The organism is Lolliginicoccus lacisalsi (assembly GCF_014841105.1).
Classification (GTDB): domain Bacteria; phylum Actinomycetota; class Actinomycetes; order Mycobacteriales; family Mycobacteriaceae; genus Lolliginicoccus; species Lolliginicoccus lacisalsi.
On the sequence record NZ_JACYWE010000001.1, the window covers coordinates 35,995 to 91,827 of the forward strand.

At 70.3% G+C, this 55,833-nt stretch carries 54 protein-coding genes (1 of these 54 only partly in view); 24 read left to right on the forward strand and 30 right to left on the reverse strand.

Features of this window, described 5'->3' with window-relative positions:
* Together HT102_RS00190 and HT102_RS00195 are read left to right on the forward strand one after the other, a co-directional pair.
* On the forward strand, positions 1-566 hold a 566-nt coding region (locus HT102_RS00190), incomplete at its 5' end, for a precorrin-8X methylmutase (RefSeq protein ID WP_192037406.1).
* The gene (locus HT102_RS00195) at positions 563-2,074 is read left to right on the forward strand and encodes a precorrin-2 C(20)-methyltransferase (RefSeq protein ID WP_192037407.1); all 1,512 of its coding nucleotides are present in this window, start codon (positions 563-565) and stop codon (positions 2,072-2,074) included. The genes HT102_RS00190 and HT102_RS00195, both read left to right, overlap by 4 nt.
* A 33-nt stretch (positions 2,075-2,107) precedes the next feature.
* On the opposite strand, the gene HT102_RS00200 is transcribed toward HT102_RS00195, so the two are convergent.
* Positions 2,108-2,854, reverse strand: a complete 747-nt coding sequence (locus HT102_RS00200; protein WP_192037408.1) for a metal-dependent hydrolase — start codon at positions 2,852-2,854, stop codon at positions 2,108-2,110.
* Positions 2,855-3,182: 328 nt separating this feature from the next.
* Here HT102_RS00200 and HT102_RS00205 point away from each other — a divergent pair, with 328 nt between their 5' ends.
* Positions 3,183-3,470 (forward strand): DUF427 domain-containing protein, encoded by a 288-nt coding sequence (locus HT102_RS00205; protein ID WP_192037409.1) that lies wholly within the window; start codon positions 3,183-3,185, stop codon positions 3,468-3,470.
* A 295-nt stretch (positions 3,471-3,765) separates the two neighbouring features.
* Positions 3,766-4,905 (forward strand): acyl-CoA dehydrogenase family protein, encoded by a 1,140-nt coding sequence (locus HT102_RS00210; protein ID WP_192037410.1) that lies wholly within the window; start codon positions 3,766-3,768, stop codon positions 4,903-4,905.
* A 21-nt stretch (positions 4,906-4,926) separates the two neighbouring features.
* Here HT102_RS00210 and HT102_RS00215 read toward each other — a convergent pair whose 3' ends face one another.
* Entirely contained in the window at positions 4,927-5,748 is an 822-nt protein-coding gene (locus HT102_RS00215; RefSeq protein WP_192037411.1) for a maleylpyruvate isomerase family mycothiol-dependent enzyme, read from the reverse strand.
* A gap of 185 nt (positions 5,749-5,933) precedes the next feature.
* Positions 5,934-6,254, reverse strand: coding sequence for an Rv1893 family protein (locus HT102_RS00220; RefSeq protein ID WP_192037412.1), 321 nt, complete (start codon positions 6,252-6,254; stop codon positions 5,934-5,936).
* A gap of 226 nt (positions 6,255-6,480) precedes the next feature.
* Between HT102_RS00220 and HT102_RS00225 the strand changes: the two genes are divergently transcribed.
* Positions 6,481-7,719 carry a M24 family metallopeptidase gene (locus HT102_RS00225; RefSeq protein ID WP_192037413.1) on the forward strand — a complete coding sequence of 413 codons (1,239 nt, stop codon included), beginning with the start codon at positions 6,481-6,483 and terminating at the stop codon, positions 7,717-7,719.
* Here HT102_RS00225 and HT102_RS00230 read toward each other — a convergent pair.
* The 6 genes from HT102_RS00230 to HT102_RS00255 all read right to left on the reverse strand — a co-directional run bounded on the left by HT102_RS00230 (position 7,716) and on the right by HT102_RS00255 (position 13,162).
* Positions 7,716-8,357, reverse strand: coding sequence for an ABC transporter ATP-binding protein (locus tag HT102_RS00230; RefSeq protein WP_192037414.1), 642 nt, complete (start codon positions 8,355-8,357; stop codon positions 7,716-7,718). The genes HT102_RS00225 and HT102_RS00230 overlap by 4 nt on opposite strands.
* Entirely contained in the window at positions 8,357-9,265 is a 909-nt protein-coding gene (locus tag HT102_RS00235; RefSeq protein ID WP_192037973.1) for an ATP-binding cassette domain-containing protein, read from the reverse strand. Before HT102_RS00235 ends, HT102_RS00230 begins: the two co-directional genes overlap by 1 nt.
* A gap of 62 nt (positions 9,266-9,327) precedes the next feature.
* The gene (locus HT102_RS00240; RefSeq protein WP_225443077.1) at positions 9,328-10,107 is read right to left on the reverse strand and encodes an ABC transporter permease; all 780 of its coding nucleotides are present in this window, start codon (positions 10,105-10,107) and stop codon (positions 9,328-9,330) included.
* A gap of 52 nt (positions 10,108-10,159) precedes the next feature.
* Entirely contained in the window at positions 10,160-11,113 is a 954-nt protein-coding gene (locus HT102_RS00245) for an ABC transporter permease (RefSeq protein WP_192037974.1), read from the reverse strand.
* A gap of 68 nt (positions 11,114-11,181) precedes the next feature.
* Complete coding sequence (locus HT102_RS00250; protein ID WP_192037416.1) at positions 11,182-12,750, reverse strand: ABC transporter substrate-binding protein; 1,569 nt, start codon at positions 12,748-12,750, stop codon at positions 11,182-11,184.
* 208 nt (positions 12,751-12,958) lie between these two features.
* Positions 12,959-13,162 (reverse strand): cold-shock protein, encoded by a 204-nt coding sequence (locus HT102_RS00255; RefSeq protein ID WP_149359483.1) that lies wholly within the window; start codon positions 13,160-13,162, stop codon positions 12,959-12,961.
* A 398-nt stretch (positions 13,163-13,560) separates the two neighbouring features.
* On the opposite strand from HT102_RS00255, the gene HT102_RS00260 reads away from it, so the two are divergent.
* Positions 13,561-14,955: a serine hydrolase gene (locus tag HT102_RS00260; protein ID WP_192037417.1), complete on the forward strand. Its 1,395-nt coding sequence runs from the start codon at positions 13,561-13,563 to the stop codon at positions 14,953-14,955.
* A gap of 145 nt (positions 14,956-15,100) precedes the next feature.
* Positions 15,101-16,531: a wax ester/triacylglycerol synthase domain-containing protein gene (locus HT102_RS00265; RefSeq protein ID WP_192037418.1), complete on the forward strand. Its 1,431-nt coding sequence runs from the start codon at positions 15,101-15,103 to the stop codon at positions 16,529-16,531.
* Here the strand turns inward: HT102_RS00265 and HT102_RS00270 are convergent.
* Entirely contained in the window at positions 16,528-17,673 is a 1,146-nt protein-coding gene (locus HT102_RS00270) for a hypothetical protein (protein WP_192037419.1), read from the reverse strand. The genes HT102_RS00265 and HT102_RS00270 overlap by 4 nt on opposite strands.
* 137 nt (positions 17,674-17,810) lie before the next feature.
* Between HT102_RS00270 and HT102_RS00275 the strand changes: the two genes are divergently transcribed.
* Positions 17,811-19,382: an arylsulfotransferase family protein gene (locus HT102_RS00275; RefSeq protein WP_192037420.1), complete on the forward strand. Its 1,572-nt coding sequence runs from the start codon at positions 17,811-17,813 to the stop codon at positions 19,380-19,382.
* 11 nt (positions 19,383-19,393) lie between these two features.
* On the opposite strand, the gene HT102_RS00280 is transcribed toward HT102_RS00275, so the two are convergent.
* Complete coding sequence (locus tag HT102_RS00280; protein WP_192037421.1) at positions 19,394-20,083, reverse strand: ArsR/SmtB family transcription factor; 690 nt, start codon at positions 20,081-20,083, stop codon at positions 19,394-19,396.
* A gap of 100 nt (positions 20,084-20,183) precedes the next feature.
* Between HT102_RS00280 and HT102_RS00285 the strand changes: the two genes are divergently transcribed.
* Complete coding sequence (locus HT102_RS00285; RefSeq protein WP_192037422.1) at positions 20,184-21,437, forward strand: MFS transporter; 1,254 nt, start codon at positions 20,184-20,186, stop codon at positions 21,435-21,437.
* 7 nt (positions 21,438-21,444) lie between these two features.
* Here HT102_RS00285 and mmsB read toward each other — a convergent pair whose 3' ends face one another.
* Genes mmsB through HT102_RS00300 form a run of 3 tightly spaced genes read right to left on the reverse strand, consistent with a single transcriptional unit; the run spans position 21,445 to position 25,042 of the window.
* Entirely contained in the window at positions 21,445-22,347 is a 903-nt protein-coding gene (gene mmsB / locus HT102_RS00290; RefSeq protein WP_192037423.1) for a 3-hydroxyisobutyrate dehydrogenase, read from the reverse strand.
* On the reverse strand, positions 22,344-23,504 hold the full coding sequence (locus tag HT102_RS00295; RefSeq protein ID WP_192037975.1) for an acyl-CoA dehydrogenase family protein: 1,161 nt from the start codon (positions 23,502-23,504) through the stop codon (positions 22,344-22,346). The genes mmsB and HT102_RS00295 overlap by 4 nt, the downstream gene beginning before the upstream one ends.
* 5 nt (positions 23,505-23,509) lie before the next feature.
* On the reverse strand, positions 23,510-25,042 hold the full coding sequence (locus tag HT102_RS00300; protein ID WP_192037424.1) for a CoA-acylating methylmalonate-semialdehyde dehydrogenase: 1,533 nt from the start codon (positions 25,040-25,042) through the stop codon (positions 23,510-23,512).
* 142 nt (positions 25,043-25,184) lie between these two features.
* Between HT102_RS00300 and HT102_RS00305 the strand changes: the two genes are divergently transcribed.
* Positions 25,185-25,715: a MarR family winged helix-turn-helix transcriptional regulator gene (locus tag HT102_RS00305; protein WP_192037425.1), complete on the forward strand. Its 531-nt coding sequence runs from the start codon at positions 25,185-25,187 to the stop codon at positions 25,713-25,715.
* Positions 25,716-25,727: 12 nt separating this feature from the next.
* On the opposite strand, the gene HT102_RS00310 is transcribed toward HT102_RS00305, so the two are convergent.
* The 5 genes from HT102_RS00310 to HT102_RS00330 all read right to left on the reverse strand — a co-directional run bounded on the left by HT102_RS00310 (position 25,728) and on the right by HT102_RS00330 (position 29,875).
* A complete protein-coding gene (locus HT102_RS00310; RefSeq protein WP_192037426.1) occupies positions 25,728-26,645 on the reverse strand; it encodes an SMP-30/gluconolactonase/LRE family protein in 918 nt (305 codons plus the stop codon).
* A 19-nt stretch (positions 26,646-26,664) separates the two neighbouring features.
* Positions 26,665-27,828 carry a lipase family protein gene (locus HT102_RS00315; RefSeq protein ID WP_192037976.1) on the reverse strand — a complete coding sequence of 388 codons (1,164 nt, stop codon included), beginning with the start codon at positions 27,826-27,828 and terminating at the stop codon, positions 26,665-26,667.
* Between the two features lie 200 nt (positions 27,829-28,028).
* The gene (locus HT102_RS00320; RefSeq protein ID WP_192037427.1) at positions 28,029-28,175 is read right to left on the reverse strand and encodes a hypothetical protein; all 147 of its coding nucleotides are present in this window, start codon (positions 28,173-28,175) and stop codon (positions 28,029-28,031) included.
* Positions 28,176-28,236: 61 nt separating this feature from the next.
* Positions 28,237-28,980: an EamA family transporter gene (locus tag HT102_RS00325; protein ID WP_192037428.1), complete on the reverse strand. Its 744-nt coding sequence runs from the start codon at positions 28,978-28,980 to the stop codon at positions 28,237-28,239.
* On the reverse strand, positions 28,967-29,875 hold the full coding sequence (locus tag HT102_RS00330; RefSeq protein WP_192037429.1) for a tryptophan-rich sensory protein: 909 nt from the start codon (positions 29,873-29,875) through the stop codon (positions 28,967-28,969). Before HT102_RS00330 ends, HT102_RS00325 begins: the two co-directional genes overlap by 14 nt.
* A gap of 226 nt (positions 29,876-30,101) precedes the next feature.
* Between HT102_RS00330 and HT102_RS00335 the strand changes: the two genes are divergently transcribed.
* From HT102_RS00335 to HT102_RS00355, 5 genes are all read left to right on the forward strand, one after another.
* Entirely contained in the window at positions 30,102-31,481 is a 1,380-nt protein-coding gene (locus HT102_RS00335; RefSeq protein WP_192037430.1) for a hemolysin family protein, read from the forward strand.
* The gene (locus tag HT102_RS00340; RefSeq protein WP_192037431.1) at positions 31,478-32,524 is read left to right on the forward strand and encodes a hemolysin family protein; all 1,047 of its coding nucleotides are present in this window, start codon (positions 31,478-31,480) and stop codon (positions 32,522-32,524) included. Before HT102_RS00335 ends, HT102_RS00340 begins: the two co-directional genes overlap by 4 nt.
* A 41-nt stretch (positions 32,525-32,565) precedes the next feature.
* Positions 32,566-33,312, forward strand: a complete 747-nt coding sequence (locus HT102_RS00345) for a PP2C family protein-serine/threonine phosphatase (RefSeq protein ID WP_192037432.1) — start codon at positions 32,566-32,568, stop codon at positions 33,310-33,312.
* Between the two features lie 498 nt (positions 33,313-33,810).
* Positions 33,811-34,821, forward strand: a complete 1,011-nt coding sequence (locus HT102_RS00350) for a stage II sporulation protein M (protein ID WP_192037977.1) — start codon at positions 33,811-33,813, stop codon at positions 34,819-34,821.
* A gap of 156 nt (positions 34,822-34,977) precedes the next feature.
* Positions 34,978-36,348 carry a peptidoglycan recognition protein family protein gene (locus HT102_RS00355; protein WP_192037433.1) on the forward strand — a complete coding sequence of 457 codons (1,371 nt, stop codon included), beginning with the start codon at positions 34,978-34,980 and terminating at the stop codon, positions 36,346-36,348.
* A gap of 9 nt (positions 36,349-36,357) precedes the next feature.
* Here HT102_RS00355 and HT102_RS00360 read toward each other — a convergent pair whose 3' ends face one another.
* From HT102_RS00360 to HT102_RS00380, 5 genes are read right to left on the reverse strand one after another with little or no spacing between them, the layout of a single operon-like run.
* Positions 36,358-37,680: a DUF58 domain-containing protein gene (locus HT102_RS00360; protein ID WP_192037978.1), complete on the reverse strand. Its 1,323-nt coding sequence runs from the start codon at positions 37,678-37,680 to the stop codon at positions 36,358-36,360.
* Between the two features lie 44 nt (positions 37,681-37,724).
* Entirely contained in the window at positions 37,725-38,693 is a 969-nt protein-coding gene (locus tag HT102_RS00365) for an AAA family ATPase (protein WP_192037434.1), read from the reverse strand.
* A complete protein-coding gene (locus HT102_RS00370; RefSeq protein WP_192037435.1) occupies positions 38,693-39,841 on the reverse strand; it encodes a DUF4350 domain-containing protein in 1,149 nt (382 codons plus the stop codon). The genes HT102_RS00365 and HT102_RS00370 overlap by 1 nt, the downstream gene beginning before the upstream one ends.
* On the reverse strand, positions 39,838-40,515 hold the full coding sequence (locus HT102_RS00375) for a DUF4129 domain-containing protein (RefSeq protein WP_192037436.1): 678 nt from the start codon (positions 40,513-40,515) through the stop codon (positions 39,838-39,840). The genes HT102_RS00370 and HT102_RS00375 overlap by 4 nt, the downstream gene beginning before the upstream one ends.
* Before the next feature lie 7 nt (positions 40,516-40,522).
* Positions 40,523-41,551 carry a hypothetical protein gene (locus HT102_RS00380; RefSeq protein WP_192037437.1) on the reverse strand — a complete coding sequence of 343 codons (1,029 nt, stop codon included), beginning with the start codon at positions 41,549-41,551 and terminating at the stop codon, positions 40,523-40,525.
* 308 nt (positions 41,552-41,859) lie between these two features.
* On the opposite strand from HT102_RS00380, the gene HT102_RS00385 reads away from it, so the two are divergent.
* Positions 41,860-42,411 (forward strand): dihydrofolate reductase family protein, encoded by a 552-nt coding sequence (locus tag HT102_RS00385; protein ID WP_192037438.1) that lies wholly within the window; start codon positions 41,860-41,862, stop codon positions 42,409-42,411.
* A 20-nt stretch (positions 42,412-42,431) separates the two neighbouring features.
* On the opposite strand, the gene HT102_RS00390 is transcribed toward HT102_RS00385, so the two are convergent.
* Positions 42,432-43,247 (reverse strand): RDD family protein, encoded by an 816-nt coding sequence (locus HT102_RS00390; protein WP_192037439.1) that lies wholly within the window; start codon positions 43,245-43,247, stop codon positions 42,432-42,434.
* 136 nt (positions 43,248-43,383) lie between these two features.
* Between HT102_RS00390 and HT102_RS16220 the strand changes: the two genes are divergently transcribed.
* The 3 genes from HT102_RS16220 to HT102_RS00405 all read left to right on the forward strand — a co-directional run bounded on the left by HT102_RS16220 (position 43,384) and on the right by HT102_RS00405 (position 47,668).
* The gene (locus HT102_RS16220; protein WP_333473213.1) at positions 43,384-45,186 is read left to right on the forward strand and encodes a VanW family protein; all 1,803 of its coding nucleotides are present in this window, start codon (positions 43,384-43,386) and stop codon (positions 45,184-45,186) included.
* Between the two features lie 170 nt (positions 45,187-45,356).
* Positions 45,357-45,725, forward strand: coding sequence for an ArsR/SmtB family transcription factor (locus tag HT102_RS00400; protein ID WP_192037441.1), 369 nt, complete (start codon positions 45,357-45,359; stop codon positions 45,723-45,725).
* A complete protein-coding gene (locus HT102_RS00405; RefSeq protein ID WP_192037442.1) occupies positions 45,722-47,668 on the forward strand; it encodes a heavy metal translocating P-type ATPase in 1,947 nt (648 codons plus the stop codon). Before HT102_RS00400 ends, HT102_RS00405 begins: the two co-directional genes overlap by 4 nt.
* Before the next feature lie 127 nt (positions 47,669-47,795).
* On the opposite strand, the gene HT102_RS00410 is transcribed toward HT102_RS00405, so the two are convergent.
* The 3 genes from HT102_RS00410 to HT102_RS00420 all read right to left on the reverse strand — a co-directional run bounded on the left by HT102_RS00410 (position 47,796) and on the right by HT102_RS00420 (position 50,017).
* Positions 47,796-48,266 carry a GatB/YqeY domain-containing protein gene (locus HT102_RS00410; protein ID WP_192037443.1) on the reverse strand — a complete coding sequence of 157 codons (471 nt, stop codon included), beginning with the start codon at positions 48,264-48,266 and terminating at the stop codon, positions 47,796-47,798.
* Positions 48,267-48,332: 66 nt separating this feature from the next.
* Positions 48,333-49,124 carry an ABC-2 transporter permease gene (locus HT102_RS00415; protein WP_192037444.1) on the reverse strand — a complete coding sequence of 264 codons (792 nt, stop codon included), beginning with the start codon at positions 49,122-49,124 and terminating at the stop codon, positions 48,333-48,335.
* Between the two features lie 2 nt (positions 49,125-49,126).
* Positions 49,127-50,017, reverse strand: a complete 891-nt coding sequence (locus HT102_RS00420) for an ABC transporter ATP-binding protein (protein WP_192037445.1) — start codon at positions 50,015-50,017, stop codon at positions 49,127-49,129.
* A gap of 238 nt (positions 50,018-50,255) precedes the next feature.
* On the opposite strand from HT102_RS00420, the gene HT102_RS00425 reads away from it, so the two are divergent.
* The 5 genes from HT102_RS00425 to HT102_RS00445 all read left to right on the forward strand — a co-directional run bounded on the left by HT102_RS00425 (position 50,256) and on the right by HT102_RS00445 (position 55,016).
* Positions 50,256-50,582, forward strand: a complete 327-nt coding sequence (locus tag HT102_RS00425) for a GNAT family N-acetyltransferase (RefSeq protein ID WP_192037446.1) — start codon at positions 50,256-50,258, stop codon at positions 50,580-50,582.
* Positions 50,582-51,004, forward strand: a complete 423-nt coding sequence (locus HT102_RS00430) for a (4Fe-4S)-binding protein (protein WP_192037447.1) — start codon at positions 50,582-50,584, stop codon at positions 51,002-51,004. The genes HT102_RS00425 and HT102_RS00430 overlap by 1 nt, the downstream gene beginning before the upstream one ends.
* Positions 51,005-51,130: 126 nt before the next feature.
* Positions 51,131-52,546 carry a TrkH family potassium uptake protein gene (locus tag HT102_RS00435; RefSeq protein ID WP_192037448.1) on the forward strand — a complete coding sequence of 472 codons (1,416 nt, stop codon included), beginning with the start codon at positions 51,131-51,133 and terminating at the stop codon, positions 52,544-52,546.
* Between the two features lie 2 nt (positions 52,547-52,548).
* Entirely contained in the window at positions 52,549-54,339 is a 1,791-nt protein-coding gene (locus tag HT102_RS00440; RefSeq protein WP_225443085.1) for an ATP-binding protein, read from the forward strand.
* Complete coding sequence (locus tag HT102_RS00445; RefSeq protein WP_192037450.1) at positions 54,336-55,016, forward strand: response regulator; 681 nt, start codon at positions 54,336-54,338, stop codon at positions 55,014-55,016. Before HT102_RS00440 ends, HT102_RS00445 begins: the two co-directional genes overlap by 4 nt.
* Before the next feature lie 14 nt (positions 55,017-55,030).
* Here the strand turns inward: HT102_RS00445 and HT102_RS00450 are convergent, their stop codons facing one another.
* Together HT102_RS00450 and HT102_RS00455 are read right to left on the reverse strand one after the other, a co-directional pair.
* On the reverse strand, positions 55,031-55,318 hold the full coding sequence (locus HT102_RS00450) for a hypothetical protein (protein ID WP_192037451.1): 288 nt from the start codon (positions 55,316-55,318) through the stop codon (positions 55,031-55,033).
* A gap of 103 nt (positions 55,319-55,421) precedes the next feature.
* Positions 55,422-55,833, reverse strand: partial view of a TetR/AcrR family transcriptional regulator gene (locus HT102_RS00455; RefSeq protein WP_192037452.1) — the 3' portion only. 170 nt of this gene lie beyond the right edge of the window; 412 of the gene's 582 nt are visible here — the last part of the coding sequence; its start codon lies off the right edge, out of view; the stop codon is at positions 55,422-55,424.

Below are 55,833 nucleotides of genomic sequence, written 5' to 3' on the forward strand. Positions count from 1 at the left end.
ACGAGACCGATCTCAGCGGGTTCTCCCCCGCCGACGCCGAAGCCGTGGTGCGCATGATCCACGCAAGCGGGCAGACCGACCTCGTCGAGGACATCGCGCACACCCCCGGAGTCGTCGAGCATGCTCGCGCGGCCCTCGGGGCAGGGGCGCCGATCCTCGCCGATACCCACATGGTCGCCGAGGGCATCACCCCCCGCCGCCTCCCCGCGGGCAACGCGGTGATCTGCACCCTCCGCGACCCTCGCGTGGCGGGCCTCGCCGAGCAGCTCGGTACCACCCGCACCGCCGCGGCCGTGGAGCTGTGGCGCGAGCATCTCGACGGCGCGATCGTGGCGATCGGCAATGCCCCGACCGCACTGTTCCACCTGCTGCAGCTCATCGATGACGGGGCGCCCATGCCGGCCGCCATCGTGGGCGGGCCCGTCGGCTTCGTGGGTGCCGTCGAGTCGAAGGAGGCGGTGATCGCTCACCCGAAGCAGCTGCGGCACCTGCTCGTGCGGGGCCGTCGTGGTGGCAGCGCCATCACCGCCGCCGCTGTCAACGCGATCGCGAGCGCGGAGCTGTGAGCGGGACCCTGTGGGGCATCGGGCTTGGCCCGGGCGACCCCGAGCTCGTCACCGTCAAGGCCGCCCGGCTGATCGCCGCGGCCGATGTCGTCGCCTACCACAGCGCCCGCCACGGCCGCTCGATTGCGCGCAGCGTCGCCGCGCCCTACCTGCGGGAAGGGCAGATCGAGGAGAAGCTGGTCTACCCGGTGACCACCGGGACGACCGATCATCCGCGGGGCTACCAGGGCGCGATCGACGAGTTCTACGCGGAGTCCGCCGAGCGCCTCGCCGTCCACCTCGCCGCGGGCCGGGATGTCGCGCTGCTCGCCGAGGGCGATCCGCTGTTCTACAGCTCCTACATGCACATGCACAAGAGGCTGCGAGCGCGGTTCCGCACGGAAATCGTGCCGGGCGTTACCTCCATCTCGGCGGCCTCCGCAGCCATGCAGGTGCCGCTCGTGGAGCGCGATGAGACCTTGACCGTGGTGCCGGGTACCCTTCCGGAAGCAGAACTGATCGATCGGTTCACCAGCGGCGACGCGGTCGCGGTGATGAAGCTCGGCCGTACCTTCGGCGCGGTGCGTGATGCGCTGGAGAAGGCAGGACGGCTCGATGAGGCCGTGTATGTCGAGCGGGCGAGCTGGGAGGGCCAGCGGGTCCTGCCCATGCGCGATGTCGATCCCACCGAGGTCCCGTACTTCTCGGTCGCGATCGTGCCGTCCCCGCTGAACACCCGCGAGCCCAGCCCTGCCGAGCACCACAAGCCTGGCGAGGTGGTCGTGGTCGGCCTCGGGCCTGGCCACACCGACTGGACCACCCCTGAGGTGCGGCGCGAGCTGCGGGCCGCCACCGACCTCGTCGGGTATGGCCCCTACCTGGCGCGCGTGGCCGGAAATGCCTGGCAGCGCCAGCATCCCTCCGATAACCGCGTCGAGGAGGAACGTGCCGCCCATGCGCTCGACCTCGCTCGCGACGGGGCGCGCGTCGCAGTGGTTTCGTCGGGCGATCCTGGTGTGTTCGCGATGGCCTCCGCGGTCCTCGAGGTCGCCGCGCGCGAGGAGTACGCGGACGTGCGGGTGCGGGTGGTTCCCGGCATGACCGCGGCCAACGCGGTGGCCTCGCGGGCGGGGGCGCCGCTCGGGCACGACTACGCCGTGATCTCCTTGTCGGACCGGCTCAAGCCCTGGGACGTCGTGGCCGAGCGCGTGCGCGCGGCAGCGAAGGCGGACCTCGCTATCGCGATCTACAACCCCGCCTCGCGATCCCGGACGTGGCAGGTGGGCGCGCTGAAGGACCTGCTGCTCGACATCCGTGACGGCGCGACCACGGTGATCATCGGGCGCGCCGTGGGCAGCGAGGCCGAGACCGTCACCGTCACCCGGCTCGCGGACCTCGACCCGGGGCAGGTCGATATGCGGTGCTTGCTGATCATCGGCTCGACACAAACCAGCGTCGTCGAGCGCCCTGCCGGGCAGGTGGTCTACACCTCGCGCCGCTACCCCGCGCTCGACCGCGCCATCCGCTGATCCCCTGGACGGGCGGCCTGCGCGGGCTGGTGCTCACGCCAGCCATTCGGCTGTCCACCAGACATTGCCGCTGAGCACGGCGGGCGCGACCCACAGCGCGGCGATGAGGGTGGCGCTGGTGAGCATCTGCTCCCGGGTGCCGCCCGCGCGCCCGAGGACCGGCAGGCGCATGCGTCGCTTCGGCAGCGGCCACAGGAAGTTGTTGAGGCCCCGCGTGGTCATCATGTCCTGCACGCAATGCAGCAGGCAGCCGATCGCCGCGGTCCAGGGCATCCACCACCAGTCCCCCGGCGCGAGCCACAGCGCGAGCGCAACGATAGCGATTGCCTCCACGGCGATGATCTCGTCGCCGATATGGCGGGACCGGAACACCGAGAGCCCCAGGGTGAGCATCATCGTGTAGGCCAGGAACCACATCATCACCATCAGTGCCCAGTTCGACGGCAGCACGACCTGCCCGAAGTCATGCGGCACGGTTCCCAGCAGGCCCGCGAGGAAACCCATCGCCACCGCGAATAGCACGGTGTGCGTCTTGCCCACCCGGTGCCCGCCCGACAGCTTGTTCACCAGTGTGGCGAATGCCTTGGAGAACGGACCGAGCGTGCGCGAGAGCTGCGCATCGGAATGGTCCCAGTCCGGCCACACCGACCAGCCCGCGATAGCGATGGTGGAGACGATGATCTCGCCGGTGGTCAGCGGCCGACCAGCCACCTCGGCGATCGGTGGGGCGAGAGCGAGCCACAGGACGCTCGTGGTCGCTAGATGTCCTCGGGCCATCATGATGGCGAGGTCCCCTTTCCTCTGGGTGGAGCCCGGTCCTCGCGGCGCGCGACGATCGCCGCGCGCGTGGGCCGAAACTTGTTGCTGTGCAACCAGATACACGAGAACTCCGACAGAAGCGGCACCGTGGACCCCTCGATGTGCCGGGGATCACAGGCTCCCGGCCTCCGCGGCCGCAGACGAGCGAGCGAAAAACGACGCTAAACGCGCGATGAGCTGTCGCATTTCGAACTCTCGCGGGGTGTGAAGCGCGCGTGGCAGCGTGGGTGGGAAGCGAGCGCCCGGCCGCGGTGTTCCTGCTAATGAAGAACCATAAGGAAGGACCACCATGATCCGCGCCATCTGGAACGACACCATCCTCGCCGAGGCCGAGGCGACCGAGACGGTCGAGGGCAACCACTACTTCCCGCCCGGGAGCGTCAAGAGCGAGCACCTTCGCCCGAGCGAGCACCACACGTCCTGCTTCTGGAAGGGAACCGCCTCGTACTACGACGTCGTCGCTAACGGCAAGACCGGCACCAACCTGGCCTGGTACTACCCGGACCCCAAGCGCAAGGCCCGCCACATCGCCGACCACGTGGCGTTCTACCCGCAGGTCACCATCGCGGTGGACTAGGCCGCGCCTGGCTCCGGCTGGCCGTGGGCCCGGCGGCGGGCTTTGGCGGATCTCGGCCCGGCGGATCTGGGCCCAGCGGCGGATCTGGCTCCGGCGGCGGATCTGGCTCCGGCGGCGGGCGAGTGTGCGAAGAACGACACGCATCGCGCTCCGGGCTGTCGCATTTCGCACACGCGCGGCACGGCCCCGCACACTCACGGCACGGCCCGGCACACTCGCGCCACTACAGTGGACACCGTGACTGACCTACCGCAGCGCCCGCCCGCCCGGGCAAGCAGCATGCCCGGAGGATCCCATGCCCGTTGATCGCCACCTGCCCACCCGCGAGGCCCGGGACCTCATCGAGCTCGTTCGCGATGTCGCCGCGCGCGAGATCGATCCCATCGTCGCCGATCACGAGAAGCACGAGACCTACCCCGAGGGCCTGTTCGCCACTCTCGGCGAGCTGGGGCTGCTCAGCCTGCCCTACCCGGAGGACCTCGGTGGTGGCGGGCAACCCTACGAGGTGTACCTGCAGGTGCTCGAGGAGCTCGGAGCCCGCTGGGCGGCCGTGGCCGTGGCGGTGAGCGTGCACGGGTTGTCCTGCCATGCCATGGCGACCCGGGGTACTCCCGAGCAGCAGCAGCGCTGGCTCCCCGGAATGCTCGGTGGGGACCTGATCGGCGCATACAGCCTGTCGGAGGCCCACGCTGGCTCCGACGCCGCGGCGCTGCGCTGCCGGGCCACCCCTCGCGACGGCGGCTACAGCATCAGCGGCAGCAAGGCATGGATCACCCACGGCGGCCGCGCTGACTTCTACACCCTCTTCGCCCGCACCGGTGAGGGATCGCGCGGCATCAGCTGCTTCCACGTGCCCGCGAGCACGCCCGGATTGTCGTTCGGCAAGCCCGAGGACAAGCTGGGCCTGCGGGCGATCCCCACCACCGCCGCGTTCTACGACTCGGCGTTCCTGCCGCGCGAGCATCTCCTCGGCGCGGAGGGCGAGGGGCTGCCCATCGCGTTCAGCGCGCTGGACTCAGGCAGGCTCGGTATCGCGGCGGTGGCCACGGGGCTCGCCCAGCGTGCCCTCGATGACGCGGTCGCCTACGCCAAGGACCGGGAAGCCTTCGGCAGGGCCATCATCGACCACCAGGGCCTTGGCTTCCTGCTCGCTGACATGGCGGCCGCGATCGGCTCGGCCCGTGCCACGTATCTCGATGCCGCGCGGAGGCGCGATGCGGGGCTGCCGTACTCGCAGCAGGCATCGATCGCCAAGCTCATCGCCACCGACGCCGCGATGAAGGTCACCACCGATGCGGTGCAGGTCCTGGGCGGATACGGCTACACCGGCGACTATCCGGTGGAGCGCTACATGCGCGAGGCGAAGGTGATGCAGATCTTCGAGGGAACGAACCAGATCCAGCGTCTCGTCATTGCCCGCCACCTCGCGGGCTAGGGCGCTCGCGGCCCCGGGCCGTCACATCACGAAGGCGAGGTTGTCGAGGATCGCGGTGGCGAGCCCGGCATCACCCTCGACGGTGATCTCCCCGCGATGGTCGACCGCGCGCACCCGGCCAGCGGCGAGGCGCGCGAGCAGGCCGAAGGGCAGGGTGATCGCCACGGTCGGAGGCCCGTCGTGGGCAGGCACGAGGCGGGCCTTCTCCCCCACCTCGATGTGAATGGCCCGCTCGACCGGGCCGGTCGTGGTGAAGGTGATCGTGGAGCCGCGCGGTGCCCGCGCCTTGCGCCCGACCGCGTAGGGCAGCCCCGCAGCGATGACGTCCAGCGAGATCACCCCTCGTGGCCCGCCCTCATCGCCAGCGAGCCCCGTGCTGTCGCGCAGGTCGAGCTCATGCATCCAGCAGTCGAACAGCCGGATCCGCATGAATCCGCCAAACGTGGTGGGTCCGGTCGGCCCGAAGGAGGCCTGGTCCCACTGCTCGGAGGATAGCTCGCGCAAGGTCGTGGCCCGCTGGGACATGACTGCACGAAAGCGGTCCCGCATGCGCTCGGGGGTCTCGTCATGGAGGTGCTCGACCCACTGCTCGTTGATCGCAGCGATGTCATTGTGAACATGCTCGTGCTCGCGCGGATCGGACACGGGCGCGGGTGGCTGCTCGCCGAGCAGCATCAGTTCGGTCCCTACGATGTGGGAGACGATGTCCTGCACCCGCCAGCCCGGCAGGATCGACGCCGCTCGCCAATCGGCCTCAGGGATCTCGCGCAGCAATCCATCAAGCACGTCCCATTGCTCGATGAGCGCGGGAACGATCTCGTCCTGGGCGGGCGTGCTGGGCACGGGTGCTCCTTCCCGCACGCCGCGCGGCATGCGTGTCCTCGTCCTGCGGTGGACGCTGTGCCTCCATCGCTTCCGGCTGCCAGTATCACTGACGCGGAAGCTATCGTGGCGCGGCCACGCCCGCAGTGGACCAGATCCGCCGGGGCCCAGCGCGTTGTCGCTCGCAGGAGGTGGCTCAGCGCTCGCTACTGCTTGTCGTCGGAGGAGCGTGACGAGGAGTCGTCCTTCTTCTCATCCTTCTTCTCGTCCTTGGCGTTCGCTTCTTCCTCATCGGGGAACTGCTGGGTCAGGATGCGCGCGCCCTTGCCCGCCGAGGTCGTGGCGATGTCCGTGGCGCTCTTGATGATCCTGCCGATCCCGCCCGACACGTTGCCCCTCAGCATGTCCGTGCTGCCCTCGACGATATCCCCGGACTTGTCGAGCGAAGTCTGGGCGATGTGCTTCAGCGCATCGACGGTGTTCGTGGGCTCCGGGCGCTCCGGGCGTTCCTGCTTCTTGTCGGCCATTGCTGGCCTCCTTACGTGCTTGTTTGGTACCGACCCATTCAAAGGGCTTGCGTGGGGCGTACCCGAATGCCCGTGCCCCTAAACCCGCTGCCACGTCTGCGCGGCAGCCGCAGAGCGATCGCGCCGGGGCCCGGCCTCTCGCCTTTTCCCGGCACCGCGGTGGACCGCGCGGCTTCCCGCGCGAACCGGCGGGCGCGACAGGTGTTCTCGACGTAGGGTCGTTGCCATGGGCAGCAATCCAGTCACCAAGAAGTCCCCTGTCGTCGAGCCGCTCGCGGGGTGCTCGCCCCCTGGCTGGCTGTCGGATCCGGATCGGTTGGCCGCGGTCGCCGCCGCGGAGCCGCCCGCGTTCCCGCCCGAGGAGTACGAGGATCGGTTGCGGCGTGTGCGCGAGGCCATGGCGGACAATGGACTCGATGCCCTCCTCGTCTCGCGCCCCTCGGCGGTGGAGTACCTGTGCGGCTACTTCTCGGCGGAGACCATCCCGCAGCCGCTGTTCGTCACCGCGCACGATCTCGTGCTGTTCGTGCCGGACTTCGAGGTGGGCCGGGCAGTAGCGAGCTCGGTGGCGCCTCTGGTGCGGTACTTCCGGTACGCCACCGCGCACACCGCGTATGCCGCGGTGGCGGAGTTCATCGCGCACGGGGTCGGCGGCGGCCGGATCGGCGCGGACTCCCGCACTCCGATCACCATGATCGATGTTCTGCGCGACGCGGAATGCGATGTCGAGCCCGGCTCGGACATGGTCGATGCGGTGCGCATCGTGATGTCCCCCGCCGAGATCGAGTGCGTGCGCATCGCCGGCGAATCGACGGAGCGGGGCGTGCAGGCGGCCTACCTCGCGGCTGCCCGGCCGGGCGCGACGGATGCATCGGTCGCTGCGGCGATCAGCGGCGCGCTGGTGGAGCAGGCCACGTCGCGATCGGCCTGGCAGGTCGTCGTGGCGACGGGCAACCGGGCGTCGATCCCGCACTCGACCTGGCGCGGGGTGCCGCTGGTGGAGGGCTCGACATTCCTGGAGTTCGCCGGGACCCATCACCGCTATCACGCGCCGATCATGCGGACGTTCTGCAAGGGCGAGCCGTCCCCGCTGGTCTCCCGGCTAGCGGGCCTGGCTCGCGAGTGCGTCGCGGGCGTGCTCGAGACCGCCCGAGCGGGAGCGCCGTGCGACGAGGTGGCGCGCACGGTCAGCAAGCAGCTTGGCACGCTCCCCGAGGGCGTGGTCTTCCACGAGCTGTTCGGCTACCCGGTGGGGCTCGCGCATCCGCCGCACTGGATGGACAGCGTCCCGTTCAACATCACGATCGACAACCCCGAGCCGCTGCGGGAAGGCATGGTCTTCCACATGCCAGGCTCGTTCCGCTCGATCGGCGAGGCCGGGGTGGGGGTGTCGCAGACGTTCGCGATCACCGCCACGGGCACGGAAGTGCTCACCCTGGGCTCCGCGGAGATGGTGCAGCTCTAGCGCGCGGGCCCCGGCGCTGGCAGCGATAGCGCGCGGTCAGCAACGGCGCCGAGCAGCGCGATGTCGTGGCTGATCAGCAGGATTCCCATGTGGTGCTCGCGCGCATGATCGACGAGTTGGCGGGCGAGCGTGGCCGTGGTGACGGGGTCGAGCATCGCGGTCGCTTCGTCGCACACGAGGTAGCGAGGCCGCTGCACGAGCGCCCTGGCGAGGCATGCGCGCTGCAGCTGCCCGTCGCTGACCTCGTGCGGATACCTATCGAGCAGATCGGGCGTCAGGCCTGCCGTCGCGGCGGTCTCCTCGATCGAGCTGCGTGCCCGGGCTCCGCGCGGGGCCCTGATGCGCTGGGGCTCGTCGATGATGCGGCGCAGGGTGTGCCGGGGGTTGGTGGCGCTGCGTGGTGCCTGGAACAGCATGGCCAGCGATCCCCGCGGGGCTGATCGGATGTCGTGGCCGTCGAGGCTGATCGTGCCGCGGTGCGGCGCGCGCAGTCCGAGCATGGCGCGGGCGAGGGTTGTCTTGCCGCATCCCGAGGGGCCGCCGAGGCCGACGATCTCGCCCGGCGCGATGTCGATGCTGACGTCCTCGAGCACGGGCGTGCCGGGATAGTCAACGCTGATGCGTCGCGCGGACCACATCAGGGGGTCCTCTGCCGCACGACGCGATCCCCGGCGGCGAGCAGCGCCGTGGTTCCGCCCGACTGTCGCGTGGCGGGATTGCGTCGGTGGTACACGCATTCCTCCGGCAGGTCGGTGAGGCTGACGGGGTTGCCTGGCAGCGGCCGCAGCCCCCGCTCGGGGAGCGCCGCGAGCAAGTCGCGGGTGTAGTCATGCCAGGGATCGGCGAGGATATCCCCGGCAGGGCCTTCCTCCATGATCCGGGAGGCGTGCATCACGGCGAGGCGATCAGCTACCGCGTCGCGCTGCAGGGCCGCGAGATCATGGCTGATCAGCAGGATCGTGGTGCCGGCAGTCGCGAGTTCCCGCAGCAGCCGGTGCGTGCTGCTCGCCAGTGCGGGATCGAGCTGCGAGGTGGGCTCGTCGGCGATGAGGACGGTGGGATCCCCGGCGAGGGCGGCGGCGATCGCGGCGCGCTGCGCCTGTCCCCCGGACAGCTCGTGCGGATACCGCTGCAGCAGGCCCGGTGGCAGGCCGGCGCGCTCGGCGAGATCCCGGGGCTCGTGGTTCCCACCGAGCGCGGCGATGGTCTCGCGTATCTGGGAGCCGACGGTGCGGACGGGGGTGAAGCTCGTTGCGGGCGATTGCGGAACCAGGCCGATGTCGGTGCCCCGCCTGCATCGTGGCGAGAGCGCATCGATCACGCCGCGGCCTATCGCTAGGCGCGCGGTGCCAGAGACGCGGGCGGTGGGTGGCAGCAGGCGCATCAGTGCCGCGGCGAGGATGGACTTGCCGCAACCGGACTCACCGATGAGCGCGGTGATGGTGCCGGGGCGAAGGTGCAGGGTGACCTCGGACAGGGCATGCACGGAGCGGCCGTCCCGCAGCGCGAGGCGGACGGTCAGATCGTCGATGGCGAGCCTCGGCATGGCCCGGGGCGTCGCTGGCGGGCGACCGGGGACCTGTGGCTCGGCCACGCGGGTCGCAGGGCTCATCGCAGTACCTCCTGGTGCTGGGGGCGGCGGTGCTCGCGGCCGAGCCGGGAGCTGGCGAGGGCGAGGGCGATGGTGGTGAGCACGAGCATCCCGGCGGGGAAGGCGAGGGTCCACCAGGAGCCGAGGAGGATCGCGTCGCGCGAGGCCGCGAGCAAGGTGCCGAGGCTGGGCTGGTGCGGGGGCAGCCCGAGGCCAAGGAAGGACAAGGTGGATTCGTGCCATACCGCGTGCGGCAGCAGCAACGTGGTGGCGACGAGCGCCTGCCCGAGCACGCCGGGAACGATGTGCTGGGCGAGGATGTGCCGCCGTCCGGCCCCGGCGAGCCGGGCGGCGGTGATGTAGTCATGCTCGCGCAGCACGAGTGCCTCCGAGCGGGTGATGCGGGCGACGAGCACCCAGTGGGTGAGTCCGATCGACAGGATGATCGCGGCGATGTTGCCGCGGAACATCGCGACGATGACGATGCCGAGTATCAGGTGCGGCAGCGCGTTGGTGGCGTCGGCGAGGCGCATCACGATGCGGTCGGTAGTTCCCCCGGCGAGCGCCGAGGCGGTGCCGATGAGCAGGCCGATGCCAGTGGCGAGCAGGGCTGCCGCGGCCGCGATGACCAGTGACACCCGCAGCGCTGCTGCTACCTGGACGAACAGGTCCCGGCCGAGGTTGTCAGTGCCAAAGGGATGGGCCAGGGCCGGCGCCTGCCCTGCCCGGGCAAGGTCGACCGCGAGCGCCTCCGGCCCGGCGATCGACGGCACGAGGATCGCGTAGGCGACGACCATGCCCAGCAGGCCCAGTCCGAGGATGGGCGCGGATGGGATGGGCACGGCGGGCCTAGCCATCGGCGCGCACCCGCGGATCGGCGACGAGGTAGGCGATGTCGGCGAGGAGCGAGCCGAGCAGGACCGCGAGCGTCGTGCCGATGGTTAGCAGGGCGAGCAGCGGCAGGTCGAGGTGCTGGGCGGAGGCGACGAGCGCGGCGGCGACGCCTGGCCAGGAGAACACTTCCTCGACGAGCACCGCGCCCACGATCAGCTCGGGCAGTCGCGCGCCGAGGATCGTCAGCACCGGGGCGAGGGAGACGGGGAGCACATGACCGGTGATGATGCGCCGCTCGCTGATGCCGCGCGCGCGCGCTCCGGCCACGAACTCGGACGAGAGGCTGGCGGCGATGGATTCGCGGGCGGCGAGCAGCAGCCATGGCATCTGGCTGATCGCGAGCACGCTGGCGGGCAGCACGAGGTGGCGGGCGACCTGGCCCAGCGAGGGCGCGGCCCCGGCGTCGGTGAGCCCTGCGGGCGGGAGCCAGCCGAGGGCGAGCGCGAACACCGCGATCGCGGCGAGCGCCAGCACGAACGGTGGCATCGCCTGCACCGCGAGAGTGGTCATCGTGATGACGCGGTCGATGATGCTGCCGGGCCGGATCCCGGCCCAGGTGCCGAGCAGCAGTGCCACGGGGATCGCGACGAGCAGCGAGGTGGCCACGAGCAGGACCGTCCAGGGCAGCCGCTCCGCGAGAACGTCGAGCACCGGCTGCTGGAAGGCGCGGGAGTAGCCGAGGTCGCCGTGCGCGAGGTCGGTGACCCACCACCAGTAAGCGGTGTACCAGGGTGCATCGAGGCCTAGCGTCGCGGTGACGGCAGCCTTTGCCTCCTCGCTGGCGGTCAGGTAGCGGTCGCCGAGGTACGCGGCTAGCGGATCGAACGGGGACGCGGCGGCCGCGGCGAACAGTGCAGCGGATACGGCGATGGTGACGATCGGGAAGAGGGCGAGCCTGCGCGCGATCATGCGTCCCGCGCCGCGTTCCCGCAGGCGTCGGCCGCGGTCCGGGAGTCGGTCGCTCGTCGCGGTGGTGGTCATCGTGGCGCCCAGGACTCGACCGACCACCACGGGCCCCACAGTGCTCCGTGCGCGTGGGGCTCAAGGATCGGATCGCTCGTGATCCAGCCGTCGGTGCGGGCGAGGTAGGTGTGGTCGAGGAAGACCAGGAACACGTATCCAGGGTCCTCGATGTAGTGCTGCTCGGCCTGCCGGTACGCGGCATCTCGCTCGCTCCGGTCCGTCGCGCGGCGGGCCTGGTCGAGCAGGGCGTCGATGCGCGGGTCGGCGTGGCGGCTCGCGTTGTCGAACGCGCTGCCCACCCCGGGGTCGAGGTAGCGCGAATGCCAGGTGGCGTAGAGCTGGGTGTCAGGATCGTAGGGCTCCTCGCCGCCGCCAATCAAGATCGCGTCGTCCTCGATGCGGGGGGTGATGCGGTCCCACGAGAGGGCCTCGAGCTGGACCTCGATGCCGATCCGCCGCGCGTCGGCGGCGAAGGCCTGGGCAAGATCGCGTCGCACGAGATCGGCGGGGTTGTACATGACCGTGAAGGTGGCTCGCTGCCCGTTCTTCTCCCGGATGGCATCGTCGCCGGGGCGCCAGCCGGCGTCGTCGAGCAGCGCGCGCGCCGCCTCGGGATCGTGGCCGAACACGGCTGCGGGCTCGTGCGCGCCCCCTGCTTCTGCGGGGAGCGGCGTGTGCGCGGGCCGGCCGTGGCCACCGAGCAAGGTGGTGATCATGGCGTCGCGGTCCACGGCGAGGTTGAGCGCGCGACGGATCGCGGCATCGCCGGTGACGGGGCCGCTCGAGGGCATGGAGACTCCGCGCCAGTCCGCGGAGGGGGCGGTCACCAGGTCCATGCCGGTGCGCTCGGCCGAGCGCTGGGCGAGCAGCGGGGGCAGCGGGGCGCCGTCGAGCTCTCCCGCGGCGAGGCGCAGCGCCCGGGCGTTGTCATCGGGGACCGACAGCAGGGTGATCTGCTCGACCGCTGGCGCGCCATCCCAGTACGCGGGGTTCGCCCGCAGCACGGCACGGTCGGGGCGAAGCTCGTCGAGCTCGTAGGGCCCGGTGCCGACGGGATCGGTGTTGAGGGTGGATTCGACAGCGGGCTGCCCGGGGATGAGGCGCTCGGAAGGGACGATCCCGACGAGCAGCTTCACGGGGAACGCGGCGAAGGGATGCTCGAGCGTGAATCGCACTGCGTGCTCGTCGATTTCGTCGATGCGGGTGATCATGTTGTAGGACGAGGCGATCTCCGACGCGCTCGCGGGTGCGAGGATCGCCCGGTAGGTCGCGGCGACGTCGGTGGCATCGAACGGCGTGCCGTCGGTGAAGGAGACGTCGTCGCGCAGCGTGACGGTCCACGTCGTGCCGGTCGCGTCGCTGGTGGGCATCGTTTCGGCGAGCGCGGGCTCGAGGCTGGTGCCGTCCGGGGCGTGGCGGAGCAGACCATCATAGAGCTTGGATGCTCCTGCGGGCGCATAGCCGGCGATGGGGTTGTAGCCGCTGGGAATGCTGGAATCGGCGAGGATCAGCTCGCTCGGCTCGTCGCTGGTCGCGCCGGGGATGGTGCACGCTCCAAGCAGCAGCGAGAGCGTGGCCGTCATCGGCAGGATGATGGCGGCGCCAGGGCGCGAGCTCCCCACGGTTTATCCTCTCATCTGTTCAGATGTTCATATGTCATCGTAATGCTGAACAGACCAGGAACGGTAGGGGCCCGCGCGGGCGAAAAACCTTCTGGACATGCAACGAGCCCCCCGCACAAATGCGGGGGGCTCGATGTCTTAGCGAACTACCTCAAGTTTGGGGTGTTCCTCAGAGGGGGCGAACCGCGATGGCCTGCTGGCCCTTAGGGCTCTGGCCGATCTCGAACTCGACTCGCTGGTTCTCCTCGAGCGAACGGAAACCGTTCGACTGGATCTCCGAGTAGTGGACGAATACGTCAGCGGAGCCATCCTCGGGAGCAATGAAGCCGAAGCCCTTCTCCGAGTTGAACCACTTGACTGTGCCCTGCGCCATGATACTTCTCTCTCTTACCGGAAATGATGGGTAGACGTTCCAGCCCATCAGGCCGGTTGTGATCACAGCAGCTTGCGAGTCTTACTGGTGAAGAACGCTTTGTGAATACCCTGTGACCGCAACATTGATCTCGAGCACGCACGAAACGAACACCGAAAACTACGACCGGGACTAAGTAGACCACATCGAGGGCCATAGCGCTAGTGCTTGGCGCACTTTGCCCCTCGAGCGGCGTGTCCCGCCCTACGCCGCGCGCCCGGAATGCGCGCGAAAGCGACACGCGTTGCGCCGGAAGCGGTCGCGGACCCCGGCCCCGGAAGGCGTCCCGCGCCCCGTGGCCTCATCCGTGGCGGGACCCCGAACCCGCCCCGTCGGCCGTGCAGGGTAGTAATGGAGGCATGCGTCCCACTGCTTCCCGCCTGCGCCGAGCCGCCGCCGCGTTCACCATCCTCGCCTCCGCCGCCTCGCTGGCCTCCTGCTCCACCAGCGACGATCCCGGCGCGGACGGCGAGACCAGCAACGAGCAGGCGTCGATCTCCTTGCCGGACACCGCGGCCGGCCAACAGATGGCCTGGTTCCTTTCAGCTTCGGCCAGCCCGCCGATCGGCGAGGACGAGCTCCGCGAGCGCTTCACCGAGGACTTCCTCGCCAACGTCTCCCCGGAGGAGCTCAACTCCACCCTCGAGCAGTTCGGCGGGTTCACCACCGAATCGATCGCCTCGGACGAGCCGGACGAGCTGGTCATCGTGGCCAGCGCCAACGAGGAACGGCTGAACATCGCGGTGGCGGTCAATGAGGAGGGCAGGATCGCGGGCCTCACCATCTCCCCCGCCGCCCCCGAGATGCCCGCGCCGCCCACGGGCTGGGATGACCTCGATGAGCGGCTCGATGGGATCGCGCCGGATTCGTCGTTCCTCGCCGCGCGCATGGATGCGGACGGTTCCTGCGCGAGCGTCCACGAGCGCGCCGCGACCGAGACCGTGCCGATCGCCTCGGTGTTCAAGCTCTTCGTCCTCGACGCCGTCGCGCGCGCCCTGGGCGAGGGCACGATCTCCCCGGACACCACCGTGACCGTGCGGGACGCGACCAAGAGCTGGCCGACCGGCGTGCTGCAGGACGAGGCCGACGGCACCGCCGTCACCGTCACCGAGGCGACGGAACTGATGATGGCGCTCAGCGACAACACCGCCACCGACTTGCTGATCGACCTCGTGGGCCGCGATGCGGTGGAGCAATCGTTCGCCAGCATCACCGGCGATCCCGAAAGCAACGCCCCCTTGCTGAATACCCGGGAGATGTTCCTCCTCAAGGCCGTCGACTACCCAGTGCTCGCTGACGAGTACAGCGGGCTCGATAGCGCCACCGCCAAGCGCGATTTCATCGAGGGCACCCTCGCGAGCACCGGCCTGCCGCCAGTGAGCGAGGCCTCTGGCTGGACCGCGCCGCGCCATGTCGACGAGATCGAGTGGTTCGCATCGCTCAGCGAGGTGTGCGAGGCTTACGCCGCGCTCGCCGACCACGAGGAGCCGCTCGTCGAGGCCTCGCTCTCGCTCAACGACGGCGGCATCGGGCTCGATGAGCAGCAATGGCCGACCGTGTGGTTCAAGGGCGGCTCCGAGCCGGGCGTGCTCGCGCTCTCCTACCGAGCGGTCGATGAGGACGGCCAGGCCGTATTCGTAGCGCTGGTCAGCCGCGATCCCGGCCTCGACATCAGTGACGCGAACGCGACGAGCGGCCAGATCCAGGACGCGTTGTCGATCACCAAGGGCGGGCTCAATCTCGTACGCGAATAGTATCTGCCCGTGCAGCCCGCGACGCGAGCACCCGCTCCTGGCAGGATAGAGCCGAGTTCACGACAGATCCGAACCCACGACAGATCCGAATCTAGTGCCCGCGCGCGAGCCCGGGCCGCTGAGCCGATTGCCGGAGGAGCCCCGCGTGCGACAACTCGATCCCGCCAGCGCTGTCATGCTCTACCTCGAGGGGACGGGCCATCATCACCACCTGATGAGCGTTTATGTCATCGAGCCCGGCGTGCTCGGCACCGGCGCGGAGATCGTGCGCGCGCACGTCATCGAGCGGCTCGCGGGCTCGCCGTCCTTCGATGCGCGCGTGGTCGATGTGCCGGGGAGCCTCACGCGGCCCTACCTGGTCCCGGACACGGAGTTCGATCCCGAGGACCACGTCCGCATGGGCAGCATCCCCGGCGACGGGAGCTGGCGCGCGGCGTGCGCCGAGATCGCCCGCGCCTTCGATGAGCCCATGGACCTCGCGCGGCCGCTCTGGGACGTTCGGATCCTCTCCGGGATCGTGCCGAGCGAGCGATTCCCCGCCGGAGCGAGCCTGCTCCTCATCAAGGTCCACCACGCCGCGATGGATGGGCTTGGCATCGTCCGGTTCGCGGGCAGGCTGCTCGACGCGCGCCCCGCGCCGGTCGCGCGGCGAGCGCACGCGCCGCGGCCCACCGAGCAGCAACGGCACAGCACCGCCGCGCTGATCGGGGATTCAGCATCCCGGGCGCCGGGTGCCTTCGCGCGATTCATGGCGGATACGTTCAGGACCATCGGGGCGCAGCGAAGGTTCCGGGACGCGCTTGCCGCGGGCACGGTCGAGCCACGTCCGGTCGCCGCGCCGGTGACCAGGCTCAACGACACGACCTCCGGGGAGCATGTGTTCAATGGGATGCACGTCCCGCTCGCTGAGGCGCAGAGGTGCCGTGATCTCGTCGAGGGCGCCACCATCAATGACGTCGCGCTCGCCGCGATCTCGGGCGGCATACAGCGCTACCTCGCCGAGCTGGGCGAAGCCCCTGCGGGCGACCTCATCTGCGGGGTGCCCCGGTCCCTGCACGGAGAGGACATCGAGGAGGGTGTCAACAAGATCACCGGCATGTCCGTGTACCTGCATAACACCTGCCTGGATCCGGTCGAGCGGCTGCGCCGCATCCACGCCAGCACGACCGCCGAGAAGCATCGGACAAGCGTCCACCGAGAGGCCGAGCTAGGCCACCTCATCCTGCGGCTGCCGCCCGCGATCATCCGCCCGCTGACCATCGCCGAGACCCGCGCCACCGCGACCAAGACCACCGAGACATCCCTGAGCACCGTGGCGACAAACATGCCACGTGGCCGGGCCCCGCTGTACTTCCTGGGCAACGAGGTCCGCGAGACCTACAGCCTGCTGCCCATGAACTCCAGCATCGGTGCCAAGCACGAGATCACCTCGCTCGGCGATCGGCTGTTCATCAGTATCAACGCCGACTCGGCGGCCATTCCCGACACCGAGCGGTACCTCGCGCACATAGCGGCGGCCCATGCCGAGCTCGTCGAGGCGACGGCGCCCGCGCGACCAGAGGCCTCGCTGCTCTAGCGAGCGGGAGGGGCGTCCCGGCCGAAGAGCATGCGGTGGTAATCCACGGTGCTCGGGGCGAGCTGGCCGACCTGGTCGGAGACCCGGCGCAGCCCTGCCGCGGAGAGCTCTCGATCGCCCGCGCGTCCCGCGATCTCCTCGAGACGGGCATCGAGCAGGTCGCCGTCCGCGGTGCCTGGCATGCGTCCCGCCCGCAGGGTCTCATCGATGTCAAGCAGGGCGGCGGTCCGGGCGGCGATCTCCTGCCAGATCGGCGCGAGCTGCCGGGCACGGGCTCGATGCTCCGCTCGCTCGGCGGCCGTGCGGGCCGTGACGAGCGAGTCCGCGAGGTCTTCGCGAAGCCCGGCCGCAGCGATCGCATCGACGCTGATGGCGGTCAGCTCGCCGACGAGATCGAGCTGGGCGCGCAGCGGCTTGAGGGTCGCTGATCGCCACGCGGCCGAGCTGCCGATGCCCGCGCACGCCACACCAGCGAGGTGCAGCATCACCTCGGCCTCGTCCGCGAAGCGACGGTCATCGGTCGCGTCGACGTCGAGCCGATCCCCGACGGCCCGGGCCAGGCGTTGCCATCGGGCGCTTCGCTCGAGCTTGTGGGCCTGCTGCACGAGCATGGCCCGCGCTGTCCGGTCGGCCAGCATCGGTGCTGGTGTCGCGAGCAGCGCGTCGAAGACCTCGTCGCGCTGCTCGATGCCGAGGTACGTCCCCTCCTTGCGCTCGCGGCGGACCTCGCGGACCGAGGTGGGATAGTGCCCGCGGGAGAGGGTGAACCGGGCGCGGGCTTCCTGGATCTGGAGCTCGAGGGAGCCGGCCTGGCGCCGCAGGACGAGCCGCGCGGGGCCGGGCGGCAGGGCCGCGGCACGGGTGGCGAGCGCGCTGCGCAGGTCGTGGGCCTGCCGGAGCCTGGCGAATCCGCCCACCGAGGGAATGCTGGCCCCGGAGCGCAGGCGCTGGATGTATGCCTCGCGGGTCGCCGGGCGGAGGTGCCCGGCGGCGAGGAACAGCGCGGGCCCGTCGGCGAGCGGCGGGATGGGCGGGGGCAGGCGCCGGCTCGCGGCCCAGGCGAGCACCCATCGGGTCGCGTCCGCGACCGGGCCGTGGGGCCCGCGCTCGCCGTGGTAGCACCATCCTGGATCGTCGCGCATGCCTCTCAGTATCCAATGCCACGACGGGCGAGGGGTAGCGCGGGGACGAACCGGGCAGGCGCGTGGTGGCGCGCGATCGCTAGAGTTTTGCCGTAGCGTGGCATCGAGATTCGTGTTGCGCGAGAGGTGGTAGTGCGGTGCGGTACCGGGTAGCTCGGGTCGTCGCGGCATGCGCGTCGATGATGCTGCTAGCGGGATGCTTCAAGGCCGACGAGGCTCCGGTGTTCCCGGCCACCCTTGATGTGGGCGCGCGCACCTACATCACCGCGCCGCAGCTGCGCCCGCCGGTAGTTGCCCCCATGCTTTATATGGAATCCGCGACCCCCGGCTCCCTGCTGCTGGCTATCGAAGCAGCGGGACAGGGCAACGATGACGAGGACCGCGACGAGGGCGCCGACGGCGAGGGCGAGGCCAGCCCGGAGGACGCGCGCATGGTCCAGCCGGGCGTCTTGCTGGCCTCGGGAAAGGGCGAGCCGATCTGGTTCCTGCCCGCCCCGGACGACGTGCAGATCCGCACGCCCTCGGTTCAGCAGCTCGATGGGCGGCCGGCGCTCACCTACTGGCGCGGCACCAGCGAGGGCAGCGACGGGGAGTTCGTGGTCCTGGGCTCCAATTATGGTGAGACACTCTCCGTGCGCGCCGGGGACGGGCTCGTCGCCGCCCCCCGGGATATGCAGCTCACGCCCAATGGCACCGCCTGGCTCGTAGCCACGCCTGTGGTCCGGACCGTGATCGACGGGGAGGAGCGCGCCATGCGCACAACGGTGCTGCAAGAGATCTCGCTGGAGGACAACAGCGTCCTGTTCCAGTGGGATGCGCTCAACCACATTCCGGCGACTGATTCGGAGATCGCCGCGCCCGAGGATCCCACCGAGCCGTGGGACTACCTCGGGTTCGCCGGGCTCGCGCTCGCTGAGGATGGGGATGTGCTCATCACCGGCCACGGCACGGGGGCGATCTACCGGATCGATCGGGAGTCCGGTGATCTGGACTGGCGCCTCGGCGGCAAGGCCAGTGACTTCGTGGTCGATCCCGAGGCGGCTTTCCGGTTCCCACGCGATGCCCGGTTGCTGCCCGGTGGCCGCCTGAGCCTCGTCGACGGGGCGACGAGCTCCGCGCACCGCGGTCTCACCGCCGAGGAGCTCGAGGAGGCCGAGGACGCGGGCGAGGAGCCAGCCCCGCCGCCCGCGTCCAGAGGGCTCGTGCTCGACCTCAATGAGGTCGACCGGACCGCCAGCGTCGCGGCATCGTTCCCGCACCCATTCGGGTGGTCGAGCCCCGGAGCGGGCAGCCATCAAGTCCTGCCGACGGGCAATAGCCTGGTCACCTGGGGCGAGCAGGGTGCTATCACGGAGTTCGCGCCGAGCGGGGAGATCGTCCGCCACCTGGTGTTCCCCGCATCGCTGCGCTCGAGCGGCGCCGAGCTCGTCGAATGGTCCGGCCTCCCGTTCGTCCCGCCCGTCGTTGATGCGCGTGCCGATGACCTCGCGACGCGCGTGAGCGTCAGCTGGAACGGCGCCACGCCAGTGAACCGGTGGCGCATCTGGGCGGGCCCGAGCGAGGATGAGCTGGAGGTCGTGCGAACCGTTCCGCACGACGGCTTCGAGACGGAGGCGATCATCGACGGTGCCTTCGAGTCCGTGCGGGTCGACGCGCTCGATGTGATCGGCGAGAGGATCGGCAGCTCAGCAGTGACGCCAGTCGACTAGTCGGCTGCGTGTCACGCGGCGTCGCCGCTGTCGACAGGGAGCTCGGCGAGCCGCCATTCGAGCATGCCGTCCTGGAGCCTGCGGGCCGGGAGGCCTTGCGCGCGGAGCTGGTTCACGGCGTCGTAGGCGAGGACGCAGTAGGCGCCGCGGCAGTAGGCGACGATATCCTGGTCGGCGGGCAGCTCGGCGATGCGATGCTGGAGCTCCTCGAGGGGGACGGAGAGTGCTCCGGGGATGTGGGCTGCCTGGTATTCCTCGGCGGGGCGGACGTCGATGACGGTGATCGCGCCGGTGGCGGCGAGCGCGAGCAGCTCGTCGCGCCGTACTTCCTGCTCGACCGTGGGCGCGCCTGCCTGGAACCCGGAGCGCAGGTAGTCGTCGCGCGCGTGCCGGACGTCGGGGATGTGATCGGTGGCGACGGTTCGCAGCTGGGCATAGAGGCGCGCGATGTCCATCCCGGCTAGGGCGTAGTGGATGCGGGTCCCCTCCTTGCGGGTGGTGACGAGTCCGGCCTGCTTGAGCACCTGGAGGTGCGCGGACGCAGTGCTGAGGCCGAGGGATGCGGTGGTGGCGAGGTGCTCGACGCTGCGTTCTCCCTGGCTGAGCAGATCGAGCAGCTCGAGGCGCTTGCCGTTGCCGAGGGCCTTGCCCACCCGGGCGAGCTGGTCGAACAGTTCGGTCTTCTTCTGCCGGTCGCCCACTTGCTCCTCCAAAGATTTGTGTAATACTGGAGCATAGTATTCCATGTTTCCTTGGAATAGCTTACGCCCCGCGCTAGGCCGGACCACCCAGGAGCCATCGATGCCACACGATCCCGTGCTCGGCCTGCGCCAGAACGCTGCCCAGTTCGCGCTTCTCGTCGCGGTCAACGCGCTCGTCGGCGGCATGGTCGGCCAGCAGCAGACCGTGCTGCCGCTGCTCGCGGAGTCCGAGTTCGGCCTGACCGGCTACACCTACATCTTCACTTACATCGCGGCATTCGGGATCACCAAGGCCGCGGCCAACTACTTCGCGGGCACGTTCTCCGACCGCTACGGGCGCAAGCCGGTGCTGCTCGTGGGCTGGCTGTTCGCCGTCCCGGTGCCGGTGATGCTCATCATGGCGCCAAGCTGGGAATGGGTCGTCCTCGCCAACGTGCTGCTCGGCATCAACCAGGGCCTCACCTGGTCGACGACCGTGGTGATGAAGATCGACCTGGTCGGCCCCGCCAATCGCGGCCTGGCCATGGGCCTGAACGAGGCCGCCGGATACGGAGCGGTAGCCGTGAGCTCGCTGCTCGCGGGCTACCTCGCGGAGCAGCATGGATTGCGCCCCGCGCCCTTCCTGCTCGGGCTCGCCTACATCGCGATCGCGCTGATGCTCTCCGGGTTCTTCGTGCGCGAGACGCGCGGCCACGCGCACCTCGAGGCGCAGGACCACGTCCGTCGATCCGACGGGATGCACGACCACCTGCACGGGGAGCTCACGAACCGCCAGATCGCCGTGCAGACCAGCCTCAAGGAACCGGCGCTGTCCTCGGCCAGCCTCGCGGGCCTGGTCAACAACCTCAACTTCGGCCTGTCCTGGGGGCTGTTCCCGCTCCTGTTCGCCACCGCTGGCCTGACGATCTCCCAGATCGGGCTGCTGTTCGCCCTCTACCCGGGCGTGTGGGGCGCCGGGCAGCTCGTCACCGGCGCGCTGTCGGACCGCGTGGGGCGCAAGCACCTCATTACCGCCGGCATGGGCACCCAGGCTGTCGCGCTCGCGCTGATCGCCGCCTCCAGCGGATTCGCCGGATGGGCCGTGGGCGCCGTGCTGCTCGGAGCGGGCACGGCCATGGTCTACCCGACCTTGCTGGCCGTGATCGGCGATGTCGCGCACCCTGTCTGGCGTGGCCGCGCGGTCGGTGTCTACCGGGTGTGGCGCGACCTCGGCTACGCCTTCGGCGCCATCATCGGCGGTGTCGCCGCGGACCTGATGGGCCTACATGCCGCGGTGTGGGTGGCCGCAGTGGTCAGCGCGGCGACCGCGGTGGCGGTCTCGGTGAGGATGTACGAGACGCACCAACCGGTCTAGCGCCGGGCTAGCTGCTGCGGCGCCGGATGTCCTCGATGATCGCCGAGAAGTCCCGGCCCTTGCCGTCCTCTCCGAGGTAGCGGTGGTAGAGCGCCGCGGCCTGCTCGGCGAGCGCGCCGTCGACACCGTGCGCCCGCAGCGCTGCGGTGGCGAGCCCGAGGTCCTTGTCCATCAGCTCCACCGCGAACCCGGGCACGTACCCACGATTGGCCGGGGATGCGGGGACAGGCCCGGGCACGGGGCAGTAGGAGGTGAGCGACCAGCATTGCCCGGAGGCCTGCGAGGCCACCGCGAACAAGGCCTCGTGGCTCAGCCCGAGATGCTCGCCGAGCACGAACGCTTCGCTCACGCCGATCATGGTGATGCCGAGGATCATGTTGTTGCAGATCTTCGCGGCCTGCCCCGCGCCCGGCCCGCCGCAATGCACGATGGTCCGGCCCATCACCTCGAGCAGGGGGCGCGCGGCATCCATGGCCGTGTCCGGCCCGCCGACCATGAAGGTCAGGGTGCCTGCTTCGGCGCCCGCCACCCCGCCCGAGACGGGCGCATCGACGCAGCCGAATCCTGCCTGCCCGATGCGCTCGTGGGCACGACGGGCATCGGCGACATCGATGGTGGAGCATTCGAGGAACAGCGCGCCGGGCCGGGCGGCGGGCAGCGCATGGTCGAGCACCTCATGGACGTGGTGGCCGCCCGGCAGCATCGTGAGCACGATGGCGGCCCCGGAGACGGCTTCCTCGATGCTGCTCGCTGTGGCGATGCCATGCTCGCTTGCATCCTTCAGCGCTGCGGGCACGACGTCGAAGCCGGTGACGGGATAGCCGGCGGCGGCGAGGTTGCGGGCCATGGGCGCGCCCATGTGGCCGAGCCCGATGAACGCGACGGTGGGCAGTGGATCCTTGGTGGTCATGATGCAGCCTTCTGGTGGGTACGGGGGCGGAGGGTGTCGCGGGCGATGATGCGATGCATGATCTCGCTCGCGCCCTCGAGGATGCGATGCACGCGCAGGTCGCGGACGATCTTCTCGATGCCGTAATCGGCGAGGTAGCCATAGCCGCCGTGCAGTTGCAGGGCCTGGTCGGCGATGGTGTAGCAGGTCTCGGTGACGTGATGCTTGGCCATCGCGCACAGCACGGTCCGGTCGGGATCCCCGCGGTCGAGCGCGCTCGCGGCGCGCCACAGGATGCTCCGGGAGGTCTCGATGCCCAGGCGCATCCTGGCGATGGTTGCTTGCACGGTCTCGCGCTCGGCGAGGGGCTCGCCGAACGCGATGCGCTCGCGGGCATGCCGCACGGTAGCCTCCAGCGCTGCCTCGGCGCCGCCGAGGGAGCATGCGGAGATGCCGAGCCGTCCGCCATCGAGCCCGGACATGGCGATGGCGAAGCCCTGGCCGGGCTCTCCGAGCATGTTGCCGGCGGGCACGCGAGCGCGGTCGAGGATGACCTGCCGGGTGGGCTGGGCGTGCCAGCCCATCTTGCGCTCGTCCGCGCCGAACGAGAGGCCTGGCGTGCCCGCGGGGACGAGGATCGCGCTGATCCCGCGCGGGCCGTCGCCGCCGGTGCGGGCCATCACCAGGTAGAGCTCGCTCGTGCCCGCGCCGGAGATGAACTGCTTGGTGCCGGTGAGCTCGAGCTCGTCACCGTCGAGCCGGGCGGTGGTCGACAGCGCCGCGGCGTCCGAGCCCGCGCCTGGCTCGGTCAGGCAGTACGAGGCGAGCGCCTCCATCCCGCACAGCCGGGGCAGCCACTGCTCGCGCTGCGCGCGCGTGCCGTGGGTGTCGATCATGCCCGCGACCATGTTGTGGATCGATGCAAACGCGGCGATCGTCGGGCACGCCCGCGCCAGGGCGGTATAGATGCGCACGGCATCGAGGCGGGCGAGGCCCGCGCCGCCGTGGTCCTCGCGGACGGTGATACCGCCCATGCCGAGCGCGCCCGCCTCGCGCAGCACGTCCACGGGGAAGTGGGAGCGCTGGTCCCAGTCGAGCGCGTGCGGGGCGATGCGGGCCCGCGCGAAATCCTCGACTGTGGCGAGGATGTCGCGGTCGGCGTCGTCGAGCACGAACAGGTCGTTCATCGCATCGTGGGGATCGAGAAGTGGTCGGTGGCGGGCGCGGTGCTCTCGGCCCCGGCTTGCCTGATCCCGCCGGACGGCCAGCGCTCGGTGACGGTCTTGGTGCGGGTGTAGAAGCGGACAGCGTCGGGCCCGTGCTGGTTGAGGTCGCCGAACATCGACGCCTTCCAGCCGCCGAAGGTGTGGTAGGCCACGGGAACGGGGATGGGCACGTTGATCCCGACCATGCCGACCTGCACGCGGGCGGCGAAATCGCGCGCGGCGCCGCCATCGCGGGTGAAGATCGCCACGCCGTTGCCGAACTCGTGCTCGCTAGGCAGGCGCAGCGCGTCCTCGTAGGTCTCGGCGCGCACCACCGACAGGACGGGTCCGAAGATCTCCTCGGTGTAGGAGCGGGAGGTAGTGGGCACCCGGTCGAGCAGGGTGGGCCCGGTGAAGAACCCGTTCTCGTGGCCCTCGACGACAAGGCCCCGGCCGTCGATGACGATGTCGGCGCCGTCGTTCGCGGCGATGTCGATGTAGTCGTCCACGCGGGCAACGGCATCGGCGCTGACGAGCGGGCCGAAGTCGACGGACGGATCATCGGAGGGCCCCACGGACAGGCTCTTGACCCGCTCGGCGAGGCGGGCGACGAGCGCGTCGGCGGTTGCCTCGCCCACGGGCACCACGACCGAGATCGCCATGCACCGCTCCCCCGCCGATCCGTAGCCCGCGCCCACGACGGCGTCGACCACCTGGTCGAGGTCGGCATCGGGCATGACGATGGCATGGTTCTTCGCGCCGCCGAAGCAATGGGCGCGCTTGCCGTTGGCGGTGGCGGTGGAATAGATGTAGCGGGCGATCGGGGTGGAGCCGACGAACCCGACAGCAGCGATCTGCTCGTGGTGGAGCAGCGCATCGACGGCTTCCTTGTCGCCGTGCACGACGTTGAAGACCCCAGGGGGAAGGCCGGCCTCGAGGAACAGCTCCGCGAGGCGGACCGGCACCGAGGGGTCGCGCTCGGAGGGCTTGAGGATGAAGGAGTTGCCGCAGGCGATGGCGGGCGCGGCCTTCCAGAGCGGGATCATCGCGGGGAAGTTGAACGGGGTGATCCCGGCAACGACGCCGAGGGGCTGGCGCATCGAGTAGACGTCGATTCCCGCGCCGGCGTCGGTGGTGTGCTCTCCCTTGAGCAGGTGCGGTATGCCGCAGGCGAACTCGACGACCTCGAGGCCGCGCTGGAGGTCTCCGTGCGCGTCGGCGATGGTCTTGCCGTGCTCGGCGGAGAGCAGCTTGGCGAGGTTCTCGCGCTCGGGCTCGACGAGCTCGAGGAACCGGGCGAGCACGCGGGCTCGTCGCTGCGGGTTCCAGGCGGACCATTCGGCTTGCGCGGTGGCCGCGGAGCGTACTGCCTCATCGACGTCGGTGCTGTTGGCGAGGGGGACTCTCGCCTGCACCTCCCCGCTGCTCGGGTGGTGCACGTCGGCGGTGCGGGTGCTCGATCCTGCGGTGGGCTTGCCGGGGATGAAGTGCGGGATGTCGCGCACGGTCATGGTGGTCCTTTGGGGTCGCGGATGATGTGCCACAAACTGCGGTAGTCCAATAGTAGGATGTCCAAGTGTTTTGCGCCATGGTCTCGCCCGCCGAGTCTCGCCCGTCCCCTCGCTCCCGCGAGCGATCAAGCATGATGGACACATGGAGCCGCGCCGACCCTTGCCGTTGGATCCGATCGCGACCGCCCGCGACCACTGGACCACGAACGGCTGGACCGACGCCGCGCCGGGAATGGCCGCGGTCACCTCCGTGATGCGCGCCCACCAGCTGATGCTCGCCAAGGTCGAGAAGGCGCTACGGCCGTTCGGGCTGACCTTCGCCCGCTACGAGGTCCTGATGCTGCTGAGCTTCACCCGCCGCGGCGAGATCCCCATGGCGCGCGCGAGCTCGCGCCTGCAAGTGCACCCCACCTCGATCACCAACGCTGTCGATCGCCTCGAGCAGGCCGGGCTCGTGCGCCGCGAGCCACACCCCGACGATCGCCGCACCACCCTCATCCGGATCACCGACGACGGCCGCAGGATTGCCCGCTCCGCCACCGATGCGGTCAACGAGCAGGTCTTCGCCGCGCTGCCCCTCGCCGCCAGCGACACCGAGCAGCTCGTGGCCGTCCTGACCCGGTTCCGCGCCGCGGCCGGTGACTTCACCGATTCGGAGCACGCCGAGCACTAGGGCATCGAGGCCCTAGAGCCGCGCGTGCGCGATGGCGCTGCTCGTCAGCGAGCCGAACCACAGCTCCCCGGCATGCTCGCGCACGCTCGTGAGCATCGAGAAGCCGTCGATCCGGCCATACTCCTCATGGGCGACGACTCCGCGATCGTCGTAGGCGAGGAAGCCGATCTCCGCCGAGGGCGTGGGCAGCAGCTTCTCCGGCAACCGCCCCACCGCCCGGCGCGCGGCCCGCGGCAAGTGGCCCACCACATCGAGCACGGCATTGCGCGGATTGGCCAGCGCCACCCAGATCAAGCCGTCGCTACCGGTGGAGCAGTTATCGGGATACCCCGGCAGGTCCTCGGCGAACGGCTCGGCCTCTCCCGCGGCATCCCCGGTGAGCCATATCCGCTCGATGCGGCGCGTCGTCGTCTCCGCCACGATCACATAGGACTCATCGAGCCCGAGCGCGACGCCGTTTGCGAACTGCAGGCCCTCTCGCACCACCTCGACCGACCCATCCGGATCCCGCCGCAGCAGCCTGCCCGTCCCCGTGCGCTCGATCATCTCCGCCCGCCACCGCGGGATGACGTGCAGCGCGGAGGAATCGCTGAAGAAGATCGTCCCGTCCGCAGCGACGGCAGCATTGTTGCAGGTGCGCAGCGGCACACCGGCGACCTCATCGACCAGGACGCGGACCGCGCCATCGCGGAGGGAAACGGCCAGCAATCCGGCATCGGAGGCGCACACCACCAGCTCATCGGCGCCGAGGAGCTCGATGCCCAGCGGGCGACCGGGAACGGTGGCGATCGTGGCGACCTCGCCCTCCCGCGTCCGCGAGATGATGCGGCCATCGACGAGCCCGGTGTACAACGTGCCATGCTCGTCGAGCACGATGTCCTCCGGGCCCTCGCCGGGAATCGGATGAACGGCTAGGTAGGCAGTGCTCACGTGCACTCCTTCTCGATTGCTAGCAGGTCGACCGCGCGGGCACCCCCCGGAACCGGTCCGCGAGGTACTCGTAGGCGTCGTTGAAGCCGAGCGCTGCCGGGATCAGGTGCTCTGCCACATCGTAGGTGACAAACGTCAAGGGCGAGCCCGATGCGCAGTACCGCGCGGCGATCTCAGCGACCCCGTCGTAGGGCGTGAGCGGATCGAGCTTCCCGTGCCACATGTAGACAGGAGCCGTGGGCACGCCCTCGAAGTAGCGGATGCTGTTCTCCCGCAGCACTTCCCTGGCCTCGCCGTTGCTCAGCCAGCCCTGCGAGCGCGTCAGCTGCGCGGCGCCGCGGAACGCGCCGTGGAAAAGGATCGAGCGGCGGCACTCGTTGCTCAGGAGGTCACGCAGTCGCTGCCCCTCCGGATTGAGCTCCGGGGACATCCGAAACCGCTCCGGATACTCCCGCTCCAGCCCGATCGCGGCGGCGAACCCCAGCCCGAATCCCGGGTGCGGCTCGTTGCCGATGACCTCCGCCATCTGCTCGAGATCCGCCGGGAGCCCACCCTGGACCGCGCCCGCGAGCTCGAGCTCGGGGGCGTACTCCGGCTGCAGCGCTGCCGCCCAGGCAGTGGACATCGCCCCGCCGGAATACCCGGCGAGGCCTACCGGGCTGGATTCCAGGCCGAGCTCGGGCAGGCTGCGCACCGCGCGGATGCTATCGAGGGTGATCATCCCGCCGAGCCGGGCGGCGCCATAGGCGTTTCCCGGGCCGAGATGATCGGGGATGTTCACCGCCCAGCCGCGCTGCAATGGCAGCAGCAGCCCCGGGGCCTCCACCTGCTCGAGGTTGAACAACGCGCGCGAGGGCGCGCAGCGCGAGCCGAGCGCGTTGACGATGGGCTGGTAGGACAGCAGCGGCCGCGCGGCATCCTGCGCCACGGGGCTAGGCGGGATGAAGACGGTGGTGACCGCCACGATCGGCGCGCCGTGGGAATCGGTGGAGCGGAACGCGACCTGCCAGCCCTTCGCCCCCGCGTACACCGCCGCGTCGATCTCGCGGACGCGCAGCACATCGCCGGGCTCGGCACCGCTCAATCCGGTGGGGTCATGGTAGAACGAATCGGGATCCGGCACCGCGAACGCCGGCCCCGCCGCGGCCCCGGGGGCGTGGGCCACGGCCCCCGCGGCCGCCATCAGCAACGCGATGAACACCGCCACGGCAGATGATGGACGCACCAATCTCTCGCTAGGACCCATGCGGCTCGCTCCCCCTTGCATTCCCGATCCCGCCACGCGCCAGCAATGGCCGACGCGGGTAGATCACAATTCGTCACCAATGTGACAGCACGCACATCGTAACGGTGGGAACGTGCTAGCGCGAGCCGGGGAGTGCCTCACCGGGAATCCGCGATCTCCTCCTCGGGGCGCGGCGGGACGGACTCATCGATCTCGAGGGAGTGCGGGAGCGCGTACTCCGGATGCTCCTCGAGCAACTCGTCGGCGAGAGCGTGCCCATGCAGGTCGTGGCGGGTCGTGGCCATGGCGAACCTCCGTATCACGATCGTCCCCCGTGGCCGGCGAGCGGCCAACACTAGGGGTGCGCTACTGCTCCTCCAGCCTAGGCGCCGGGATCGGCTCCACGGGCTGGGTCGCGATGCCACTGCGGCCCCGCTCCACGACAACAAGGCCGGCAAGGATGGCGAGGGCTCCGCCCAGCTGCACGCCGGTGAGCACCTCGCCCAGCATGATCCACGCCACGACCGCGGCGAACACGACCTCGGACAGGCCCACCACAGCTGCCCGGGGCGCACCGAGCCGCGCTATCGCGACCACCCCTACCGCGTAGGCCAACGCCCCCGAGGCAACCGCAAGCACCAGGACCGCGACCCACCACGGTGCCCGAGCAGGACCAATGCCCACGGTCCCGGAGAGATCAGCCGTGAGCGCCAGCAGCGGCAGAGGCGCCACCAGCGCGAGCACCACGGCGGGCGCGAGGAACTCGATGAGCAACGCCACGCTCACCGGGAGGTATTGCACGGCGGAGAAGAAGCACAGCTGCACGCCTGCGATCGCCGCGATGCCGAACAGCAGGATCGTCGAGCGGTCCGCCCGAATCGCGTCCAGCCGCTCCCGCGTCCGTCCACGCTGCATGAGCAGCAACGCGGCCACGAGGATGAGCGCTGCTCCCGTGATCCGGGCGAGCACCACGACCAGGGGCGACCACCCGGCTTCGAGCAGGGCCTTCGCGAAGGGGCCAGAGAGACCGAACAGTGCGGCGGAGGCGAGCGCGAGGCCCACGCTCGCGAGCAAGGGCGGTCGGCGGAAGCTCGGATCAGGACGGGGCACGCCTGTGACTATCGAGCCAGCCAGCCCTCGCCGGCAACAGGTTTTCCGCCCGCTCCCGGCCCGGCGGGCGGACGGTCCGCACCGGGCCGCACCGCGCAGAGATCACCGCCGCGACGACCACGACCGCGCCCGCCGCGGCTACGAGCCCGAGCGCCGGGGCCGCGAGGTCCCCCGCGAGCCTGCCCTGCGCGATCCAGGCCAGCGCCCACGCCACCGCGGCGGCGGGCGCTGCCCGCCCCCCGCTGGCCCTCGCGAGGAGCGCCGATGCCACCACGAGCCCGCAGATCGCCCCAACCGACCACGCGGTGGCGGTGCTCGAGGGCTCGCCCGCCCCGATGCCGATGAACACGAGCCAGGAGGATGTGTTGGCGAGCACCATGGCCATGATCCACCCGAGATAGAGCCCGAACACCCCATCGATGAGCAACCGGTCGATACGCCCAGAGGGGCACGCCTCGGCGACGGTCGCGATGATCATCACTAGTGCCGCGAGCAGCGCGAGGATGATCACCACGCTCGCGAGCAGTGCCCCCGAGACGGCCGCGACGATCCAGGCAGCATTGAGCAGCATCGAGGCGACTGCCCAGCCGCGCAGCCGGGCGTGGCGCAGCGAGCGCTGCTGCGCGGGCAACGCCTGCCACACCGCGTAGGCGGCCAGCCCGAGGTAGAGCACGGGCCACAGGGCATACGCCGGCGCGGCGGGAGCCAGCAGGGTGCCCGTCTCGGCGAAGACGCCATCGGCCGCGGAACCCAGCGAGCGGGCCCCCATGCGTCCGCTGCCCACGAGCACCGCGGCACCCATCGCGGCGCACGCGAGCAGCACTCCCATCGAGGCTGCGCGGGTGCCGCCCGGGTGGTCCTCGCTTCGCACCTGGCGGGCCTCCTCGGTGGTCATTGCTGGTGATCGGATTCATCCTGGCACACCTGGGCAGGGCATCGAGCTTGGCCGACCGGCGAGGCAAGGATCACCCTGCGCGGCCACGCTGGGATCGACTACATTTGTTCGCCATGGACAGTTGTAGTATCTGCCCGTCACAGCGCCGCGAATCTGTGACGGGATACCCGTTCCTCCCCCACCTTGGTGCGCGCGCCTGCGCGGCCCGGTCGTGGAGGTCGACGACATGCTAGAAGCCTGGATCCTCCTCGGCCTCGCGGTCATCCTGATCGCTGCGAACGCCCTGTTCGTTGCGGCTGAGTTCGCGCTCGTGACCGTGGACCGGCCACTGATCGCGGCGGCCGCGGCGCAGGGCGACAAGCGCGCGCAGTCGGTGCAGAAGGCCCTCAAGTCACTGTCCACCCAGCTGTCTGGCGCGCAGCTCGGCATCACGGTGACCAGCCTGGTGATCGGCTTCATCGCCGAGCCCTCGCTCGCGACCCTGCTGCGCCCCGTGCTCGAGACCCTCGGCCTGCCCGAGTCGAGCAGCCTGGGCGTGGCGATCACCGTGGCGCTGCTGACCGCGACGATCCCCCAGATGGTCTTCGGCGAGCTCGTGCCGAAGAACTGGGCTATCTCCGAGCCCGAGCGCGTCGCGCGCGCCGTCTCGGGGCCGCAGCGCGCGTTCACCGCGGGCTCGCGCCCGTTGATCCGCGTGCTCAACGGGGCATCCAATGCGATGGTGCGCGCGCTGGGCGTCGAGCCGCGCGAGGAGCTCGCCTCCGCCCGGTCCGCCCAGGAGCTCGGCGCGCTCGCCACGAAGTCTGCCTCGGAGGGCCTGCTCGAGCCGGATGTGGCCGAGCGGCTGTCCCAGGCGGCCGAGTTCGCGGAGCAGACGGCGGCCGATGTGATGACGCCCAGGCCCCGGGTCACGTTCGTCTCCGCGGACCTGCCGGTCACCGATGTGCTGGCCCTGGTCTCGCGCACCGGCCACGCGCGCTTCCCCGTGGAGGACTCCTCCGTCGATGACGTGATCGGTGTCGTGCACTTCAAGGAGGCCCTCGCGGTGCCGCCGGAGCAGCGCGCGACCACCACTGCCCGCGACATCATGAGCGAGGTCCGGGCCTTGCCGAGCTCGCTTCCCATCGATGATGTGCTCGCCGAGCTGCGCAGCGGCATCCACCTCGCGGTGGTGGTCGATGAGTATGGCGGCACCGACGGCATCGTTACCATCGAGGATCTCGTCGAGGAGATCGTGGGCGAGATCGATGACGAGCAGGATCGTCCGTCCGCGCGGGCCCGGCAGCTCGCTGACGGAACGTGGACCCTGCCTGGGCTGCTGCGCCCCGACCAGGTCGATGACCTCACCGGCGTGGACCTTCCCGAGGGGGAGCACTCCGACACCATCGGCGGCGTGATCGTCGAGCAGCTCGGTCGCCTCGCGGTGCCCGGCGATACGATCACCCTCGCCGGGCGCAATTTCCGGGAGCTCGACGATGATGGCCCCCCCACTGATGCGGATGTGCGCATGACGGTCACGCAGGTCGACGGCTACCGCGTCGCGCGGGTCCGGATGACCATCACTTCGCCGGCCAGCGGCACAGCGTCCGAGGAGGCGCGCTCATGATCGACATCACGGGAATGCTGATCGGCATCGCGCTGCTCCTGGGCAACGCGTTCTTCGTCGGTGCCGAGTTCGCGCTGGTCTCGGTGCGCCGCACCCAGATCGAGCCCCTAGCGGAGTCCGGCAGCCGCCTGGCTCGCTGGACGCTGCGGGCGGTGGACAATGTCTCGCTGATGATGGCGGGCGCCCAGCTCGGCATCACCATGTGCTCGCTGGGCCTCGGCGCTGTCGCGGAGCCCGCTGTCGCCTACTTCCTCGAGATCCCCCTCGAGGCGCTGGGCGTGCCGTCGGCGCTGCTGCATCCGATCGCAGTGGTCATCGCGCTGACGATCGTGCTGTCGCTGCACATGACGGTCGGCGAGATGGTGCCGAAGAACCTTGCGATCGCCGGTCCTGCCCGGGCGGCGATGGTCCTCGGGCCGATCCTCTACGTCATCGTCCAGGTGGCGAAGCCGCTGCTGCTGCTGATCAACTTCCTCGCCAACACGGTGCTGCGGCTGATCCGGGTCACCCCGAGGGATAACGTGGCGGCGGCGTTCACCGCGGAGGAGGTGGCGAGCTTCGTCAGCGAGTCGAAAGCGGAGGGCGTTATCGATGAGGAGGAGCACCAGTTGCTCTCGGGCGCGCTGAGCATCAGCAGCGAGACCATTGACTCCATCACGGTCCCGCGCAGCGAGCTGACGGTCCTTCCCCGCTCGGCGACTATCGCGCAGGCCCAGGCGGAGTGCGTGCGCACCGGCTACTCGCGCTTTCCGCTTGCTGACGACAATGGCCAGCTCACCGGCTATGTGCACGTCAAGGACTTGCTCGATGCATCGCTGGACCCCGGGGCGCCACTGCCCGGGGACGTGATCCGTGCGCTGCCCCGGTTCGCCGCCGATACGCTCCTCGATGATGCGCTCGACGGCATGCAGGAGGGCGGCGTGCATGTCGCTCTGGTGACTGATGGCACGAGCGCAGTGATGGGCGTGGTGATGCTCGAGGACGTCGTCGAGCGGCTCATCGGGGAGATCGGGGAGCTCAACGACTCCAGCGGATCCCGCTAACTGCTCGCCGGAGACGGCGTTGGCTCATTATCGTGGGCTGGGTGGGACTCACTCTGACCGCTCACGCTGTCACCGACCGGGGTTTCTTCCGTGACCGCAACGAGGATGCGATCGCGGTCGACACCTGGTTCAGCCAGGCCGAGCATGGGGTGGCAACGACGTTCCGGATGCCGCTGGCCCGCCCCACCGTGCTGGCTGTGGCCGACGGTGTGGGCGGGCAGCCAGGCGGCGATGTGGCCAGCCGGGTCGCGCTGATGGAGCTCATCGCGGGCAAGGACCGCCTCGCGTCCGCGTCGGGGATCTGCGGGGGCATGCGCTCGATCCATGATCGTATCCGGTCGGTGGGGCGCAGCACGGGCCTCACGGGCATGGCAACGACGGTCGCGGGGATCGCGGTGGGGCCGGGATCGCTGCGGGTGTTCAACGTGGGCGACAGCCGGGTGTACCTGGCGGGTCCTGATGGCGCCCTGCGTCAGCAGTCCCTCGACGATGTCGTGCGTGATGCGTTCGGCAACCCGACGCATGTGCTCACCCAGTGCCTGGGTCGTCCGGGGCAAGCGCCGCAGCCGAACATATCCGGGCCCGGGGACGGTCCGCGGGAGGGCGGAATGGGGTTCCGGGCGGTGCTGTGCACCGATGGCATCCACAGCGTCCTCGATGAGCAACTGATCGAGCGGGCCCTGCTCGAGCGCAGCGGGCTGGATTGCATCGATTATCTGGTCGAGACTGCGATCCGTCGTGGCAGCCGGGACAATTACTCGCTCATCATTGTCGAGGTCGGCGAATAGTCGGTATCCGCACCGGAAATACCGGCATTGTCCGTTTTTGAAGCTGAGGTTTTTGTGGTGGCCCATGGCGGCAATGCCCAATCGGGATGACGCCGTTGCAGGCGCGAGCACTGCCGCCATGGACCGCAGGGCCGAGAGTGGTCGGCATCGCGCGTAGCCCGGAAGGCAGCCTTGAAAGCAGTGGAAGTGCTGCTCACCCCTCTGAGCAGCAACCCCACGCGTGCCGTGCCATTCACGCTACTGCCCACCCCTCGGGGCAGCAGCGCCAGGACGGCGTTCTCGCAGGAATTATCGAGCAGCACCCCAGAATTGTTACTCCACTGTGATGGCCGTCCCGTTCCCGCGCGGCAAAAATCCCGCGCCACGATCGGGTATTTCAAAACTGTATTAGTTTCTGGGGCGGCGACAACGCAGCGCCCGCCCGAGTGGCACCTCGCCACGTCCACTGCTTGACTGGTGGAACACGGCATGCCCGGCAGCAACGAGGGAGCCCTTGACATGGATAGCGAAACGCTCGCCGCCTCCCACCGCGAGCAATGGGCACGCCTCGCCGAGCTCGCCCGCCGCGCGGGCAGGCTCAGCGGCGACGAGGCCGACGAGCTGATCTCGCTCTACCAGCAAGCCACGACGCACCTATCGATCGCCCGCACCACCCTGCACGATCCCCGCCTCGTCGATGAGCTGACCATGCTCGTCGCCCGCTCGCGCGCCGCCATCACCGGCACGCCTGCCCCCGGGTGGCACTCCCTCGCCCAGTTCGCGACGACCACGTTTCCCGCCGCGCTGTACCGCACCCGCGCGTGGTGGATCGCCACCGCGCTGGCGTTCCTCGCCACCACCGCCGTCATCGCCACCTGGGTCGCGCGGGTTCCCGATGTCCGCGCCGCCATCGCCGCCCCCGACGAGATCCGCGAGCTGACCCGTCCCGGCGGTGACTTCGAGTCCTACTACTCCACCCATCCAGCGGCATCGTTCGCTGCCCAGGTGTGGACCAACAATGCCTACATCGCCGCCGCCTCGCTGATCGTCGGCATCCTCATCCTGCCCGTCGTCTACATCCTGTTCATCAACGCTGCCAATGTCGCCGTCGCGGCCGGGCTCATGGCGGCCGCCGACCGGCTCGACGTGTTCTTCGGGCTCATCCTGCCCCACGGACTACTCGAGCTCACGGCGGTGTTCGTCGCTGCTGGAGCGGGCATGCGGCTAGGCTGGACCGTCATCGATCCCGGTCCCCGGGCGCGGTCCCGCGCGCTCGCGGAGGAAGGCCGGGTCGTTGCTGTCCTTGCCCTCGGCCTCGCCGTGGTCCTGCTCCTCTCCGGCCTCATCGAAGCAATCGTCACGCCCAGCGGGCTCGGCACGCCCGCCCGCATCGGCATAGGCATCGCCGCCGAGGTCGCCTTCCTCGCCTATGCCCTGTGGCGTGGCCGCCACGCGGTGGCGGGCGGCAGCATCGGCGACCTCCCTGGCCTCGCCGGGCACAACCGCGCGCCCGTCTCCGCACCGGCCTAGCGCCGGTCGCGTCCTCGGGCCGCGGTCCGATGCCCGATAGGTGCCCGACCGTAAGTAGTTCGTGTCTAAACCATGTCTACTGTGGTGCGAGCTCACCGAACGCGAGACCACAAGGCCCCCAGGGCCACTGGCTCGCATGCCCCGCAGGAGGACCCCTTGACCGCGCTCACCCGCAGGCAAGCATTGATCATCGCCGCCGCGACCACGACCGCGACCGCCATCGATCCCGCGGGCCTGCTCGGTGCCCGCCCGGCCCGGGCCCAGGCTCCTCGTCCTGCTCCCCGCTCGGCGACCTACACCACCACCGACGGCACCACCCTGACCGATATCCCGCTCGACAGCGCCAGCAAGGCCACCGGCCCGGTAGGCATCAGCTCCCCGACCGAAGCGTCGCAGGTCTTCGAGATCACCCAGGATGCCCCGTTCAACCTCCTCGGGGTCACCTGGACCGGCGCGGGACTGCTCGACGGCCAATGCCGCTCGCGCAACAGCGACGGAGAATGGGAGCCGTGGCGGGACCTCCACGGCGGCCACGGGCCCAACGAGATCGCGGACCCTGGTTCACCGGATGTCCGCAACGGCACCGAGCTCGTCTTCCTCGGCCAGACGACGGCAGTGCAGATCCACGTGCGCGGGCGGCGCATCGCGGGGGTCGAGACGGGCATGACCCCGGGTATGCCTGGCGGCCTGTCCGCCGTGCTCGTCCGGCCCAGCAAGGCCCCGCTCCGCACCGTCCAGCCGCAGGACCGGGAGCCCACCAGCATCGCGGGCACGCCCGCCAAGCCCCAGGTGATCACCCGGAGGCAATGGGGCGCCGACGAATCGATCCGTTCGCGCAACCCCGTCTACAACGACAGCCTCGGCGGCGTCGCGATCCATCACACCGCTGGCAACAACCAATACACCGAGTCCGAGGCCCGGCAGATCGTCCGTGGCATCTACGCCTACCACGCGCGGACCCTCGGCTGGGGCGATGTGGGCTACCACGCGCTCGTTGACAGGTTCGGCAACATCTATGAGGGCCGCTTCGGCGGAATGGACCGACCCGTCCAGGGAGCCCACGCCGGTGGCTTCAACATCAACACCGCCGGGTTCTCGATGATCGGAACGTTCACCAGCACCGCCCCGACCTCCGCGCAGCTCACCTCGATCGCCGAGCTCACGGGCTGGCGACTGGCCACCGCCAACGCGCTCAACCCGACCGGCACCCAGCCCAGGCTCACCGCCACGGGCACCACCACGATGTACTCGGAGGGCACCAGCTTCACGTGGGTCCCCCGCGGCCAGCCGATCACCGTGCCCATCGTGTTCGGGCACCGCGACGTCAACAACACTGAATGCCCGGGCGCGCAGGGGTACCGCTACCTGGGGCAGATCCGCAGCACCGCCGCCGCCTACATGGCGGAGAACAATGGCGGCGAGCAGCCGGAACAACCCGAGCAGCCCGAGCAGCCCGAGCAGCCCGAGCAGCCATCGCCGCCGCGCCCTGGCGGGAACAGGCCCAGCCTCGGCAGCCTGGGCCGCTAGCGACGCCGCCTACAAGCGCCCGGCGGCCTTGAGGGCCAGGTACTGATCAGCAAGTGCCGGCGGCAAGGCCTCCGGGTCGGCGTCGACGACCGTCACCCCCCGCGCGCGCAACCAGGCAGCAACCCGGCGGCGCTCCGCGAGATCCTGCTCGGCGGCCGCCGCGGCATGAACAGCATCACTGCTCGAGCGATCCCGGGCGATGCCGCGCAGCGCCGGATCAGCGACCGAGGCGAGGATCACCCGATGCCGCGCGAGCAAGCCATCGATCACCGGCAGCCAGGAATGCTCGATCGCCGCGGGCTCGAGCGGGGTCACGAGCACCACCAGGCAGCGCTTGCGCGCCCGGCGCAGCACTTCCGCGACAATCCCGGTCGCGCTCGTCTCGGCGAGCAGGGGCTCCACGGTCGCCATCGCATCCACCATCGCTGGCAGCAGCATCGACTCCGTCGTGCCGGACGCGCGAGAGGTCACCGCCACATCATGCGAGAAGTAGTCCACCCGGTCCCCGGCCCGGCACGCCAGCACCGCGAGCAGCAATGCGGCATCGAGCTGCGCATCCAGGCGCGGGGCATCCCCCACCCGGCCCGCGGACGTGCGGCCGCTGTCGACGGCGATAATGATCCGCCGGTCCCGCTCCGGTCGCCACGTGCGCACCATCACCTCGCGGGACCGGGCCGTGGCGCGCCAATCGATCGAGCGCACATCATCGCCAGGAACGTACTCGCGCAGCGCATCGAACTCGGTTCCCTCGCCGCGACCGAGCACTGATTGCCGCCCGTCGAGCTCGCGCAGCCGCGCCGTGCGCGACGGCAAGTGCTTGCGGCTCGTGAACGGCGGCAACGCTCGCACCGTCCCGGGCACAAGCTGGTCGTGCTGCCGGCCCGCGACGCCCAGCGGCCCCAGCGATCGGATCATCGTCGCCACCGCGTCGCGGTCGCCCCGGCGCACCGGCGTGATCCGGACCGCGACGGCGCGCGCATCGCCAGCAGGGATATCGATCCGCCACTGCGCGCCCGTGGCACCCGCGCTGGGCATCCACGCATCCCGCGCCTCGCCCCGGACCCTCCGGCTGCCGGTGTTGGCCAGTACGAGGCGGGATTCCACGGTGCCCCCGAGCCGCACTGACCGCTCTCCCGACCTCGTCACCACCACATCCTGCACCGACCCGGCCAGCGCCCGATCGGTGATGATCACGACCAGCAGGACCAGCACCGCCCCACCACGCCCCCACCACGACGGGGCGAGCACTCCGACGACCGGTGCCGCCGCTATAGCCAGCGCGCCCGCGCGCCCGGTCACGACGACGCTCCCGCGCCCGCCACGGGTGGTCATCGTGGCACCGCCACGGGTGGTCATCGTGGCACCGCCACGGTTGGTCATCGTGGCACCGCCACGGTCGCGAGCACGTGGTCGAGCACCCCCTCGGCCGTGGTGCCGTCCATCTCCGCCTCCGGCCGCAGGCCCAGCCGGTGGCTCAGCGCCGGGCGCGCGATGGCCTTCACATCGTCAGGAGTGACATAGTCGCGCCCCACCAGCCACGCCCAGGCCCGCGCCGCATGAAGCAGCGCGGTCGCCCCGCGCGGCGAGACACCGAGCTGCACCGCCGGAACCGTCCGGGTCGCGCGGCACAGGTCCACCCCGTAGCCGACGATCTCCTCACCGACGGAAACGCCGCGCACTGCCTCGCGGGCCGCGGCGACGTCCGCGGCCGACGCGACCACCCGCACCCCCGCCGCCGCGAGATCATGCGGATCGAAGCCCGCCATGTGCCGCGCCACCAGTCCGGTCTCGTCCACGCGCGAGGGAAGGCCCATGGTGAGCTTCAGCAGGAACCGATCGAGCTGCGCCTCCGGCAAGGGGTACGTGCCCTCCTGCTCGACCGGGTTCTGGGTCGCGATGACCACGAACGGATCGGGCAGCATCCGCGATTGTCCATCCGCGGTGACCTGCCGCTCCTCCATCGCCTCGAGCAGGGCGGCCTGGGTCTTCGGCGGTGTCCGGTTGATCTCGTCGGCGATCAGCAGGTTGGTGAACACCGGTCCCTCGCGGAACGAGAACCGCTCCGCGGCGGCGTGATAGATGATCGACCCAGTGATGTCGCTGGGCATCAGGTCCGGGGTGAACTGCACGCGGGTGGAGCGCATGTCAAGGCTCGCGGCGAGGGCGCGGACCAGGAGGGTCTTCGCCACCCCCGGCACTCCCTCGATGAGCACGTGGCCGCGGCACAGCAGCGCCACCAGGAGGCCGCTGATCGCTGGGTCCTGGCCGACGACGGCCTTGCCGATCTCCTCGCGCACGGCATTCAGCGCCTCGCGCGGGTCGCTTTCGGTCGGTGGTGTGCTCATCAGTGGGTTCCCTCCGGGGTGTCGAGGCCAAGGTCCAGGTCATGCTCGAGCTCGGCGAGCGCTCGGCCCAGCGCGAGCAGCGCGGCGTCATCGGCGGGATGCGGACCGCTCAGCAGGCCAGCGACAGCATCTGCGCCGCGTCCGGTCCGCTCCGCGATGCTGGCCACCAGGGTGCGCTCATCGGTGTGGCGCGGCAGGCGCAGCACACGGGTGGCCCGATCGATGGCGGCCGAGCGCAGGATCGCCGCTGCGTGGGCGCGGTCGCGGGAGCGCTGGTACAGGCGGGCGCGGCCCTCATGGGTCTCGGTGGCGCGGATGACCACCGGCAGTTGCTCGGTGACGATCGGCCCGAGGCGGCGGGCGCGCCAGGCGGCGAGCAGGACCACGCCGACGAGGACCTGCATCGCAGCGAACCACCATCCGCGCGGGATGAGGGAGACGAGGGATCGCTCGTCGGTGCGGAACGCGGGATCGGTGGGGCTCGGCAGGTACCAGGCGAGAGTGGGGGGGCTTCCCAGCAGCATCAGTGACAGCGCGGCGTTCCCCTCGTCTCCGAGGTGATCGTTGGTGAGCGCGTCGGCGGCTCCCAGGATGACGACAGTGCCATTTCCCGGGCTGGCGGGAACGACAACGAGCGAATCGTCGTAGCAGCGGATCGCTGGCGGCCCGGCGCGGTAGCGGGCACCGCCAAGGATGGCCCGGCCCGCGCTCGTCGCTGCGGGAAGGTCGCATCCGGCCTCGATCGGCGCGGTCAGCGCGGGGCCGAGCAGCTCGACGCCGCCGGGAAGCTCGTCGATCACCGATGGGCCGGGATCAACAAGAACAGTCGTGGCGGCGGTGGCGATCAATTCGCCGATCCGCGCGGGCGGGACGTCCCCCGGATCCGTGACGAGGATGGTGCCTCCGGGCGCGGCGGCGAGCGCCTCCTCGTAGGACTCCATGCGGCTGGCTCGCACGCCTTGCTCGCGCAGCAGCACATCGAGGGCACGGGTGCCCGAGGGGGCCGCCGAGCGCGGATCGAGGGGCGTGCTCGCATCGGTCCCGCTGATCAGCACGGTGATGATGGCCGTGGTGATCACCGCGATGCCGATCAGCACGGGCGGGCGCGCGGCGCGCCAGCGCTCGCGCCAGGCTGCAGGGCCGGTCACTGGGGTGGCTCCGTAGTGGAGAGCGACGAAACCTCGCTGCTCGCCCGCGCGGTCGCGAGCGCCTCGTCGGTGGCCGCGATGGTGGCGTAGTCGGTGCTCGTCGCGTCGCGGTGGCCATAGAGCACGTCATCGAGCACACGAGCGGCCGCTCGCATCGCGTCCGCCGCCGCGGGCCGGGTGGCCCCGAGGCGTTCCGCGAGCTCCCAGGCGGTGGAGCCGCGCGTGTCCTCGATGATGCCGCGCTCCTCGAGGCTCACGGTGATGGCTCGGAAGCGCTCCGCGATGGCCGTGGCTAGATCACCCGCGCGGATCGCGGCCGCCGCGGCGAGGCGATGGTCGTGGGCGGTGGCGCGCGGTGCCGCGCCGCGCCCCGAGCGCGCGGTCCGGCTGCTCCGCAGTCGTCCCGCCCGCCACCGGACGAGCACGATCCCCACGATCAGGACGGCGGCGAGGATGAGCAGGCTGCCGGCGCCACTCGGAGACGCCTCCTCGATGCCCGACAAGGCGGCATTGATCGCCCGGCCAAGCTGCTCGAGCAACCAGCTCGTTGCTTGCTCGAGCAACGATGGCCGCTGCTCGAGATAGACCGGGCGGGACAATTCCTCGCGCGCCGCGGCCCCCGCCGGATCGCGGGCGATCTCGACGGGGGGCTGCAGCGCGGTCCGCGAAGGCATCGGTCAGCTACGGGGTGGGCTGCACCCCGCTGGCGCGGGCGAGCTCGATGTCGAGGCCTTCCTTGCGCATGCGCAGGTCGACGTAGAGCAGCGAGGTCGCGGCCGTCGAGAACGGGGTGATCACGATGGACATGAGGATCCCGCCGATCGCCGAGACGATCAGCACCGGGATGGTGCTGTCCACCACGGCGCCCGCGATGCCGCCGAGGATCCCGAACGGGATGAGGAAGATCAGGCTGATGCCGAAAGCGATGAGCATCAGCAGGAGCAGCACGCCGAGGACCCGCCACCACGTGCCGCGCACCAGTTCGATCGAGCGCCGGATCGCGGTGATCACCCCGGTCTTCTCGAACACCAGCGCCGGAACCGATACGGAGACGAGCACGCCCACCCACACCACGAGGGCGAGACCGACGAGCAACGCGACCAGGCCGATCGCCCAATGCGCGATGAACCCACCGACCACGAGGCCGATCAGGGTGATGCCCGCCACCACGCCGAGCAGGTATAGCCCGAGGATGCGCAGCAGGTGCGGACGGGCAGCGGTCCAGGTCTCGCCGATGGTGATCCCGGCTCCGAGCACCGCCGACTTGACGACGGTGGTCAGCATGCCGAGCAGCACGATGGTGACGAGCCCGGAGATCACCGCGGCGATCAGCTGCCCGGCGACCCATCCAGCCATCCCCTCCGTTCCGGCGTCCACCGTTGTTGGATCGAGCACGATGTCGGCGGTGGGAAGCTGCGCCACTGTCGCCACGACCTGGCCGATGGTGACGAGGATCGCGGTGAGGCCGAACATGACGACCGCGTAGCGGGTCATTGTCTTGACGGCCCCGTCGAGGATCTCGCCGACACCGAGGGGCCGCAGCGGGATCACGCCCGGGCGGGGGGCGCCGGAGCGCGCGGGATCCACGGGCTGCATCGGGGGCATCCCGTGGTTGCCCTGCGGGCCTGGCGTGCCCCCGGGTGGCGGGGGCTGGTAGCCCGGCGGCGGTGGCCGGTAGCCCGTTGGGTCGTGGCCGGATGGGTCGGTCATGCTTCCCCCTATGGTCTCGTGCGGTCGCGGTCTCGTGCGGTCGCGCCCCAGGGTTGATGCCCCCGCGGGTCGACGTCGGGTGGATCGCGCCGGTTGGATCGCGCCGGTTGGATCGCCGCAGTGGTTTCCGAGTCTGCCAGGCGCTGGCCGCGTACGCAGCGCGGAGCGGCCACGCGGTCGTGCCCGCAGGGGCGGCACGAGGGCCCGGGAACCGGTGATATCGCCGAAAAGGTACCGAGCGGCAGCGATGCCTGGTGAGGTCGGGGGAAAGGCGATGAGATCCCACCGCTCAGGAGGTCTGCCCCATCATGAGGAAACTGATCTATGCGATCGGCGTATCCGTCGATGGCTATATCAACGATCGCGACGGCAGCATCGATTGGACCGAACCGGACGAGGAGCTGCACCAGTTCCACAACGACCGCTACCGCGAGATCGAGATCTCGCTGCACGGCCGCCGCCTGTACGAGCTGATGGCCGAGTACTGGCCGCGCGTGCCCGAGGACGCGCCACCCATCGAGCGCGAGTTCGGCGGGCTCTGGACGGAGAAGCCCAAGTTCGTGTTCTCCCGGACGCTCACCGAGGTGCAGTGGAACAGCACCCTGGTCAGTGAGAACGCGGTCGAGCAGGTCCGCGGGCTCAAGGCCGGGGGCGATGGTGCCATGGAGGTCGGTGGCGCGGGCCTCGCGGCGGCGCTGATGCCGTACGGGCTCATCGACGAGTACCAGCTGTTCGTCTCGCCCGTGATTCTCGGCGGAGGCACGCCCCTGTTCCCGCCGCTGGACAAGCGCATCCAGCTCCGGTTGGCGGAGACGCGGCACTTCGACACCGCGGTGATGCTGCGCTACCTAGCCGGCTGACGGACCGCGCGCGGGTGCCGTCACCGTGGCGGCGAGGCCCATGGATTCCCGGCTCCCGCGCCGGGGGCGGGCGCCGCCGGAGAGGCCTGGCTGGTGGTGCTGGCGAGGCGGGCGCGCCGCTCGGCCACGAGATCGCTGACCACGTCCTCATCCGGGGTGCCCGGGGGCGGGGACGCGCTGGTGGCCTCCCGCAGGCTCGCCGCGAGATCGTGGGCGATGCGGTCGCGCGCGGGCGCGGTGAAGGTCTCCCGCCGGGCGAGGAACTGCTGGGCAGCCTGGTAGAGCGAGGGCTCGACATCGGTGAGGTCCACGGTGCGGGTCCAGTCGGCGCGGGGGCCAGTCGTGCTGCTCGCGTGGCCAGTCCGCGGCGCGAGCCGCTCGCGCACAACGATGGTGCCCGCGAGGTGATCCCCCGCCCGTTTCCCTGCGGGGCTGGCCAGGGACACCACGAGCGCCACGGCCCCGAAGAAGCCGAGCACCCAGAAGTCGAGGAAGAAGCCGGCGAGACCGCGCACGAGGGCATGGCGACCGCTGATGGAGCCGCCGTCATCGCGCAGCACGCGCAGTCCCATGATGGCCTTGCCGAGGCTGCGGCCCCGCGTCAGCGTCTCGATCAGCACGGGCAGCGCGATCATGACCAGGATGACGAGCAGGAGCGAGAGGGCGGCGTAGGCGGCGGGATCGAGCGCGGGCAGCGCGGCGAAGAGCACGGCGAGGAGCGTGCCGAGCAGGGTGAGCTGCACCGCCACATCGATGGCCACGGCGACGCCACGGCTCGCGAACGTGGCGTGGCGCAGGTCGAGCGGCACCGCTTCCCCCGATACGAGTGCTGGCATGGGTTCCACGGTATCCGCGCCGCACCAGACCCGCACCACCACCGCAGCTAGGGCGTACGCGATCTCGAACCATGTGCCGTGCCAGCGTGCATTAGATAGGATTTGGTCCACCGATGATCAGGGGAGCCGTGCACGCGTGACCGACGAGCAGACCGACCACAGCGACGCCGACGAGCCCAGCAAGGACCAGCCCGAGGGCAATGGCCCCCAGCCTGGCGAAGCCGCGGCTGATGGCTCGACCGGCAGTGGTTCCGGCGAAGCCACGCGCGGGAGCCGCGGGCGCCGTCGCGCCCTCATCGGCGCAGTGGCGGTGCTCCTGCTCGCCGGAGCGGTGTACGGCGCGGACCTCTACGCCAGCCGCGGCGAGATGCCCCGGGGCACCGAGGTGCTCGGCACATCGATCGGCGGTATGGAGCGGGGCGAAGCGCTCGCCAAGCTTCGCGAATCGCTCGGCGATCGGGAGACCGCGGCAGTGCCCGTGATCGCCGGCGATGTGGAGACATCCGTGGTTCCCGCGGAGGCCGGCCTTGCCTTTGACCTCGAGTCCACCGTCGAGCAGGCCGCGGAGCAGCCCCTGAACCCGTTGACCCGGCTCGCCTCGCTGTTCCGGGAGCGCGAGGTTCCCGCCGCACGCACGGTCAACGAGCCTGCGCTCGCTGCCACCATGGAGCGCCTCGTCGGCGAGATCGATCGGGAGCCACAAGCGGGTGGCATCGCTTTCGAGGGAGCCCGCGCCGTCCCCATCATGCCCCAGCAGGGCCAGCAGTTGCTCGCCGATACCGCGCGCCGCGTCATCATCCGCGACTGGCCCCTCGGGGCGCCCCTGATGCTGCCCGCCGACATCACCGAGGTCGGGCTCACCGAGGACGATATCGACCGCGCGATGCGCGAGGTCGCCGAGCCCGCGCTCGCCGCCACGCTCGAGGTAGCGGGAACCGGCACAGCCACCGCGACGTTGCCGCCCGAGCAGGTCGGCGAGGTACTGCGCTTCGAGGCAGACGGCCCCGAGCTGCGGCACGTGTTCGACCAGGACGCCGCGATCGGGATCCTCTCCCCCCAGCTCGCCTCCACCGAGTCCTCGGCACGCGACGCGACCGTCGCGCTCGGCAGCTCCGGGCCGTATGTGGTGGCGGACCGCTCGGGCAGCGAGATCGATTGGGAAGCGACGCTCGAGGGTTTCAGCGAGCTGATGCTGCGTACCGAGGACCGAACCGTCGACGCCGAATACGTCGAGATCACCGCGGAGTTCCGCACGGCGGACGCGGAGGCGCTGGGCATCAACGAGGTGGTCGCGGAATTCACCACCGGAGGTTTCGCCACCGAGTCCGGGGTGAATATCCGGCGTGCCGCGCAGCAGGTCAATGGCGCAGTGGTCAAGCCGAGCGAGACCTTCTCGCTCAATGGCTACACCGGGCCGCGCGGTACTGCCCAGGGCTACATCGAGTCGGGCATCATCCTCAACGGGCGGCCGTCGGAGGCGATCGGGGGCGGTGTGAGCCAGTTCGCCACCACCCTGTACAACGCCTCGTACTTCGCGGGCATGGATGACGTGGAGCATCAGGAGCACTCGTACTACATCCCGCGCTATCCGGCCGGCCGCGAGGCAACGGTGTGGGAGGGCGCGATCGATGTGAAGTTCCGCAATCCCTTCGGCACCGGGATCCTCATCCAGTCATTCGGTGACTCCTCGAGCGTGACGGTGCGCATGTGGGGCACCAAGACGGTGAACGTGCAATCGATCAACGGCGGCCGCTGGGCGTATACCAGCCCGTCACGCATCACCCTGCCGGAGGGGCCGAACTGCTTCCCCTCGAGCGGTTCGCAGGGCTTCACCACGTCCGATACCCGTGTGGTGCGCGATGCCTTGACTGGCGCGGAGATCTCCCGCAACACCCGCACCGTGCGCTATGACCCGCAGCCGATCGTGGCGTGCGAGTAGTCTGCTCGTCGCCGGTTCCCGGTCTTCGGAGCGGGCGGCATCCGCATCACCAGGCCCGCGAGTGTGCAAGAAACGACAGGTTTGGTCGATGTCCGTGTCGTTTTTCGAACACTCGCGGACGACAATCGGGCGATCCCGACAGTCATGCAAACACTCGTTAGACTGTTTGCATGACTTCCGAAGCGCCCGACGTCTGCGACTTGCTCTGCCTCGACCTGCCCCGCGCCGAAGCCATCCGCACCAGCCTCCCTAGCGAGGAACTGCGCCAACGTGCCGCCGAGCAAGCCCGCGGCCTCGCCGAACCGACCCGCATCGCCCTCGCCACCGCGCTCGCTAGCGGCGGAGAGCTATGCGTCTGCGACCTCTCCTGGATCACCGGAACCAGCAAGGCGCTAGCCTCGCACCACCTCCGCCAGCTCCGCGCGGCCGGCATGGTCACCTCCCGGCGCGACGGCAAGCTCGTCCTCTATCGCCTCGCCCCCCAGGCCGCGGCACTGCTCGGCATTCTGCTCGGCACCACCAGCGCGAGCACGCCATGATCCGCGAAGCCATCCGGCACCCCACCATCCGCGCGGCCCTGCTCGCCGCCGCGCTCCTCGCCGCATCGGTGCCCCTGAGCGGCCTGCCCGCTACCGTCCTCGTCCTCGCCTCCGCCCTGGTCGGCGCGAGCACGTTCGTCCCGCGGGCAGTCGCGCGCCTGCCCCGACACATCGGCGTCGGCACCCTGATGAGCATCGCCATGATCGGCGCGGTGCTGCTCGGCGCCTACACCGAGGCAGCCCTGCTCGGCATCCTGTTCTCCCTCGCCGAGGGGCTCGAGGCGCTCGCCGTCACGCGCACCCGCCGCAGCCTGCGCGCCCTGCACGCGCTCATCCCCGATACCGTCACCATCGAGCGCGGCGGCACGATCCTCGACATCCCCGCCGCCGAGCTCACTATCGGTGACACGCTTGTCCTCGCGCCAGGCCAGCGCGCCGCCACCGACGCCACCATCACCGGAGGCCGCACCAGCCTCGACGTCTCGGCGATCACCGGCGAATCCATCCCCATCGAGGCAGGCCCCGGCGACGCCCTGCCCGCCGGTGCGATCAACGGCACCAGCGCCATCACCGCCCGCGTTACCGCGGAAGTGGCGGACTCCTCGCTCGCCCGCATCGTCACCATCGTCGAGCAGGCCCAGCAGGACCACGGCGCCCGCCAGCGCATCGCCGACCGCATCGCTCGACCCCTCGTGCCGACGATCCTCCTGCTCGCCACCGCCATCACCGTGATCGGTGCGCTCCTCGGCGATCCCATGACGTGGATCGAGCGCGGACTCGTCGTGCTCGTTGCGGCATCACCGTGCGCGCTCGCCATCTCCGTGCCGCTCACCGTGGTGGCTGCCGTCGGCGGGGCAAGCCGCGCCGGAATGGTCGTCGGATCCGGCCGCGCCCTCGAGGCGCTCGGCGCCGTCACGATCCTCGCGCTCGACAAGACCGGAACGCTCACCGCAAACACTCCGACCGTGATCGGCGCTCGAGGAACCGGGCACGCGGCCGACCCGCTGGCGGTCGCCGCGGCGCTCGAGGAACGCAGCGACCACCCGCTCGCCGCGCCCATCGTCGAGGCCGCCCAGCAGCGCGCAGCCTCCCGCTACCACGCGGACGACGTGCAAGCCGTCCCGGGCCGCGGCATCACCGGAACCATCGACGCCGCCCCGGCGCGGCTCGGGGCGCCCGGCTGGATCCCACTGCCCACCGAGCTCGAGGAGAACGCGCGGGCGTGGCAGGAATCCGGCGCCACCGTCGTTGCCGTCGAGCTCGCGGGCGAGGTGATCGGCATCCTCGCGGTCCGAGACGAGCTGCGCCCCGAAGCGCCCGCCGTGGTCAAGCAGCTGCGCGACCGCGGGATCCGCACCGTCATGCTCACCGGCGACTCCGAGCCGTGCGCCCGCGCCCTCGCCGCCGAGTGCGGCATCGACGAGGTCCACGCCAGCTTGCTGCCCGAGGACAAGGCCGAGGTGGTCGCTAGCCTGCGGCGGACCGGCACCACCGCCATGGTTGGTGATGGAATCAACGACGCCCCCGCCCTCGCCACTGCTGATACGGGCATCGCCATGGGCGCGATGGGCAGCGATGCCGCCGTCGCCGCCGCCGACTGCGCGCTGCTCGGCAACGACCTGCGCCACCTGCCCCAGGTGCTCGACCACGCCCGCCGGGCACGCGGCATCATGGTGCAGAACATCGCGCTGTCGCTGGCGATCATCACGATCCTCGTGCCGCTCGCCGCGACCGGGCTGCTCGGCCTCGCCACGGTCGTGCTCATCCACGAGTCCGCCGAGGTGCTCGTCATCCTTAACGCGATCCGCGCCGCCCGCATCCGGCGCCTCGACGGCTCCGCGCCCGAGGCTGTGGCCGTTCCCGCGCCAGCCACCGGTGCACGGGGGCCCGGTGGACTGCTCGCGCAGGGGGAGAACGGCGGGAGCTGCTGCGACCACTGCTAGGGGTGCAGCGGCTGCCGCGAGTGTGCGAGAAACGACACATTTCGAGCTTCAGCTGGTCGCTTTTCGAACACTCGCGGCGTTGTCGAACCCCCGCGGAGGCTGTCGGCACCTGCCGAACCCCAAGCGCTTACCCCGCGAGGCGCGCCTTGACCACCTGCGAGACCCGCGCGCCATCAGCGCGCGCGGCCACAAGCGCGTTGGCAGCCTTCATGACCTGCCCCATCTGGCGCATGCCCGGGCGCTCGCCCGTCTCGTCCGCGACCTGATCGATCGCCTGATCGACGAGTGAGGCGAGCTCGTCATCGGGGAGCGGCTTGGGCAGGTAGCGCGCGATGATCTCGCCCTCGGCGCGCTCCTTCGCCGCGAGCTCCTCCCGGCCAGCGTCGGCATAGACCGTTGCGGACTCGGCGCGCTTCTTCGCCTCCCGCATCAGTACCTTGGTGACCTCGGCATCGGAGAGCTCCCGGGCCGACTCCCCCGCTACTTCCTCGGTCTGCACCGCAGCGAGCAGCATGCGCAGCGTCGCCTTGGTCTCGGTGTCCTGTGCTTTCATCGCGGCCGTCAGGTCCGCGCGCATTCGTGCTTTCAACTCAGCCATAGTGGCAACCACGATACGCGGGAGCGACCTCTTGCTAGCCATGCCAGGCCGCGCGTCCGCTCGGCTTCAGCGACCGATATCGCGCCGCTCGAGCACGGGAATGGCCGCGAGGACGAAGACCACGGCGGCGAGCAGCATCCACAGGTAGGACAACGGCAGCCCCGCCCCCACCGGGCCCTCGGCGAGAGCCTGATAGAACGGCGAGAGCGGCTGCCACGGCCGCACCCCGTCCACGAGCGCGCCCGCCAGGTAGAGCACGTACGCCGCGACCGCGGCGGCGGAGCTCAGCGCGAGCGCCTTGATCCGGCTTCCTGTCGCTGCCCCGATCGCCAGCGAGAGCCAGCCGAACTCCAGGCCCAGCAGGGTGATCGCCAGCGCCCCGCTCGCGACAGCGCCCACTCCCACTCCAAGGCCGAAGATCGCGGAGGAGGCGACGGCGCTCACCAGCACGACCGTGCCGAGCAGCGTGATGCCCACGGCCACCGCGGCCGCCTGCTGCACCAGCAAGCCACGGGGCGAGACCTGGGTCAGCAGCACTGCATCGAGGGTTCCGGTCTCCTCATCACCGGCGATGGCGCGCGCTCCCCTGCCGATGCCGAACGCGAGGAACAGGATCGGCAGCATGGCGGTGAAGAGCTCCGTGTTGTAGTAGCCGACTCCCGTGCCGTACTCGTCGAGGTTGAAAAGCTCCTGCATCGGCTCGGGAAAGCCTGACAGGAACGATTCGAGATCGCCCATTGCCGAGAGCGAGGGCCAGAGCGCGGACATCAGCAGGATGAGGAGGGCGAGGCCGGTCCCCCACCCCACGAGAGCGCGCCGCTGGTCGCGGATCGCCTTGGTGAACACGTTGCGCAGCATGATCACGCCCCCTTCGCGTAGTAGCCGAGGAAGATCTCCTCGAGATCTGGCTCCTGCGTGATGATCGAGCTGATCCCGTAGGGCGCTGCGTGGGAGAGCAGGGGCGCGGTGGATCCCTCGACGAGCACGTGGGTCCCCGTGTGATCGCGGGTGGCTTCCCGCACGCCGTCGATCATCCGCAGGTCCTCGAGCGGCACGGACTCTTCGAGCACCATGTCGATGCGGCGCAGCGCCTGCGCCTTGAGCGTCGCCACATCGGCCACCTCGGTGAGCGCGCCGCGGCGCAGGATCCCGACGGTATCCGCGACCGCCTCGACCTCCGACATGACGTGGGAGGAGAGGAACACCGTGCGGCCCTCGTCGCGGGCCTCGCGCACCATGCCCAGGAACTCTCGTTGCACCAGCGGATCGAGGCCAGCGGTGGGCTCGTCGAGGATCAGTACCTCCGGCTGGTGATGGAAGGCCTGGATGATGCCGACCTTCTGGCGATTGCCATGCGACATCTCGCCGATGCGCGAGCCCAGGTCGAGGCGCAGCCGTTCCGCCAGGCCCCGTGCCCGCGACGACGGCACGCCCCCGCGCAGGTTGCCGAGGTAGCGCAGGTACTGCTCCGCGGTGAGGTCCGCATAGGCGACGAAGTCACCGGGGAGATAGCCAACATGCTGCTGCGCGCCTTCCCGGTCGGCCAGGACGTCGGTGCCCAGGATGGTCGCGGTGCCGCTAGTGGGGCGGAGCAGGCCCGCGAGGATCCGGATCGTGGTGGTCTTGCCCGCCCCGTTCGGGCCGAGGTAGCCGAACACGATGCCAGCGGGGACCTCGAGGCTCACATTGTCGAGCGCGGTGGCGCGCCGGTATGCCTTGGTGAGCCCGGACGTGCGGATCGCCATGCTCATCGCTGCCTCCTCGCGCTATCGGGACCGAGGTGGCTCTGCTTCACTCCGCTGCGCCACATCCTGCATCCACGATCCCGCGATGGCACACGCGGGCCCTAGGGCACGGGGGCTCTTTCGCACGGGCACTTGGTCCCCGGTGCAGCATGGTCGCCCCGTTCGCCTGCCATGAGCGCCCTGCTGCGGCACTATGGAAGCACCACGCTCCATCGAAAGATGGCACGCACCCGGAAGGCCCCGCATGGCATTCACCCTGCGCGACAACGACATGCTCGAGCGCTACGAGCTCATCGACGGCGGCAGCAACGAGGTAGCCGGATCGGTGGAGTACAGCATCCTCCAGGGACGGATCTCCCTCACCCACACCGAGATCGGCAAGGCCTACGCGGGGCAGGGGCTTGCCTCCCAGCTGCTCGAGCAGGTGCTCGATGAGGCACGGGAGCGCGAGCTCGCGGTGCTGCCGTTCTGCCCGTTCGCCCAGCGATACATCCAGAAGCACCCCAGCTATGCCGATCTTGTGCCCGCGCAGCTCCACGGCAAGTTCGGCCTGCAGGCCAAGGAGACCTGATGAACGAGAACGCCAGCACCAAGGCATATGAGGGGGACGGCATCACCGTCACCTATGACCGGCATCGCTGCCTGCACGCCGCGGAATGCGTGCGCGGCCTGCCGGAGGTCTTCGACACCGCGCGCCGCCCCTGGATACAGCCCCGCGCGGCCGAGCCCGCCAACACCGCCGAGGTGGTTCGCCGCTGTCCCACCGGCGCGCTGCACTACCAGCTCGCCACCGGTCCCGCCGAGCAGGGCGATGCCGGGGTCACGATCACCACAGGGCCTGGACAGCCCCTGTGGATCAGCGGATCGTTCACCATTGACGACGGGTCCGGGCCTCGTTCCGAGACCCGCGCGACGCTGTGCCGCTGCGGGCGGACCTCGAACGCGCCCTACTGCAGCGGGGACGGCGACTGCACCGATTGGCACAACCAGTAGACGCGCGTCACACCGCGTCAAGGAACCATCAAGACTGCTGCCCGAGCCGTCAGGACCGCATCAAGGCGCGTGCGCGCGCCACCGCGGCTGCGCACGCTGGATAGGTGCCATTCCAACTCCACGTTCATGCTGCGTAGCGCGGGCGGGCCCTCGCGCGCCCGCCAACTCATCGGGCTGTTCGTCCGGCATCCCGCGCGCGTGGTCGCCAGCGGGTTCGTCGTGGTCGTGCTGACCGGCACGGTCCTGCTCATGCTGCCGTTCTCGTCGGCTTCCGGCGACTGGACCGCGCCCCTGCCAGCGCTGTTCACCGCCACCTCAGCGGTGTGCGTCACCGGCCTCGTCGTCGTCGATACCGGCACTTACTGGTCGGTGTTCGGGCAGATCGTCATCGGGTTGCTGTTCCAGATCGGTGGCATGGGCGTGATGACGCTGGCCTCCTTGCTCGGCATCGTCGTCGCGCGCCGCATGGGCATGCGCATGCAACTGATCGTGCAGGCCGAGACGAAGGAGCTGCGGCTCGCCGATGTGCGACGGGTGGCGGTGGGCGTCGTGGTGGTGAGCCTCGCCATCGAGGCGATCGTGGCGCTCATCATCGGAGTCCGCTACTACTCCACCTACACTGATTCGGTCCTCGCGGCGATCGGGTTCGCGCTGTTCCACGCGGCGTCGGCGTTCAATAATGCCGGTTTCGGCCTGCGCTCGGACAGCATGATGGCGTTCACTGGCGACCCGTGGATACTGCTGCCCATCATTGCCGCATTCGTGCTCGGCGGCATCGGCTTCCCCGTGCTGCTCGAGATCGGCAAGCACCTGCGGCGCGAGCGCCGCGCGCGCAGCAAGGCAGGCCTGCCCGCCGGGCCTCCCCCGCGCTGGTCGCTGCACACCCGGATCACCGTCCTCGCCACGGGCGTGCTCGCCATCGTCGGCATCGCCGCGGTGCTCGCCTTCGAGTTCTCCAACCCGAGCACGCTCGGCCCGCTGGGCACGGGCGAGAAGATCCTCGCCGGGGTGTTCCAGGGCCTCGCTCCTCGCACGGTGGGCTTCAACACGATCGATGTGGGCCAGATGAACTCGGCGACGATCCTGGTCACCGACGTGCTGATGTTCATTGGTGGCGGCAGCGCGGGAACCGCCGGCGGCATCAAGGTGACCACGTTCGCGATCCTCGGCTTCGTCATCCTCGCGGAGCTGCGCGGCCAGCCCACCGTCCACGCCCTCGATCGTCGCATCCCCGAATCGGTGCAGCGCCAGGCCCTGACGATCGTGCTGCTCAGCGTGGCCGCGATCATCAGCTCGACGATCCTGCTGCTCGCGATCAGTGGACACCACGCGGAGGCGGTGATGTTCGAGGTGATCTCCGCGTTCGCTACTGTGGGCTTGTCCATGGGCATCACCGCGGACCTGCCTGCCCTCGGGCATGTGGTGCTCATCGCGCTCATGCTCATCGGCCGGATCGGACCCGTGGTCGTGGCGTCCGCGCTCGCGCTGCAGGAGCGGCCCCGGCGCTACGAGCTGCCCGCGGAACGTCCCATCGTGGGGTGAGCATGACCGACCAGGGGGCAACAGGATTGGTGGAGCGCATACTCGTCGCGGTCTCCGGCAGCGGCGATGCCGAGGCATTGGTGCGGCACGCCACGCGCGCGTCGGAGCGGTGCGGCGGCGAGCTGCTCGTGGTGCATGTGCTCGAGCCGCGTGAGCGCGGCACGCCGCCCGGGATCGTCGAGTCGCTGCGCGAGCATGCCGCCCGGGCAGCCGCGACGTTCCATACCGTTGTGGCCAGCGATGTCCCCGGTGCGGTGCTGGAGCTCGCCCGCAGCGCAGGCGCCACCCGCATCATCGTCGGCCATAGTGGGCGCGCCCGGTGGCCCGGAGCGCGCCGCCGCGGTATCGCCACCACCATTGCCCGGCAGGCCGGGCCGATCGATGTTCAGCTCGTGGCGACCACACCGGCGAAGCCGCCGGCGCGCGGCGCCGCCCGCGGGTCCGCGCTGTCACGCTCGCGCAGCCGCGCGGCCTGGGTGGCGGCCATCCTCGTGCCCGCGCTGCTCACCGCTGGATTCGTGCCCTTCAAGGCACGCCTCGAGCTCGGTGACGTTGCCATGACGTTCTTGCTCGGCACGGTTGCCGTCGCGCTCCTCGGCGCGTGGCGGCCCGCGCTGACCGCCGTCGCGCTCAGCGCGTTGCTGCTCAACGTCTTTTACACCGAGCCGTTCAACACCCCCTACATCGCCGACCCCCACAACCGTTTCACCCTCGCGGTGATGGCGGTCGTCGCCGCCGCGGTGGCCATCATCGTGCATCGCTCCGCGGTCCGCGCCCGCGAGGCCGCGCACGCCCGCACCGAGGCAGCGCTCATGTCCTCCTACGCCCGCACCATCCTGCTCGACGACAACCCGGCCGATACGCTCCTCGCCCGCATCCGGGAGGACTTCGGGCTGCGCTCGGTGGAGCTGCGCGAACAGCCTGCCCCCGTCGCCTCGCCGCACGACCAGGAGATCCCCATCGACGCCACTACCACGCTCGTCCTTGACGGCACCGCGCTCGACGAGGCGCGGCGATCCATGCTCACCAGCGTCGGCGTGCAGGCAGTCCTCGCGCTGCGCCACCAGCACATGACCAGCACCGCGGCCGAGGCCAAGCGTCAATCCGACGCCGCCGCGCTGCGCACCGCGCTGCTCTCCGCGCTCGGCCACGACCTGCGCACTCCCCTGACCGCCCTGACCATGGCCATCGGGACGCTCGAGGACGACGCGCTCGCCATCACGCCCGAGGACCGGCGCGAGATGCTCAGCGTGGCCGACGACTCCACGCGCCAGCTCCGCGATCTCGTCGACAACCTGCTCGATTCCTCCCGGCTAGCCACCGGCGCCGTCCGGCCGCTCCTGCGATCCATCGGCGTCGATGACGTGACGGTGCGTGCCCTCGCCAGCGTCCGCGGCGGCAGTGCCGTCGGCCTTGGCTTCCCCGACGACCTACCCGATGTGCTCGCCGACGCTGGGCTGCTCGAGCGCGTCATCGCCAACCTTGCCGACAACGCGCTCCGCCACGGCGGCGACCCCATCCGCATCGAGGCTCGGCACACCGACGGCCACGTAGCACTCTCGATCATCGACCATGGCCCCGGCCTCTCCCCCGCCGCGCGCGCGCAGCTGTTCGAGCCATTCCAGCGGCGCGGCGACCGCGACCGCACCACCGGCATCGGGCTCGGGATGTCCGTGGCCAAGGGTTTCACCACTGCCATGAACGGGGCCATCGAGGCCAGCGACACCCCCGGCGGCGGCCTCACCGTCACCGTCACGCTGCCCGCTGCCCCTGATCCGGAGCCGCGCCCATGACCGACGTCCTCGCCGTCGATGACGACCCGCAGATCCTGCGCGCGCTGCGCGTCAACCTCGTCGCTCGCGGCTACACAGTGCATACCGCCAGCACGGGAGCCGAAGCGCTGCGAGCCGCCGCCGCCCACAAGCCCGACGTCGTGATCCTCGATCTTGGCCTGCCCGATCTCGACGGGACCGAGGTCATCCATGGCCTCCGCGGCTGGACGACGATGCCCATCATCGTGCTCTCGGCGCGCGTCGACTCCATCGACAAGGTCATCGCGCTCGACGCGGGCGCCGACGACTACGTCACCAAGCCCTTCGGCATGGATGAGCTCCTGGCCCGCCTGCGCGCCGCGATCCGCCGCGGTGCCGCCGCGCCCGCCACGAGCAGCAACGAGATCACCGTCGGCTCCCTCGCCATCGATCTCGCCGCCAAGCAGGTGACCCGCGACGGAGCCACCGTCCGTCTCACACCCACTGAGTGGGGCATTCTCGAGCTACTCGTCCGCAACGCCGGAAAACTGGTGACCCAGAAGCACATCCTCACCACGATCTGGGGCCCCGAGTACGAGAACGAGAGCCACTACCTGCGTGTCTACCTCGCCCAGCTGCGCCGCAAGCTCGAGGACAACCCTGCCCGCCCTCGCATCCTCATCACCGAGCCCGGCATGGGCTACCGGTTCATCGGCTAGCGGGCGCGGCTGCGCTACCCGTGCTGCATCATCATCTGGCGCATCTGCTTCATCTGGTCCGGGGAACAGATCATGCCCATCGCTTGCATGTGCATCCTCATCAGGTCGGGGTGCTGCTGCAATAGCTCATGATGGAAGCGCATGACCTCAGGGTTTCCGTGCATGAACTGCATGACCGTGCCGCAAGTGCTGTCCGTGTCCTGCATCATCGGTGCCGAGGGCTGCGCGAGCGCTGCGCCGCTTCCAAAGACTGTTGAAGCGGCAAGAGCAGTAGCCACGACAGTCGATCTGATTGCGTTCATCTTTCGATCCTCGCCGGGAACCGCGACCCGGGATAGAGACTTCCGACCCCATGCCGACAGGGCCATCCGCCGCCGGATCGTCCTCAGCGAGGGGACGCGGCGATCAGTCGCTCCTATAGGCGCCGGCTGCGGAACGGGCCAGACGCCGGCCCGCCTCGATAGGCTCTGCGGGGGCACCGCGGAGGAAGGCGGCGAGGGCCCCGCTGTAGGCGATGAGCACCTCATCGGCCAGGTCGTGGGCGCGCTGCCCGGCGACCGGGCGGGAGAGGTGCACGAGGCGATCGGCCAGCAACGCAGTGTCGGCCGCGAGGACCTCGCCGATGGCGTCGGTCGTCGCCGGCAGCTCGGCAGCGGCAGCGAGGCAGGCGCACCAGCGCGCCGGGTGGTGCTGCTCGCTGCGGTACGTGGCGAGCGCGTCGAACACCGCGAGCAACCGCTCGAGGTCATCGGTGGCCGCGATGATGCAGCGGTCCCAGGCGGTCCTCCATTCCGCGAGGCGCATCCGCAGCGCTTCG

What these genes read in the sequence shown, in the direction of transcription:
- HT102_RS00200 (WP_192037408.1), bottom strand. Translation starts at nt 2,854, where the DNA reads ATGATGGCCCGAGGACATCTAGCGACCACGAGCGTCCTGTGGCTCGCT.
- HT102_RS00205 (WP_192037409.1), top strand. Translation starts at nt 3,183, where the DNA reads ATGATCCGCGCCATCTGGAACGACACCATCCTCGCCGAGGCCGAGGCG.
- HT102_RS00210 (WP_192037410.1), top strand. Translation starts at nt 3,766, where the DNA reads ATGCCCGTTGATCGCCACCTGCCCACCCGCGAGGCCCGGGACCTCATC.
- HT102_RS00220 (WP_192037412.1), bottom strand. Translation starts at nt 6,254, where the DNA reads ATGGCCGACAAGAAGCAGGAACGCCCGGAGCGCCCGGAGCCCACGAAC.
- HT102_RS00225 (WP_192037413.1), top strand. Translation starts at nt 6,481, where the DNA reads ATGGGCAGCAATCCAGTCACCAAGAAGTCCCCTGTCGTCGAGCCGCTC.
- HT102_RS00230 (WP_192037414.1), bottom strand. Translation starts at nt 8,357, where the DNA reads ATGTGGTCCGCGCGACGCATCAGCGTTGACTATCCCGGCACGCCCGTG.
- HT102_RS00235 (WP_192037973.1), bottom strand. Translation starts at nt 9,265, where the DNA reads ATGCCGAGGCTCGCCATCGACGATCTGACCGTCCGCCTCGCGCTGCGG.
- HT102_RS00240 (WP_225443077.1), bottom strand. Translation starts at nt 10,107, where the DNA reads ATGGTCGTCGCCTACGCGATCCTCGTGCCGTCGATCGCCGGGCCGGAG.
- HT102_RS00245 (WP_192037974.1), bottom strand. Translation starts at nt 11,113, where the DNA reads ATGATCGCGCGCAGGCTCGCCCTCTTCCCGATCGTCACCATCGCCGTA.
- HT102_RS00250 (WP_192037416.1), bottom strand. Translation starts at nt 12,750, where the DNA reads ATGACGGCCACGCTCTCGCTGCTGCTTGGAGCGTGCACCATCCCCGGC.
- HT102_RS00255 (WP_149359483.1), bottom strand. Translation starts at nt 13,162, where the DNA reads ATGGCGCAGGGCACAGTCAAGTGGTTCAACTCGGAGAAGGGCTTCGGC.
- HT102_RS00260 (WP_192037417.1), top strand. Translation starts at nt 13,561, where the DNA reads ATGCGTCCCACTGCTTCCCGCCTGCGCCGAGCCGCCGCCGCGTTCACC.
- HT102_RS00270 (WP_192037419.1), bottom strand. Translation starts at nt 17,673, where the DNA reads ATGCGCGACGATCCAGGATGGTGCTACCACGGCGAGCGCGGGCCCCAC.
- HT102_RS00285 (WP_192037422.1), top strand. Translation starts at nt 20,184, where the DNA reads ATGCCACACGATCCCGTGCTCGGCCTGCGCCAGAACGCTGCCCAGTTC.
- mmsB (WP_192037423.1), bottom strand. Translation starts at nt 22,347, where the DNA reads ATGACCACCAAGGATCCACTGCCCACCGTCGCGTTCATCGGGCTCGGC.
- HT102_RS00300 (WP_192037424.1), bottom strand. Translation starts at nt 25,042, where the DNA reads ATGACCGTGCGCGACATCCCGCACTTCATCCCCGGCAAGCCCACCGCA.
- HT102_RS00305 (WP_192037425.1), top strand. Translation starts at nt 25,185, where the DNA reads ATGGAGCCGCGCCGACCCTTGCCGTTGGATCCGATCGCGACCGCCCGC.
- HT102_RS00315 (WP_192037976.1), bottom strand. Translation starts at nt 27,828, where the DNA reads ATGGCGGCCGCGGGGGCCGTGGCCCACGCCCCCGGGGCCGCGGCGGGG.
- HT102_RS00320 (WP_192037427.1), bottom strand. Translation starts at nt 28,175, where the DNA reads ATGGCCACGACCCGCCACGACCTGCATGGGCACGCTCTCGCCGACGAG.
- HT102_RS00330 (WP_192037429.1), bottom strand. Translation starts at nt 29,875, where the DNA reads ATGACCACCGAGGAGGCCCGCCAGGTGCGAAGCGAGGACCACCCGGGC.
- HT102_RS00335 (WP_192037430.1), top strand. Translation starts at nt 30,102, where the DNA reads ATGCTAGAAGCCTGGATCCTCCTCGGCCTCGCGGTCATCCTGATCGCT.
- HT102_RS00340 (WP_192037431.1), top strand. Translation starts at nt 31,478, where the DNA reads ATGATCGACATCACGGGAATGCTGATCGGCATCGCGCTGCTCCTGGGC.
- HT102_RS00350 (WP_192037977.1), top strand. Translation starts at nt 33,811, where the DNA reads ATGGATAGCGAAACGCTCGCCGCCTCCCACCGCGAGCAATGGGCACGC.
- HT102_RS00360 (WP_192037978.1), bottom strand. Translation starts at nt 37,680, where the DNA reads ATGACCACCCGTGGCGGGCGCGGGAGCGTCGTCGTGACCGGGCGCGCG.
- HT102_RS00365 (WP_192037434.1), bottom strand. Translation starts at nt 38,693, where the DNA reads ATGAGCACACCACCGACCGAAAGCGACCCGCGCGAGGCGCTGAATGCC.
- HT102_RS00375 (WP_192037436.1), bottom strand. Translation starts at nt 40,515, where the DNA reads ATGCCTTCGCGGACCGCGCTGCAGCCCCCCGTCGAGATCGCCCGCGAT.
- HT102_RS00380 (WP_192037437.1), bottom strand. Translation starts at nt 41,551, where the DNA reads ATGACCGACCCATCCGGCCACGACCCAACGGGCTACCGGCCACCGCCG.
- HT102_RS00385 (WP_192037438.1), top strand. Translation starts at nt 41,860, where the DNA reads ATGAGGAAACTGATCTATGCGATCGGCGTATCCGTCGATGGCTATATC.
- HT102_RS00390 (WP_192037439.1), bottom strand. Translation starts at nt 43,247, where the DNA reads ATGCCAGCACTCGTATCGGGGGAAGCGGTGCCGCTCGACCTGCGCCAC.
- HT102_RS00400 (WP_192037441.1), top strand. Translation starts at nt 45,357, where the DNA reads ATGACTTCCGAAGCGCCCGACGTCTGCGACTTGCTCTGCCTCGACCTG.
- HT102_RS00405 (WP_192037442.1), top strand. Translation starts at nt 45,722, where the DNA reads ATGATCCGCGAAGCCATCCGGCACCCCACCATCCGCGCGGCCCTGCTC.
- HT102_RS00410 (WP_192037443.1), bottom strand. Translation starts at nt 48,266, where the DNA reads ATGGCTGAGTTGAAAGCACGAATGCGCGCGGACCTGACGGCCGCGATG.
- HT102_RS00415 (WP_192037444.1), bottom strand. Translation starts at nt 49,124, where the DNA reads ATGCTGCGCAACGTGTTCACCAAGGCGATCCGCGACCAGCGGCGCGCT.
- HT102_RS00420 (WP_192037445.1), bottom strand. Translation starts at nt 50,017, where the DNA reads ATGAGCATGGCGATCCGCACGTCCGGGCTCACCAAGGCATACCGGCGC.
- HT102_RS00425 (WP_192037446.1), top strand. Translation starts at nt 50,256, where the DNA reads ATGGCATTCACCCTGCGCGACAACGACATGCTCGAGCGCTACGAGCTC.
- HT102_RS00430 (WP_192037447.1), top strand. Translation starts at nt 50,582, where the DNA reads ATGAACGAGAACGCCAGCACCAAGGCATATGAGGGGGACGGCATCACC.
- HT102_RS00435 (WP_192037448.1), top strand. Translation starts at nt 51,131, where the DNA reads ATGCTGCGTAGCGCGGGCGGGCCCTCGCGCGCCCGCCAACTCATCGGG.
- HT102_RS00440 (WP_225443085.1), top strand. Translation starts at nt 52,549, where the DNA reads ATGACCGACCAGGGGGCAACAGGATTGGTGGAGCGCATACTCGTCGCG.
- HT102_RS00445 (WP_192037450.1), top strand. Translation starts at nt 54,336, where the DNA reads ATGACCGACGTCCTCGCCGTCGATGACGACCCGCAGATCCTGCGCGCG.
- HT102_RS00450 (WP_192037451.1), bottom strand. Translation starts at nt 55,318, where the DNA reads ATGAACGCAATCAGATCGACTGTCGTGGCTACTGCTCTTGCCGCTTCA.